This window comes from Methylorubrum populi, from assembly GCA_036946625.1.
GTDB classification, from domain to species: Bacteria; Pseudomonadota; Alphaproteobacteria; order Rhizobiales; family Beijerinckiaceae; genus Methylobacterium; species Methylobacterium populi_C.
Map to the genome: position 1 here is coordinate 1,697,501 of JAQIIU010000002.1, position 56,466 is coordinate 1,753,966.

The following is a 56,466-nucleotide window of genomic DNA, read 5'->3' on the forward strand; positions in this document are numbered from 1 at the left end:
GTTCAACGCCAAGATGACCGGCCGCGACAACGTCATCTTCGTCTCCCGGATCTACGGGGAGGACCCGCGGCGGGTGCTCGAATTCGTCGAGGATTTCTCCGAACTCGGCAGCTACCTGAACATGCCGGTGAGCACCTATTCTTCCGGCATGGGGTCGCGACTCGCCTTCGGCATGAGCATGGCGATCCCCTTCGACTGCTACCTCATCGACGAGACGCTGTCCGTGGGTGATGCGCGCTTCCAGAAGCGCTGCGCCGACATCTTCAACAAGCGGCGCGAGACTGCGGACGTGATCCTGATCTCCCACAGCATGGAGCAGATCCGCGAGTATTGCAGTCAGGCGATCATCCTCATCAACGGGCAGGCCGTGGTCTACGGCGACGTCAACGACGCCGTCGAAGCCTACCGTCGCCTGAATAGCTGAAGGCTGCCGCGGGCGATCTTCAGAGACGCCCCGGGAGCATCCTTCGGCAGGAGCGATGCCGGCTCTTCCGGACGGCGCGGGAACGAGCGTCACGCGGCGGACACGGTTTTGCCGTGAGACCGGGCGAGAGACGAAGGCGGTGCGATCCGCCGCCGACAAGCGAGCGGGCGCAGCCGACCGTGCGGCGCGGGCGAGCATTGAGGACATGAGCACCGAGATCAGCAGCCCGAGCGGTGCGCCGCTGACGACCGCCGACCGCTCCACCGCGGTCGCGGAGTCGCTCAAGCGGTTCGCCCGCATCGCGCGCCAGTCCGACCACAAGAAGGGCATCCGTGCCTACCAGACGCATATCCGGCGCGATCCGTGGATCCCCGCCCTCTTCCTGCTCGTCTTCGCGCTGCCGACCCTCGTCACCGCCGGGTACTTCTATCTCATCGCCTCGGACCGATACGTCACCGAAGCCCGCTTCGCCCTGCGGCCGGCGCTCGGCAGCGTCGACAAGGTCCAGAACGACGAGACGGGCAGCAACAGCTCCCTGTCCAAGCAGATGATCGCGCAGGACACGCTGATCACGACGAGCTACATCGCCAGCCGGCAGATGATCGAGACCATGGAGCGGCAGATGCCGCTGCGGGAGATGTTCTCGCGCGAAGGCATCGACTTCCTCTCGCGGTCGGATGCGGAGGAGCCGATCGAGCGCTTCATGCGCTACTGGCACAAGCGCGTTACGACCTCGGTCGATGCCAACGGCGGCATCATCCTGCTCAAGGTGCAGGCCTTCGATCCGCAGGAATCCTACAACCTCGCTCGGGCGATCCTGCAGGAGAGCGAGCGCATGGTGAACCAGCTCAGCCTGAAGGCGCGCAACGCCGCGCTCGCCGAGAGCGGCCACGAACTCGAAGTGGCGAAGGAGCGGATGCTGGAGGCGCAGCGCGCGATGCGCGACCTGCGCAACCGGGCCGGCGTGCTGGACGCGCAGTCGGCCAACAAGAACAACCTCATGGTCATCGCCGAGTTGCGCAAGAAGCGCATCGAACTCTCGGTCCAGCTCACGCTGAGCCTGCGCGACCTCGCACCCGAGCGGCGCCAGATCCAGGATCTGAAGGCGCAGATCCAGGAGCTCGACGAGAACATCGAGAAGATCGAGCGGCAGATGACCAGCACCGATCCGGAGCAGCGCCGCCTGCTTTCGGAGGCGATGACGGAGTTCGAGGGGCTGGAGAACCAGCGCAAGAACGCGCTGCTGTATTACAACAAGGTGCTGGCGGCCAACGAACAGGCGCGCATCGTCGCCAACCGCCAGATCGAGTTCTTCACGCCCGTGGTCGAGCCGGTCGTCCCCGTCTCGGCGATCGAGCCGCGTCGCCACCTGTTCACGAGCATCGTCGCGCTGGTGGCGATGGCCGTGTTCGGCCTCGGCGTCGTGATCCGCAAGTATCTGTATGGCTGACGGACCGGGCCGAACGGCCTCGCCCTACGAAAGCCGGTCGTACCCGCGACGACGGCGAGGCGATGGTTTTGCCGGAAAGGTTCAGCCGATCGCACCGGGCGGCCGGCGGGTCGGGGACGAGGCCGTCGGGTCGGCCGGCGTGGCCGGGTCCGGCAGAAGGGCGGGCTCCGGGTCCGGAGCGGGCGTGGCCGTGGCGGGCGGCGCCCCCGCGGTGCCGCCGGTCCAGCCCTGCGCGCGCCAACCCCGGGCCCGCTCGTCGAGATCGATCGCCCCGCCCCGCCGCATCAGCGCGATGACGCGTTCGGCGATGTCCCCTTCGGCCTGCACCGTCACCAGCGTGCCGCCGCGCCGCACGCCCTCGGCATAGGTCTCCGCATCGGCCCCGCTCAGGCCGGCCCCGGCCAGGGCGCCGATCAGGCCGCCCGCGGCCGCTCCCAAGCCCGCTCCGGACAGGGCGGCGACGAGCCAGCCCGCCGCGATCACCGGACCGGCGCCGGGAATCGCGAGGAGGCCGAAGCTCGCGAGCAGGCCCGCCCCGCCGCCGAGCACGGTGCCCACCGTCGCCCCGGCCCCGGCTCCCTCGGCAGCCGGACTCTCGGGCGCGCGCACCGCGGGGTCAGGCGCCGATCCGGGATCGTCCGCAGGCTGCCCCCCGGTCCGCTCGGCGGCATTCAGGGCGACGATGCCGATATCCGCCTGCGGCACGCCCTCGGCCTCGATGCGGTCCACGACACGGGCGGCATCCTCGTGGCTGTCGAACAGGGCGGTGACGGCGCGTGCTGCCATGATGATCCCTCTCGCGATCCTTGGCCTTCCTTGCTCCCGCCGCCCTCACTCGGCGGCCACCTCGCCCCGGTCATCCACGCCGACGTTCAGGCTGCGGCCGGCATGCCCGGCGCGTCCGCGCCAGATACCCTGCCCGTCGAGATGCAGGTCGGCGACGTGGGAAAAGCCCATCCCGGCAAACCGTGCCCGCACCTGCGCGGCGGTGAAGCTGTTGGCACCGGGCTTCAACGGCGCGCCGACCGCGCCGTGCGCCTTCTCCGCCGGAGAGGGCGCCGGCGCCTCCGGTTCCGGGGCGGCCTGGACCGATGCCGGATAGCAGCACGGCGAGGAGGAGGGAACAGGCGCGCATCTCGGTCACGTCCGCTGGAGCCCGGCGAGGCGCCGGACGGATGTGCCTGACCAAGCCGTTGCCGCCCGCCCGGGTTCCGCCCGAGTGCGGGCGGTGCGGGCGTTAACGCCTCGCTAACCGTGCACCCGGCAAATCCTGCCGGGTGGGGCCTCTCGGGCGTGGTCCGCACGATTCGCGTCGGGGATGGAGCGGGATGAGCGAGACGGCGGGCGCCGTACCGGCGGGGGCAGGCGGGCTCGGCGGCCTCGCGGCCCTGCGCATGCCGAATCGGGCCAGCCTCCAGGCGTTCTCGAAGCGCTCGGACCTGTTCTTCGCCGCGGCGGTGATGGGCATCCTCGTGGTGCTGATCTTCCCGCTGCCGGCCTTCCTGCTCGACCTGCTGCTGGCCGTCTCGATCATCATGTCGGTGCTGATCATGATGACGGGGCTGTTCATCGACAACCCGCTCGAATTCACCGTCTTCCCGACGCTGCTGCTGATCGCGACCATGCTGCGGCTGGCGCTCAACCTCGCCTCGACCCGGCTGATCCTCGGCCACGGGCACGAGGGCACCGCCGCGGCCGGGCACGTCATCGAGGCCTTCGGGCACTTCGTGATGGGCGGCAACTTCGTGATCGGGATCATCGTCTTCGCGATCCTGATCATCGTGAACTTCGTCGTCATCACCAAGGGCTCGGGCCGCATCGCCGAGGTGGCGGCCCGCTTCACCCTCGACGCCATGCCCGGCAAGCAGATGGCGATCGATGCCGACCTCTCCGCCGGCCTGATCGACGAGAAGGCGGCCAAGACCCGGCGCGCGGCGCTCGAAGAGGAATCCTCGTTCTTCGGCGCCATGGACGGCGCCTCGAAATTCGTGCGCGGCGACGCGGTGGCCGCGCTCCTCATCACCGGCATCAACGTGGTCGGCGGCATCATCATCGGCGTCGCCCAGCAGGGCCTCGGCTTCGCGGAGGCCGCCAAGACCTACACCCTGCTCACCATCGGCGACGGGCTGGCGAGCCAGGTGCCGGCGCTGATCGTCTCGACCGCGGCCGGCATCCTGGTCTCGAAGGCCGGCGTGAAGGGCGCCGCCGACAAGGCGCTCGGCAAGCAGATGGCGAACTATCCGAAAGCGCTCGGCATGTCGGCCGGCGTGATGGTGCTGATCGCGCTCCTGCCCGGCATGCCGATACTGCCCTTCCTCGCCCTCGGCGGCGCCTCCGGCTACGCGGCGTGGCGCATCGCCAAGACCCAACGCGAGGCGCCCCCCGCCGCGGCGGAGGGCACGCCCGGTGCCGCCGCCCCCGGCGCGGCGCCCGCGGAAGAGACCGTCACCGACCTCCTGAAGCTCGACGACCTCAAGCTGGAGATGGGCTACGCCCTGCTCGCCCTCGTCAACGGCGAGGGCCAGGACCGGCTCACCGACCAGATCAAGGCCCTGCGCCGCCAGCTCGCGTCCGAACTCGGCATCGTCATGCCCTCGGTGCGCATCCTCGACAATGTGGGCCTGGAGGCCAACACCTACGTCGTGCGGGTGAAGGAGATCGAGGCCGGCACGGGTCAGGTCTTCCCCGGCCAGTTCATGGCGATGGACCCGATGGGCGGACAGGTGCAGCTCCCCGGCCAGCACCTGCTGGAGCCGACCTTCGGCCTGCCCGCGACCTGGGTCGACGCCTCGCTGCGGGATCAGGCGCAGCTCAAGGGCTACACCGTGGTCGATGCGGCCACCGTGATCTCGACGCATCTGACCGAGGTCATCAAGGCCCACGTCTCGGAGCTTCTCAACCACGTCGAGGTGCAGAAGCTGCTGCGCGAACTGCCCAAGGAGCACACCGAGCTCCTGAAGGAGGTGGTGCCCTCGCAGATCGCCACCACCGGCATCCAGCGGGTGCTGCAATTGCTGCTCGCCGAACGGGTCTCGGTGCGCGATCTCGGCTCCATCGTCGAGGGCATCGCCGAAGTCGCCGGCCACGTGAAGAACCCGCGCGACATCGTCGAGCACGTCCGCGCCCGGCTCGGCCGCCAGATCTGCGCCCAGTACCAGGGACCGGACGGGACGCTGCCGATCATCACCCTGTCGCCGGCCTGGGAGCAGGCCTTCCTCGAATCGATCGCCGGCGAGCGCGAGGAGCGCTACCTCGCCATGCAGCCCTCGCGGCTCACGGAGTTCGTCAACACGGTGCGCGACCGCTTCGAGCAGGCCGCCCGCATGGGCGAGATGCCGGTGCTCGTCACCTCGGTCCAGGCCCGGCCGTTCGTGCGCTCGATCATCGAGCGCTTCCGCCGCGAGACGCCGGTGATGAGCCAGGCGGAGATTCATCCGCGGGCAAGGCTGAGGACGGTCGGCTCCGTCTGAATCATTCTCTCGAACTTCCTCTGCGCCGCGGCAGCCGGCGGCGCACGGGGAGGTTTGCGAAAGACGATGGCGGACAACTCGGCAAGCCCAGCAACTCAACCTCAGGAAGCATTTTTTCACCTTCGTTAAGAACCCGGAGTCTAAAAGCCCTCGCTGCCCTGCAACAAGAACCGATTTCCGGGGCGCAGAAGGGTTTGCCGATGCTGCGTTTCGATATCCCGCGAAAGCTCTACGCCCTGGTTGCGCTGGCGGCCCTGAGTCTGCTGGCGATCTGCACCGTCGCGCTCAACTATCAGTACGACGCGATGTACGCGCAGCGCGTGAACCGCCTCTCGCTGATGACGGAATCCGCGCTCAACCTGATCGACCGCTACCACCGGCTCGCCCAGGCCGGCGAGATGACCGAGGCCGCGGCACGTGCGGCGGCCTATGCCGATGTCACGGCGATGCAACACGGCAGGGACGGCTACTTCTTCGTCTACGACCGGGCCGTCACCGTGGTCGCCCATGCCGACAAGGCGCTGCTCGGGCGCGACTTCAGCGCTCTCAAGGATACGACGGGCTTCGGCTTCATCGCCGACGTGCTGCCGCGCGCCGTCCGCGACGGCGTGGCCTCGGTGGTGTACACGTGGAAGCGCACGCCGGACGCCGAGGCGACGGCCAAGCTCGCCGTCTTCCGGTTCCATGCGCCCTGGGGCCTCTACGTCGCCACCGGCGTCCACATCGACGATTTGAAGGCGACGCTCTGGGAGCAGATCCGGCGGCTCGGCATGATCGCGCTGGGCATCCTCCTCGTCCTCGGCGCGATTTCCTGGGCGATCATCCGCTCGATCGTGCGTCCGATGAACGCCCTGCGGGCGACGATGGGCCGGCTGGCACAGGGGCGCACCGAGATCGACCTGCCCGAGACGCAGCGGCACGACGAGGTCGGCGCGATGGCCCGCGCCGTGGCGGTCTTCCGCGACAACGCGATCGAGCGCGAGCGGCTGCAGGGGGCGCAGGACGCGGATCAGGCGCTGAAGATGCAGCGGGCCGAGCGCCTCAACAGTCTGATCCAGGGCTTCGAGGGCACGATCACCGGTATCGTCACCACCATTGGCGGAGCGGCCGCGCAGCTTCAATCGACCGCACAAGGCCTCGCCGGCACCGCCAATCAGACGTCCAGCCAATCGACCGCCGTGGCGACCGCGGCCGAGGAAGCGACTGCGAACGTCAACACCGTGGCGGCTGCGGCCGAGGAACTGGGCACCTCCGTTCAGGAGATCGGGCGGCAGGTCGACGGCTCGGCCGCCTTGGCCCGGACCGCCGTGGAGGAGGCGGACCAGACCGGCCTGCTCGTCCACGAGCTGAGCGAGGCCGCCGCCCGGATCGGCGACGTCGTCGCGCTGATCTCGCAGATCGCCGGCCAGACCAACCTCCTGGCGCTCAACGCGACCATCGAGGCGGCCCGCGCCGGTGAGGCGGGACGCGGCTTCGCGGTGGTCGCGGCGGAAGTGAAGGAACTGGCGAGCCAGACCGCGCGGGCAACCGACGAGATCTCGGGCCAGATCGCCCGCATCCAGCGCTCGACCGGGGCGGCGGTCGGCGCGATCGGCGGGATCGCCGGACGCATCCGCGAGATCAGCGGCGTCTCGACCTCGATCGCTGCGGCCGTCGAGGAGCAGAGCGCGGCGACCCAGGAAATCGTGCGCAACGTGGCTCAGGCCGCCACCGGCACGGGCGAGGTGACCAGCAACATCACCGGCGTCGCCCGCGCTTCCGAGGAGACCGGCACCGCGGCGAGTCAGGTTCTGGGCGCGGCCTCCGAGCTGTCGCGCCAGTCGGAGCACCTGCGGGCCGAGGTCGGCCGCTTCCTCACGACCGTGCAGGCCGCCTGAGCGGCACCGGGCGGGCGGCTCGCGCCGGGGGCGCCGCCGATCTCAGGCCTGCCCCTCGATGGCGCGCAGGACGGCGACCAGTTGGTCGGCCTGCGGGCGCGTCAGCCCGGTGCTGATGATCGTGCCGTTCCGGCAGATCGAGCAGGTGCCGTCCTCGGCGACCCGTATCTTGATCGAAGCCATGATATCCATCCGGGAGCCGGCGCGGCTCCCATCCCGTCGAAGCTTAACCGTTCATGAAGGACCCGCAACCCCGCGCGTCCCGCCATCCACGGAAGCGGCGTGACGTAGGGATCGGCGGACGCGCCGTCACTGCGACAAAATGGACGGGGAACCGTGCGCTTGCGCCGGAAGCGCGGACGACGGCCGCCCCTCTCGGAACGGCCGCCGGCCCGCCTTCGGAGAGGTGCGGTCAGACCGCCTTCTTCTCCAGCCGCTCCTCGATCACGTGGCTGTCGAGGCCCGGCGCGACCAGCGGCGGCTCGGGCGGCACCGGCCCGGGCCCCTTGGTCAGCGCGCTCGACAGGCGCGAGCGCTCGAACAGCAGCACCACGACGATCGCCACCGCAAACGGAATCAGCAGGTAGAACAGGCGGAAGATCAGTACGGCGGCCAGGACCGGTGCCTTCTCGGCGTCGGTCTGGAGCTGCATCGCGGTGAAGAACACGAGTTCGAACACGCCGAGGCCGCCGGGGGCGTGCGAGGCCAGAGCCACCGAGAACGAGGCGAGGAAGATGCCGAGCACCGCGATGAAGCCGGGGTTGAGGGCGTCGGGCAGGGCGAAGTAGATGATGCCGGCCGCGCCGAGCAGTTCCAGCGGCGCGGCGATGAGCTGGCGCACCATGATGCCGGGGCGCGGATACTCGATCTTGAAGTTGCGGATGGTCAGCGGACGGAAGCGCAGCACCGAGCCGATCACGTAGAGCGCGACGAAGGCGAGCAGGCCGAAGCCGACCAGCCGGGAGGTGGCGGGGTTGGTCAGCGCCGCGGGCAGCAGGTTGTCGAGCCGCGCCAGCAGGCCCGGATCGTAGACCAGCACGAAGCCGCCGAGCAGGATCGTGCCGAGCCCGAAGGTGAAGGAGCACAGGGCCACCAGCACCGCGACCTGCGCCGCCGACAGCCCCTTCGAGGTGTAGGCGCGGTAGCGCACCAGGGCGCCGGAGAAGACCGAGGCGCCGATGTTGTGCGACAGCGCGTAGGTCGTGAACGAGCACAGCGACACGAACGGCCACGAGATGTGGCGCACGCCCAGATGCAGCAGCGCGATCCGGTCGTACCAGGCGAGCGCGGCGTAGGCGATCAGGGTCGAGACGGCGGCGAGCAGGAAGTGGTGAAGCGGGATGGCGGCGAAGGCCGCCTCGATGCTCGCCCAGGACAGGGTCTTCAGCTCGCCCCAGAGCAGGTAGCAGGATACCGCCACCGCCGCGAGGCCGATCAGGCCCCAGATGATTTCGCTGACTTTCTTCATGAGCACCGGCCGCCTCTGTCGGGACCGGCCTCTCCTGCGTCACGGCCGCGCGCATCGCAAGCGGAACCGGAGTGACCGTCTCGATGCGGCGGGCTCTTGCCGCCCGATCGTGACGGTTTCATGCCGGATGTGGCAGCGCGTTCCTCATCGTCGAGACAAAACTCCCGATGACGGGGCTGCGCACAGGGCGAGCGTCATAGGAGCGCGACCGCAAGCCCTGCCCCATCGATCCTCGGGGACTATCGCGGCCTCGCATTTTGCAGGCGCGCCGACGCCGCTTTCAACAGCTCCGCTCAATCATCGGGTGGATTGCCGTCGTCGAGCATGCCCCTGAAGACGCGATAGGCGTCGGTCTTCGAGCCGTAGGTCCGCAACGTCGTCTCGTCATTCACCCAGGCGAAGACGAGCACCTTGGCCCTGCCGTCGTAGCGGAAGAACAGGCGGAAGCGGCCGTTGCCGAACTTGGCGCGGAACCAGTGCTTCCGCGCTTCCCCCAAGGTGCTGCCTTGGCGGTACTCGGGTCGGGCGGGATGTCCCGGCACCGTCTCGAAGATCAATTTGCGCAAAGCCGCGAGCAGCTTCGCGTTGGCTGCGCTGCCGTAACCGACCGGATCCTTGACCCTGGCCTTCTCGACCACCGCCGTGAGCTTTTCGAGCTGATCGAGCAACAGGGGGTGAGCGAAGATCGTCCAGCCGTCGACGACGAGCATCGGTCAGAGCGCGACCGGGCCGTCGATCGCCTCGTTCGGATCGACCTCGATCCCCGAGGCGAGCGCCGTCATGCGTTCGACGAGGCTTGCGGGAAAGGCGACGATGCTCTCGCGCGGGTTGCGCTGCATGTCGCTGGCGAGGAAGTCGAGGAAATGCGCGATGACCGGATCCGCTTCCTCCTCGACACGGACGAGGCTCACGCCCCGCTCGTCCACGAGATAGGCGATCTCCCCTCCGTAGCTCACGCCGAGCGCTTGGCGGACGGATTTCGGGATCGTGGTCTGACCCTTCGCCGTGATCTTGCTGCGCTCGCCGAGTCGAGCCGTCATCGCAGCCTCCCGTGCCGAATGTAAGGAATACTCCTTACCGAAACGTGCTCCAAGGCACAACGGCGAAAGCCGGGTGCCGAAACAGCCCGGCTTTGATCAGCGCCGAATGCAGACCTCTACCGTGAAATCCGCCTCGGACCCGTGTCCGCCGGGTCGCCGCCCTCACGCCCGGGCGCGCAGACCGATCGCGTCCATCTCGGCCTGCTCGCGGGCGGCCTCGGCCGCGCGCTCGGCGGAACGCTCGCGATCCTCCAGGATCTCGACCTTCTTCAATTCCTCGAACGCCTCGCCCAGCTCGGCCTTCGCCTCGGCGAGCTGACCCTCCAGGGCGGCGGCCGACTGGCGCATGTTGTCCCGGCGGCCGGTCGCGGCGCGGGCATAGGTCGGGTAGGCGAAGTGGCCGGGATCGGAGATGCCGGCGCGGGCCTCCTCCTGGGCGACCTCGCGGTCGAGCTCGGCCGCCATGCGGTTGAAGTCGGCCATCATCATCTCGATCTGGGCCACCCGGCGACGCTTCTCGTCCACCTGGAACCGACGCAGCCGGATCAGCGTGTCACGCGATTTCATGTCGGGCCATCCACTCCACGCTACGCTGGCACGCGGCTCGAGTTGCGCGGGCGTCCTTCCGGACCGTCGCCCCGACGCGTTTCGAAGTCGCTTCACCCGCCGCCGACGATGGCGGCCAACCGGGCGTAACCCTCGCCGATGGAGGTTGCTTCTTCCTTACCCTGCCCCAGAAAAGCCGTCAGATCGGGCATCAAGGCCACCGCCTCGTCGACTTCCGGCGACGAACCGGCGCGGTAGGCGCCGAGCCGGATCAACTCCTCCATGTCGGCATAGGTCGCGAGCACCTTTCGCGCACGCCGGACGGTGGGAAGGTGGCCCGGGTCGCAGGCCCGCGGCATGGTGCGCGAGACCGAGCGCAGCACGTTGATCGCCGGATAGCGCCCGGCTTCCGCGATGCGCCGCTCCATGACGATGTGGCCGTCGAGGATGCCGCGCACCGCGTCCGCCACCGGCTCGTTGTGGTCGTCGCCCTCCACCAGCACCGTGAACAGGCCGGAGATCGCCCCCTTCCCCGTGCCGGGCCCCGCCCTCTCCAGAAGGCGCGGCAACTCGGAGAAGACGGTCGGCGTGTAGCCCTTGGCGGTGGGCGGCTCGCCCCCGGCCAAGCCGATGTCGCGCTGGGCCATGGCGAAGCGGGTGATCGAGTCGATCATGCACAGCACCTGTGCGCCCTGATCGCGAAAATACTCGGCGACCGCCAGCGTCACGTAGGCCGCGTTGCGGCGCATCAGCACCGGCTCGTCGGAGGTCGCCACGACCACGACCGAGCGGGCGAGCCCCGCTGCGCCGAGATCGTCCTGGAGGAATTCCTGCACCTCGCGGCCGCGCTCGCCCACGAGGCCGATCACCGCCACGTCCGCGGCGGTGTAGCGGGCGAGCATGGAGAGCAGCACCGACTTGCCGACCCCGGAGCCGGCGAAGATGCCCATGCGCTGCCCGCGGCACATGGTGAGAAAGGTGTTGATGCAGCGCACCCCGAGATCGAGCGGCGGCCCGACCCGCTTGCGCCCGTGCGCGGGCGGCGGATCGGCCCGCAAGGGATAGATCGCCGGCCCCTGCACCAGGGGGCCGAGCCCGTCGATGGGGCGCCCGAGGGCATCGACGGTCCGCCCGAGCCAAGCGGCGGAGGGGCGGATCGCGCCGGCCGCCTCGTCGCGCACCAGGGCCGGGCAGCCGCGGCGCACGCCCTCCAGCGAGCCGAACGGCATGGCGAGCGCGCGGTCGCCGGCAAAGCCGATCACCTCGCAGGGGACCGTCGCGGAGGCCGGCCCGCCGCGCGCCTCGACCACCACGTCGATGCGCCCGCCGAGCCGCATGGCGGCGATGGGGCCGGCGACCTCGACCAGCAGGCCGCGGATCGCCGTCACCCGGCCGAAGGTCTCCAGCGTCTCGACGGTCGAGAGCGTGGCGAGCGCCGCCGCCAGCCCTCCGGAGCCGGGTTCCTGCGTCATGCGTCCGATTCCGTTAACCGCGGCCCCGCCACCGAACCGGCCGATGTCTTAACATCGCGGGGCCCGCCGCCAAGTCTCCCCCCGCCAAGTCTCCCCTGCCGCTCCGGCGCGGTCACCGACCGGGGCATGGAAAAAAAAGATCGGCGACGAATGACCGCCGTCTCCTTTCCGCAACAGACTCGTCAACCTCAGGCGACAGAAGGGGTTAGCTCCGACGGCCGTCCCGCAGACCCGGAAATGCCGCGGCAGAGGGAGAACAGATCGCCAACAGGGACGAGAATCGGGGCCGGACTCGAAAGGGACGACGCTTGCAAGCGGGATTCGGCTTTTGTTAACGGTTAAGGAATAGCGTTTCGAAAGTGGGAATGAGGGAGCGTCCGCCGAGCCCATCGGCGGGCGACCGGCGGCGGCTTGTCTCAAGCGCCCCGAAACGGCCAGTCCGGGTGGGGATCACGATGCGCGTACTTCTGATCGAGGACGACAGCGCTACGGCGCAGAGCATCGAGTTGATGCTCAAATCCGAGAACTTCAACACCTATACGACCGACCTCGGCGAAGAAGGTGTCGATCTCGGCAAGCTCTACGACTACGACATCATCCTTCTCGACCTGAACCTGCCCGACATGTCGGGCTACGAGGTGCTGCGCTCCTTGCGCGTCGCCAAGGTGAAGACGCCGATCCTGATCCTGTCCGGCATGGCCGGCATCGAGGACAAGGTGAAGGGTCTCGGCTTCGGCGCCGACGATTACCTCACCAAGCCGTTCCACAAGGACGAGCTGGTGGCGCGCATCCACGCCATCGTGCGCCGCTCGAAGGGCCACGCCCAGTCGGTCATCACCACCGGCGACCTGATCGTGAACCTCGACCAGAAGACCGTCGAGGTCGCCGGTTCGCGGGTCCACCTCACCGGCAAGGAGTACCAGATGCTGGAACTCCTCTCGCTGCGGAAGGGCACGACGCTGACCAAGGAGATGTTCCTCAACCATCTCTACGGCGGCATGGACGAGCCGGAATTGAAGATCATCGACGTGTTCATCTGCAAGCTGCGCAAGAAGCTGGCGAACGCTTCCGAGGGCAAGAACTACATCGAGACCGTGTGGGGCCGCGGCTACGTGCTGCGCGAGCCGGTCGAGGGCGAGGACCGCATGGCGGTCTGACGCCGCGCGATTCAGAAAGGTTCGGCCCGGGCGTCCTCTCAGCCAGGCCGGGAGGGAAGACTGGGCGAGGAGATCGCCGGGGCTGCGCGAGGAGCAGAGGGGTCTCTCCCGCCCTCCCAACACCAACAAACAGGCGGATCGTCCGGAGTCGATGGCTGGCGCGATGCGCCGATCACCGCCCGCACCGACCGACGAACCCCGCTCCGGCGGGGTTCTTCCGTTCAGGGGCTCCGCTCGGCGGCCGACGATCCGGGGGGGACGAGCGCCTGGACGACGGCGCGGGCGGCCGTGGCGTCGTCAGCGGCGAGCGAGCGGATCGTCAGGAGATCGCCGTCGAACCGATCCTGCTGATCCATCTCACCGCCGACAGGCCGGTCAGGCGGCATTCCGGATTGCGTGCCCGTCAGAATCAACGTTCCTCAGCCTTCCGGCCGAGGCGGGCTACGCCGTCTCCTCGCGGAAATACGGCTCGACGGCCCCCTTCAGCTTGACCGTCATCGGGTTGCCGGTGCGGTCGAGCGTCTTGCCGGCGGAGAGACGCACCCAGCCCTCGCTGACGCAGTACTCCTCGACATTGGTCTTCTCGACGCCCTTGAAGCGCACGCCGACGCCGCGGGCGAGGACGGCCTCGTCGTAGAAGGGGCTGTTCGGGTTGACCGAGAGGCGATCGGGGAGCGTATCGGACATGAGTCGGGCGTTCCTGGCAAACGTGCCGGCCGGTTACGGCAATCGGGCCGGACGGGCAATGGCGCGGCCCCGGAGCCTTCGCGGCGTTGAGCGCGTGACAGCATCGGCCTATCGTGCTGACTCTGCCGTCAGGTTCGTGTCGTGCTGTCCAATGCCGTCCATCACCATCCGCAACGTTCCCGATGCGGTGCATCGCGCCCTACGCATCCGGGCGGCACAGCACGGGCGCAGCACCGAGGCCGAGATCCGCGCCATCCTCGAGCAGGCGGCCAAGCCCGAGGGCCGCATGAAGCTCGGATCTCTGCTGACGGCGATTGCCCGCGAAGCCGGAGGATTGACGGAAGCGGAATCGGATCAGTTCGACCGACTGCGCGACCGAACACCGCCCGAGCCGATGCGCTTCGAGTGACCGTCGCGATGATCGACTGAAATGATCGTCTTGGACACCAACGTCATTTCCGAACTGTGGAAGGTGGCGCCCCATCCCAACGTGCTGGCCTGGATTGATGCGCAGATCGTCGAGACGCTCTACCTCTCGGCCGTGACCGTCGCCGAACTTCGGCTCGGCATCGCGATGATGCCCGCCGGCAAACGGCAGATGACCTTTCGGGAGCGACTGGAGCGGGAAGTGCTGCCGGCTTTCGCAGGCCGTGTGCTTCGTTCGACTTTGATGCCACCGATCGCTACGCCGCGTTCATGGCGCAGGCCAAGGCAGCAGGGCGAGCCATCGGCCATGCGGACGGCTACATTGCCGCCGCGACCATACTCCGCGGGTTCACCGTGGCCACCCGCGACACCGCTCCGTTCGAGGCTGCGGGATTGGTCGTCATCAATCCCTGGACAATCGAGATTTCCTGAGGGCCGACATCGGCGCTTGGCCGGGATCAATCGTCCGACACGTCCTTGGCCGCCCGCACCGCCGCGATCAGCTCCTCCGCCCGCCCGCTCTGGAGCAACGGCACCCATCGCGTGACCGTCTCGTGAGAAAAGTCCCACCATGCCGTCTCGACGAGCGCCGCGGTCGTCGCCTCGTCGAAGCGGCGGTGCACGATCCGGGCCGGATTGCCGGCCACCACCGCGTAGGGCGGCACGTCCCGGGTCACGACGGCGCGGGCGGCGACGACCGCGCCGTGGCCGACGGTGACGCCCGACAGGATCATGCAGCCCGACCCCAGCCACACATCGTGCCCGATGCTCACGTCGCCGCGTGAGGCATGGTAATCCTGCGGTGCATCCGCCCCCGGCCACAATCCGGCCATGGCCGCGAAAGGATAGGTCGAGACCCAGTCGAGCCGGTGATCTCCGCCGAGCAGGATCTCGACCTTGTCGGCGATGGAACAATAGCGGCCGATCGTCAGGCGGCTGCCCGATTCGGGGAAGCGCACCTTCGGCCTTCCGTAAGAGTATGCCCCGATTGAGAATTTCCAGCGGCGGACGAGCTTTTCGAGATGCCGCCGCGTCTCGTTGTGCGGGTTGCGCCCCCGCCGCAGCCGTTGCAACAGATGCCTCAACAGCGCCCCCCGGAAGAAGAGGGTGCGGACGCGCATAAACGAGCGGAAGAGGACGGCATCGCCATGGCCGACAATATGTCCGAGGATCTGAAGTCCGGGGCGCTCGTCTATCACCGGCTGCCGAAACCCGGAAAGCTCGAAATCCAGGCCACCAAGCCGCTGGGCAACCAGCGCGACCTCGCGCTCGCCTACTCCCCCGGCGTCGCCGCCGCCTGCATGGCGATCCACGACGACCCGCAGGAGGCCGCGACCCTCACCATCCGCCAGAACCTCGTCGCCGTGCTCTCCAACGGCACCGCCGTGCTGGGCCTCGGCGACATCGGCCCGCTCGCCTCGAAGCCCGTGATGGAGGGCAAGGCGGTCCTGTTCAAGAAGTTCGCCGGCATCGACGTGTTCGACGTCGAGGTCGACGAGAAGGACGTCGACAGGCTCGTCGACGTCGTCTGCTCGCTGGAGCCGACCTTCGGCGGCATCAACCTCGAGGACATCAAGGCGCCCGAGTGCTTCGAGGTCGAGGAGCGCTGCCGCGAGCGGATGAACATCCCGGTCTTCCACGACGACCAGCACGGCACGGCGATCATCGTCGCAGCGGCCGTCCTCAACGGGCTGGAACTCGCCGGCAAGCAGCTCTCCGACGCCAAAATCGTCACCTCGGGCGCGGGCGCGGCGGCCCTCGCCTGCCTCAACCTGCTCGTCTCGCTGGGCGCCACCCGCGAAAACATCACGGTCACCGACATCAAGGGCGTGGTCCACAAGGGCCGGGCCGAGCTGATGGACCGCTGGAAGGACGTCTACGCGCAGGAGACCGAGGCGCGCACGCTGGCCGAGGTGATCCCCGGCGCCGACGTGTTCATCGGCCTCTCCGCGGGCGGGGTGCTCAAGCCCGAGTACCTGGAGAAGATGGCCGAGAAGCCGCTCATCATGGCGCTGGCCAACCCGTACCCCGAGATCATGCCGGACCTCGCCCAGGAGCGCCGGCCCGACGCGATGATCTGCACCGGGCGCTCGGACTTTCCGAACCAGGTCAACAACGTCCTGTGCTTCCCCTACATCTTCCGCGGCGCGCTCGATGTCGGCGCCCACGCGATCAACGAGGCGATGAAGAAGGCCGCGGTGAAGGCGATCGCGGCGCTCGCCCGCGAGGCGCCCTCCGACGTGGTGGCCCGCGCCTATGGCGGCGAGGCCCGGCCGTTCGGGCCCCATTCGCTGATCCCGAGCCCGTTCGACCCGCGCCTGATCCTGCGCATCGCCCCCGCCGTGGCCAAGGCGGCGATGGATTCGGGCGTCGCCGGCCGGCCGGTCGAGAACATCCAGGCCTACGCGGAATCGCTCGACCGCTTCGTGCACCGCTCCGGCTTCATCATGAAGCCGCTCTTCTCCAAGGCGAAGGACGACCCCAAGCGCGTCATCTACGCCGAGGGCGAGGACGAGCGGGTGCTGCGCGCCGCACAGGTGGTGGCCGAGGATCGCGTCGCCCGGCCGATCCTGGTCGGCCGTCCGCGGGTGATCGAGACCCGCATCAAGCGCTTCGGCCTCGACCTCAGGCCGGGCGAGCATTTCGACCTGATCGATCCCGAGGACGATCCGCGCTACCGCGCCTACGTCTCGACCTATCTCGAGGTCGCCGGGCGGCGCGGCATCACGCCCGATCTCGCCCGGACGCTGGTGCGCACCAACAACACGGTGATCGGCGCGCTCGCGGTGCGCCGCGGCGAGGCGGACGCCCTGATCTGCGGGCTGGAGGGCCGGTTCGAGACGCGGCTGCGCGTCATCCGCGACATCATCGGGCTCTCGCCGGATTCGCTCGATTTCGCCGGCATGAGCCTGATCGTGACGCAGAAGGGCGCCTTCTTCCTCGCCGACACCCATGTCCGCCAGGACCCGAGCGCGGAGGAGATCGCCGACGTCGCCATCGCCTGCGCGAGCCATGTCGGCCGCTTCGGCCTGACGCCGAAGATCGCGCTCTTGAGCCACTCCGATTTCGGCCAGTCGGATTCGGCCTCGGCGAAGAAGATGCGCAAGGCCCTGGAACTGATCCAGGCCCGCGCCCCGCAGCTCCAGGCCGACGGCGAGATGCAGGCGGATTCGGCGCTGTCCGAACTCGTGCGCGACCGGGTGCTGCCGGGCTCGAACTGGAAGGGCGCGGCCAACATCCTCGTCTTCCCGAACCTCGACGCGGCCAACATCGCTTTCCAGTTCGCCAAGGTGCTGGCCGACGCGCTGCCGGTCGGCCCGCTGCTGATCGGCCCGGCCAAGCCCGCCCACATCCTGACGCCGTCGGTCACCGCCCGCGGCATCGTCAACGTCACCGCTGCGGCGGTCGTCGAGGCGCAGGCCGGGACGACACAGGAGACCGTGCCGGAGGCCGAGCCCGGCGCGGGATCGCTCTCGGAATAGCCTTTCACGACGTGGAGCCCGCCCCTGCTCCGAGAAGGGAGTTGGGCTCCAAGCTTGGCGGTCATTTTGCATTCAGAGCCACGCGTTGAACGCCCGTGGAGTCTGCAATGTGCCGTGGTGACGATCCGACCTGTACCGCCTTTGCCGAGCATCGCCTGCGCTATCGGCGCGACATGGAGCCGGAGCGGCGGGCCTTCCTGAAGAGCGGCTTCGTCGCCGGCGGCGGCGCGGCGGCGCTCGCCGCGGGCGGCCTGTCCCTGGTGAGCCCGGCGCTGGCCCGGACCGGTGCGAGCCGGCTGAAGCAGACGGCGCACTACCACCTGCCGGCCCATGCCGAGACCGTGCACTGGGGCTACTTCTCGAAGACCCTCAAGCCCCAGGTCGAGATCGCCTCGGGCGACTTCGTGACCATCGAGACCCTGACGCACCACGCCAACGACGACGCCGAGCGCATGGTGACCGGCGATCCGGGCGCCGAGAGCGTTTTTTTGTGGACCAAGGAGCGGAAGGGCGTTCCCCGGCGCGGCGCGGGTCCGGAGGATTCCAAGCTCGGGCCCGGCGGCGGGCTCGGCGTCCATATCTGCACCGGGCCGGTGGCGGTCCGCGGGGCGGAGCCCGGCGACGTGCTGGAGGTGCGCATCCTCGACGTGGCGCCGCGCCCCTCGGCCAACCCGAAGTTCAAGGGCCTGACCTTCGGCAGCAACGCGGCGGCGTGGTGGGGCTACCACTACAACGACATGCTGGAGGGACGTAAGCGCGAGGTCGTCACGATCTACGAGGTCGATGCGAGCGGCGAGCGCGACTGGGCCAAGGCCGTCTACAGCTTCCCCTGGCCGGGCGTGACCGATCCGACCGGCCTGGAGCACCCGACGATCGACTATCCCGGCTTAGCCGTCGATCACACGAAGACCAAGCGCGATTTCGACGTCCTGAAGGGCATCCGCGTGCCGATCCGCCCGCATTTCGGCACGATGGGCGTGGCGCCCGCCGAGGCCGAGATGGTGAACTCGATTCCGCCGAGCTACACCGGCGGCAACATCGACAACTGGCGCATCGGCAAGGGCGCGACGCTGTACTATCCCGTCGCGGTGCCGGGCGCGCTGTTCTCGGTGGGCGATCCCCATGCGAGCCAGGGCGATTCGGAACTCTGCGGCACGGCGATCGAGTGCTCGCTCACCGGCACCTTCCAGTTCATCCTGCACAAGAAATCGGATCTCGCCGGCACCTCGTTGGAGGTCCTCGACTTCCCGATGATCGAAACGAGCGAGGACTGGGTGCTCTCGGGCTTCAGCTACCCGAACTACCTGAAGGATCTCGGGGCGGACGCGCAGAACGCGATCTTCCGGAACTCCTCGATCGACCTCGCCATGCGCGACGCCTTCCGCAAGATGCGCCGGTTCCTGATGCACGCGAAGGGGCTGACCGAGGACGAGGCGATCTCGCTGATGTCGGTCGCGGTCGATTTCGGCATCACCCAGGTGGTCGACGGCAACTGGGGCGTCCACGCCATCGTCAAGAAGGCGATCTTTTCCGAACGATCGGCCTGATCGCAGCCGCTCCGCCTCGTGCGGCGCGCCGGAGCCGGGATCAGGCCCGTCCGGCCGGCCTCATGTCGGCGAGGTCCGTGTGGGCCGGACCGGACAGGGCGGCGGCCAGCATCGCTTCGAGGACGATGAGATCGGCCTCCGGATCGGGCTCCCAGCCGCAGGTGCAGGGCCCGTCCGGGCCGTGGGCGGCGGCGACCTGCCGGTACAGCGCGCCGACGGTGCGGGCCGCAGCTTCCAGCGCCGCCATCACGTGCATCGGCTCCCGCTGCAGCGCCTGCCAGAAGGCCACGGTGAGCGCCCGTTCGAGAGATCCTTGCGCGTGGCGCTCGGCGGCGTCGGGCGCGGCCATGACGAGACCCATGCTCATGCCCGCCCTCCTGCGCCCCCCCTCGCCCGCGCCTCGACCGCCGCCGACCGGGGCAAGGTCGCATCGCCCGGCTCCAGCCCGACCAGGGATTCGAGCCCGCCCCGGCTGAGAGCGAGGGAGGAGCCGTCCCACCACGCGAGACGTAAGGAGTCGAGCAGGACGTCGAGGGCGGCCAACGTCGCGGCGAGGCCGCCCAGCCCGCCGCGGACGGAAGACAGCGTATCGGCCGGGGATGGCCAGGAGCTGCCGTGGGAAGAGTTTGGAAACATGAAAATGTGCGCCATGTGTTCATCATGGCGCCATCCGCCGTTATTGTGCAAGACTTTCCAAAAATATTGGAAATACTTTAATCGACATATGTTGTGTCACGATTGCAGTGTCGATTTAGAAGAATTCGACGCGTCCGAAAAAGCCGCTGCCGCATCTCGGCTTGGCGAGGCGACACACTGCCGGCTCAGCGCACGGGCCGGTCGAAGGCGGTCTCGGGATGGGGCTCTCCCTTCAGGGTGAAGTGCCACCATTCCTGCGCATAGGGGGCGAATCCGGCGCGAATCATCGCGTCCCGCAGGCGACGGCGATTGCGCGCCGGCTCCGGGCCGACACGGGACGAGTCCGTCGCCGAGGCCTCGTCGAACCGGTCGAAGGGCGTGCCCATGTCGAGCTCGGCACCGTCGGCGCGGCGCACCAGCGTCAGGTCCACGGTCGAGCCGCGGGAGTGCGACGAGCGCTCGGCGATGTAGCCGAGGCGGAACAGGTCCGCCTTGTCGATGCGCGGGTAGTAGGCGGACTTCATGCGCGTATCGGCCGGATCGCGGGCCCAGGCCGCGAAATCGGCCACCGCCCGGAGCGGGCGGTAGCAGTCGAACACCTTGAGGCCGAGGCCTTCGGGCGCGAGCGCCACCTGCACGCGGGCCAGCGCCCGTGCCGCGGGCGGCGTGAGCAGGCAGCGGGGCGCCTCGTAGCCGGCGATGGGGCGCCCGACGAAGTTGTCGGAGCCGGCGTAGCGCATGTCGAGGCGGAGGCCCGGCACGAGCCGGGCGGCGTCGACGAAGGGGTTTTCCGGGAGAGCCGATACCGCACGCGGGCATGAGGCGGCGAGTACGCCCAGGAGCAGGATTCCGCTGCGTGGGAACATGAGGCGGTGGCCTTGGATTCGCGCGGCACTCGGCGACGCGGATGTCGTGGACGAGGGGCAGGCGCTGACCGTCCGTTCCGCGTCAGAGCACCTGGCGCATCACCATCAGCGCCAGCGCCAACCCGCCGATGCCCGCCAGCAGCGAGACCAGCACGTAGGCGAGCGCCGCCGCCCAGTCGCCCCGCTGCATCAAGGTGAAGGCTTCGAGGGAGAAGGTCGAGAAGGTGGTGAAGCCGCCCAGGATTCCGGTGGCGATGAACAGGCGCACCTGGGGCGACCCGCCGCGCAGGGCGAACCAGCCGGCGACGAAGCCCATCAGCACGGAGCCGACGACGTTGATGCCGAGCGTCCCCCACGGGAGGTTCGAGCCGAGGCGGACGGCCGCGAGATTGACCCCGTGGCGCATCACGCCGCCGAGGCCGGCGCCGAGGAAGACGAGGAGGGTGTTCAAGGCGTGGGACCCGGAGAGGATGGGGGAGAGAACCTGCGTGCAGGATTTTAGCGCGTCGGCCCACAGGATGGACACCGGCGTCCCGCGCGGTGCCGGTCTCCATGTATTGCCTGCGCCGACGGATGGCTTCGGCGTCGCGACGCTGCCGGCGGATGATGCCGTTTCCGATCGATCGCTTCGGGTTTGGCCCCACGCCGTCATCGCGAGCGGCCGCGAAGCGATCCAGGGCACGACAGGTCCGGAAAGGGCGCGCCCTGGTTTGCCACGGCTTCGCCTCGCAAGGACGGTGTGGGTGACCCTCTCCGTCATTGCGATGCTCGGCGCAAGCGATCCAGCAACGCCACGTCCGCCCCGACGATCGACACCGAAAAACCCCCGCCGGCCGACAAGCCGCCGGGGGTTCGCCTCCCCGCGGGGCGTCGGCCTCAGCCCTCGGTGACGATCTTGTCCGGCGTGATCGGCAGGTGGCGGATGCGCTTGCCGGTGGCGTGGAAGACCGCGTTGGCGATCGCCGCGGCCACGCCGACGATGCCGATCTCGCCCAGGCCCTTCACCCCGAGCGGGTTCGCCTTGTCCTCCTCGTCGACGAAGATCACGTCGATGTCGTGGATGTCGGCGTTCACCGGCACGTGGTACTCGCCGAGATTGTGGTTCATGAACCGGCCGATGCGGTGGTCGAGCATCGATTCCTCGTGCAGCGCCGAGCCGATGCCCATGACGATGCCGCCGAGAATCTGGCTGCGGGCGGTCTTCGGGTTGAGGATCTTGCCCGCCGCGATGGCCGAGACCACGCGGGTGCAGCGCACCTGCCCGAGTTCCTCGTCGATCTTCACCTCCGCGAAGATCGACGAGTGGGTGTAGGCCTCGTACCGCTTGGCGAAATCCTTGTCGGGCGCGGCCTCGCCGGTCGCCTCCAGCTTTTCGGTGTCGGCGGCCTTCATCACATCGGCCAGGGCAACGCTCTTCGACGGGTCGCCCGCCAACTCGATACGGCCATCCGAAAAGACCACGCGCTCGAAATCGGCGTTGGCGAGCGGCGAGTTCTCAAGCCCCCGCGCCAGCTTGAACGCCTGCTCGGCGATGTCGCGGCAGGCCTTCATCACGGCGGTGCCGGAGGAGGCCGCGGTCCACGAGCCGCCCGCCACCGGCGCCTTCGCGAGCCGGGTGTCGCCGAGCTTCGCCGTGACGTGCTCCAGCGGCAGGCCGAGGGCGTCGGCGGCGATCTGGGTCAGGATGGTGTAGGTGCCGGTACCGAGATCGCCCGTCTGGTTGCCGATCTCGAGCCGGCCGTCGGCGGTGAGCACCGCGTGGGCGCTCGACGGCATCATCATCGATTCCCAGATGCCGGTCGCCATGCCCCAGCCGACCAGCTCCCGGCCCTCGCGCATGGACCGCGGCTGCGGGGTGCGCCGGCTCCAGCCGAAGCGCTCGGCGCCCTGGCGGAAGCAATCCTTCAGCGCCTTGGAGCCGAACGGCTTGTCCTCGGTCTGGTCGTGATCGGTGTAGTTCTTCAGCCGCAGTTCGATCGGGTCCCGGCCGGTGGCGTAGGCGAGTTCGTCCATCGCCGTCTCGATGGCGTAGACGCCGGTCACCGCACCCGGGGCGCGCATGTCGCCCGGCGTCGGCGTATCGAGCTTGGCCAGGCTGTAGGTGAGCGCGACGTTGTCGCATGCGTAGAGCACGCCCGACCAGTTGACGACGACCTCCTGGTAATCCTCGTAAGCCGAGGTGCCCTGCACCGCGTCGTGCTTGAGCGCGGTGAGCTTGCCGTCCCGGTCGGCGCCGAGCGAGACGGTCTGGAGCGCCTCCGGGCGGTAGGTGAAGGACCACATCTGGTCGCGGGTCAGCGTCACGCGCACCGAGCGGCCGAGATCTTTTGCGGCGAGCATCGCCAGGAAGAGCTGGTATTGCGGGCGAAGGCCCGAGCCGAAACCGCCGCCGAGATAGGGGTTCAGGACCCGCACCTGCTCCGGCTTCAGGCCGAAGGCGCCGGCGATGTAGTCGTGGGTGTTCGCGACGCCCTGGATCTTGTCGTAGACCGTGTAGGTGCCGTCCTTCTCCACGACGACGGTGGAGGCGTGCGGCTCCATCGGGTTGTGGTGCTCGTCGGCCATCCGGTACTGGCCGCCGACGCGGATCTCGGCGCCGTCGAACGCCTTGGCCGCATCGCCCCAAGGCTCCGGCGGCGGCTTGATGCCGGAGCGCTTCGTCGGCGGGTCGTAGGAAACGCCCGCCTGCGCCGCGAGGTCGGTCTGCGGCGCGGCGACCGCGTAATCGACGCGGACCAGCGAGGCGGCATGGCGCGCCGTCTCGAAATCCTCGGCGACGACGAGCGCCACGGGCTGGCCCGAGAACACGATCTTGTCGCTCGCCAGCGCCTGGAACGGCGCGCCGGGGGGCGCCACCGCGTCCTGGTAATCCTCCGGGTCGTCGGAGGTGGCCGGGCGGTTCGCGTGGGTGATCACCTTGACGACGCCGGGCACCGCCTCCGCGGCGGAGGCGTCGATGCTCTTGATCCGGCCCTTGGCGACGGCGCTCGACACGACCACGCCGTAGGCGAGGTCGGGGGCGGCGAACTCGCCGGCATACTTGGCGAGGCCGGTGACCTTGGCCGGGCCGTCGACGCGGCTGACGGCGCTGCCGACGAACCGGTCGCGGCCCGCCGCCGTGCTGATCTGAACGGTCATGGCTGCTCCTTACTGGATGCGCTTGTCGGACTGGGACTGGGGCGTGCCGGCGGCGGCCTGCTCCAGGCCGCGGACGACGGCGCGGCGCGCCAGCTCGATCTTGAAGCCGTTGGTCGATTGCGCCCTGGCCTCCCGGAGGATCAGGTCGGCTGCCGCCTTGAAGGTTTCCCGCGTCGCCGGCTTGCCCTGGAGAAGGGTCTCGGCTTCCGCGTTGCGCCACGGCTTGTGGGCGACGCCGCCGAGCGCGAGCCGCGCGGTGCGGATCGTCGGCCCGTCGAGTTCGAGCGCAGCGGCGACCGAGACCAGGGCGAAGGCGTAGGAGAGCCGGTCGCGCAGCTTCAGGTAGGTGTGGTGACGGCCGGCAAAGCCCTTCTCCGGCAGGTCGATGGCGACGATGATCTCGCCGGGCCCGAGATTGGTGTCCTTGGAGGGCTCGTCGCCCGGCAGGCGGTGGAACTCGCTGAACGGAATGGCGCGGTCGCCCTGCGGCCCGCTTACCTGCACGGTCGCCTCCAGCGCGGCGAGGGCCACGCACATATCGGACGGGTGCGTGGCGATGCACTTGTCGCTCGTCCCGAGGATCGCGTGGATGCGGTCGACGCCGCCGATGGCGGAGCAGCCCGTGCCGGGCTCGCGCTTGTTGCAGGGCGTGGCCGTATCGTAGAAGTAGTAGCAGCGGGTCCGCTGCAACAGGTTGCCGCCGGTGGACGCCGCGTTGCGCAATTGCGCCGAGGCGCCGGCCAGGATCGCGTCGGCGAGCAGCGGGTAGCGCTCGCGGATGCGGGCGTCGTAGGCGAGCGTGGCGTTGGTCACCAGCGCGCCGATGCGCAAAGATCCGTCACGCTCCTCGATCTTGTCCAGCGGCAGGCGGGTGATGTCGATCAGCTTGCCCGGCCGCTCGACATCGTACTTCATCAGGTCGATGAGATTGGTGCCGCCGGCGATGAATCGGGCCGCCGGGTCGCCGCCCAGCGCCTGCACCGCCTCCGCCACCGTGCCGGGGCGGACGTAATCGAAGCGGTTCATCGGGCGTCTCCCTGGTGCATCACCTCTTCGATGGCATCGACGATGTTGGTGTAGGCGCCGCAGCGGCAGATGTTGCCGCTCATCGCCTCGCGAATCTCGTCGCGCGTCTTGGCGTGCCCCTCGTTCATCAGGCCGACCGAGGAGCAGAGCTGGCCCGGCGTGCAGTAGCCGCACTGGAAGGCGTCGTGCTCGACGAAGGCCTCCTGGATCGGGTGGAGGCTGTTCTTGCCCTCGCGCCGGGCGAGCGTGGCGAGCCCCTCGACCGTGGTGATCTCGGCGCCGTCCTTCATCACGGCAAGCGTCAGGCAGGAATTGATGCGGGTGCCGTTCACGAGCACGGTGCAGGCGCCGCACTGGCCGTGGTCGCAGCCCTTCTTGGTGCCGGTGAGGTCGAGGCGCTCGCGCAGGAGGTCGAGCAGCGTGGTCCAGGGCGCGACCTGAAGCGCGCGCCGCTCGCCGTTGATCGTGAGCGTGATGCCGATTGTCCCGACGGCACCGGGCGAACCGCTGTCGATGAGCATGGTTTCATCCGTGATGAGGCGCGGGCCCCGCACGGACGAAACGCGGCACGGTCGGTGTCGCGAGGGGCCGGGCGAGGAGCGCGTCTGGGAAGGACGCGGGCTCGGGGGCCCGCGCCGGGTCGTGTCGATAACCATTCCAAGGTGGCCCTGTTCCACTTGCCCTGCGGAGGGGGCACCGCAGCTCGATCACGGACCGGAGAGGCGCGCGGGCGCGCTTCCCGGCCGGGCGGGGTTACGTGAGACGAGAAGCTCGGCTAACGCTTCCCGCGCACGCCGACCTCGAGGAGCCGCCATGGCCGACGCACTCGATCCCGTCCTCAACGACATCGACCGCGATCTGGACAATTCCCTGGAGCGGCTGTTCGCGTGGCTGCGCATTCCCTCGATCTCGACCGACCCGGCCTATGCCGGCCATTGCCGCGAGGCGGCGCAGTGGCTCGAAGGGAATCTCACCGCGCTCGGCTTCGAGACCAGCGTCGAGGAGACCTCGCTGCATCCGGTGGTGCTGGCGCACCGCCCGAAGCCGGGCGCGCCGCACGTGCTGTTCTACGGCCATTACGACGTGCAGCCGGTCGATCCGCTGAATCTCTGGCGGACGCCGCCCTTCGAGCCGCGCATCGACGGGACGGGAGATTCCAAAAAAATCGTCGCCCGCGGTGCCTCGGACGACAAGGGCCAGGTGATGACCTTCGTCGAGGCCTGCCGGGCGCATCTCGCCATGAACGGCGACCTGCCGGTGGGCGTCACCATCCTGATCGAAGGGGCCGAGGAGAACGGCTCGCAGGGGCTGCCCGAATGGGTGCAGGCCAACCGCGACCGGCTCAAGGCCGACGTGGCGCTCGTCTGCGACACCGGCATGTGGGACCGGCAGACCCCGCAGATCACCACCTCGCTCAGGGGCTTGGCCTATTTCGAGGTCAAGGTGACCTGCGCCGACCGCGACCTCCATTCCGGTTTCTTCGGTGGTGCTGCCGCGAACCCGATCCATGTGCTGTCGAAGATCCTGGCCGACCTGCACGATGCGGACGGGCGCGTGACCCTGCCGGGCTTCTACGACGGCGTGCGCGAGCCGCCGCCCGAGTTGCTGGAACGATGGCGTGGGCTCGGCCTCACCGCGGAAAAGTTTCTGGGGCCCATCGGCCTCAAGGAACCGGCGGGCGAGCGCGGGCGCCTGCCGATCGAGCTGATCCAGTCGCGCCCGGCCTGCGACGTGAACGGCATCGTCGGCGGCTACACCGGCGAGGGCACGAAGACCGTCATCGCCGCCCAGGCCTCGGCCAAGGTCTCGTTCCGCCTCGTGGACGACCAGGACCCGGAGACGCTGGCCAGGACCTTCGAGGCCTTCGTGCGCGAGCGCGTGCCCGCCGACGGCTCGGTGGAGGTGATCTGCTACAAGGGCTCGCGGGCGGTGGCCCTGCCCTACGACATGCCGCAGCTCGCCGCGGCGCAAGGAGCACTCTCGGCCGAGTGGGGCCGCGAGGCGGTGGCGGTGGGCGCCGGCGGCTCGATCCCGATCGTCGGCGACTTCAAGCGCATCCTCGGCCTCGACACCCTGCTGATCGGCTTCGGCCTCGACGACGACCGCATCCACTCGCCCAACGAGAAGTACGAGCTGACGAGCTTCCACAAGGGCACGCGCTCCTGGGCGCGGATTCTGTCGGCCCTCGCGGCAGCGTGAGCGGTGCGACATCGATGAAAGCGGGGATTCCAACCCTCTCTCCTCATCCTGAGGTGCCCCTTGCGTCGGCAAGGAGCCTCGAAAGATCTTCCGGTTCCCGCGCGACTCCTGGACGATCCTTCGAGGCCGCTTCGCGGCACCTCAGGATGAGGGCGCGGGTGGGAAATCGCCGGTTCGTCCAAGCCGGACGCCCCGCGGCATGAGCAGCGCCACGCTCTCGCCGCCGACAGGCGCGACAGGCGCCCCCATCCCCGGCCGCCTCGTCGAGGCCGCGCCCGGCGCCTTCGTCCTCCGGTTCCCCCTGCCGCCCTCGCTGCCGATCCCCCTGGACGTCGCGGCCCCCGAGGGGGTACGGCTCGTGACCTGGGCCTTCGCCGGGCTCGAAGCCGGGGCGCGGGGAGGGCCGACCGGCCTGCTGGCGCTCGAAGCGGACGGCCTCGCCCTCGGCGGCGGCCTGACCGTCGCCACCCACTTCCGCGACCTCACCGTGCATCCGGAACCCGCATCGGCGGAGGCCCTGGGCGCGGCCGAGCGGGCCCTGCTCGCCCGGGCGCTGCTCTCCGCCGGCCCGTCGGGCCTCGCGCCGCTCGGGCGCCTGTTCGGCCTCTTCGAGGCGGCGGTCGCCGCGCTTCCGGTCGCCGAGGATGCGCCGGCCCTCGCCGACGAGGCCGGCGGCTGGACCCTCGGCGGCACCGCGATCCCGCACGGCCTGCTGTTTCGCGTGCGCGCGGGCTGGGGCTGCGCCCGGGTCGTGCGCGCATCCCTCGGGCTCAAGCCGCATCCGCGCCAGCGGCTGACCCTCGCCCCCCTCTGGGGCGCGGCGCCGGAGGGCCTGCCCGAGCGCTCCTTCGCGCTCCACGCCCACGGCTTCACCGCGCTGACAGGGGTCTCCTGATGTCGGGAGCGATCACGGACGAGCCCGCGATCCTCGTCCTCGCGCCGATGCCGGCGGCGCCCGCCGGCGCCGGCAACCGGCGCCGGCTCGCGGCCACCTGCGAGGCGCTGACCCGCGGTGGGTTCGCGATCGACCTCGCCTACTACGCCCACGAGGATCAGGTCTACCGCCGCTTCGGCCAGCACCCGCCGACCGATCTTTTGGCGATGGAGCGGACTTTTCGGAACGTCTTCCTGATCGAAGCCGACACGCTCATCCCGCTCAAGACGCGCTCCCATGCCTTCGGGATCGACGAATGGTGTCCCGACGAGGTGGGAGACTTCGTCGCGTGGTATTTTTCGCGGTATCCGGCGACCGGCGCCGTGCTGGTGAACTACGCCTTCCTCGCGCGCGCCCTGGAGCGGGTGCCGCCCGGCGTGACGACGCTCATCGACACCCACGACCGCTTTGCCGGCCGCCAGGCCCAGTACCGGCCGTTCCGCGCCGAGCCGAACTTCTTCTACACCGACGCGGCCGGCGAGGCGGAGGGGCTGTCGCGGGCCGATGTCGTGCTGGCGATCCAGGCGGCCGAAGCGCGATCCTTCGCGCAGGCCACCGACAGCCGCGTCCTGCTGCTGCCGCCGCACTTTCCCGCGCAGACACCCTTCGCGGTGCCGGAGCGGGTGGCGCGCATCGGCTTCCTCGGCCACGGCAACGACCCGAACCTGTTCTCCATCGGCCGCTTCATCCGGGTCTGGCGCGAGGGTTGGACGCCGGAGCGGCCGGAGCTCGTCGTCGCCGGCGAGATCTGCCGCAGCCTGCACGGGGTCGAGGAACCCGGCGTGCGGCTGCTCGGCTATCTCGACCGGCTCGAAGACTTTTACGCGCAGGCCGATCTCGTCGTGGCGCCGATGCTGATGGGCTCCGGGCTCAAGATGAAGGTCGGCGAGGCGCTGTCCTTCGGCCGGCCCGTCATCGGTACGGAGATCGGCCTGGAGGGCTTCGAACCGAGCGAGCCGACCCATCGCTGCCGCGACGCGGAAGCCGTGAAGCGGGCGGTGCTGGAGGTCGCGCGCGATCGGGATGCGCTGGCGCGGCTCACACGGGCGAGCGAGGCGCTCTACGCGCACTACGCGGAGGTCGCGCTGGCGGCGGAGGCCGAGCTGATCGGGCTTCTCGGTTCGCACGAACATGGACGTGTTCCCCCCTCGCCCCACGCGGGGAGAGGGATGTCCAACCCGGATGCGGCGGCGTCGATCGTCATGCAGGGCGGCGGCCTCGTCCTGACCCGCGAAACCTCCGCCCGCTCCCTGCCCGCGAGCGACCCCGATCGCGGCGTGCTGGTCGCGACGGAGCGGCGCCCCGGTCGCGGTACGGCGGAGGTCTACGCGCCGCAGCGGCAGCGCTGGTTCGCCCGCGCGGAGGCGTCCGCCGTCGGCGATCCGCCCGACCTCGGCGCGCTCGATGTCGCCCTCGCGCCCGAGTGGGTGCGCGAAAAGAAACTGCCCTCCGAAACCCGCACCGCGCTCGCCCGCGCCTTCGCCGACATCCAGGCCGATTGGGAGACGGACGGGCGGGTCGTCGGCCGCACGCGCGATCGCGTCGAGATCGCGACGCTCCTGCCCGGCGTGCTCGTCAACGGCCCCCACCCGGCGGCCGCCTTCCTGATCGCGGGCGAGCGCGCGAGCGAACTGCGCCTGGAGCGCGTCACGCCGCTCCACCATCGCGCGATCCGCACCTATTCGGATCGGACCGGGCGCCTGCCCGCCCCGGTGCCGGCGAGCCTGTCCTTGCGCGCCGCGGGACCGCTCCCGGAGGGCGGCGGGCGCCTGCTGTTCCTCACCGACGACGGGATCGGCCGGATCGCCCTCGCGGAGGAAGCCTCCGCCCCATGAGCGAGCCCCCCGCCGTTCCCCTGCTCGACACCGTCGATCCCGGCACCGGCCGCCGGGCCGCGCTCGCCGAGGCCGCCCTGATCTGGGACGCGATCTTCCGCAACGGCGTGCGCCTCGCCTTCGCGCCGCAGCCTGCGCCGGAGGTCTCCATCGTCGTCGTCGCCCGCGATGCCCGTCACCTCCTGGCGCTCACGCTGTACCGACTCTGCGCGAGCCAGACACTGGCCGACGTCAGCTTCGAGGTCGTGCTCGTCGACAACGCCTCCGCGCCCGAGACCCGCGCCCTCTACGACCGCCTCGACGGCGTGACGCTGATCGCCAACGCGACCAACACCGGCTTCGGCCCCGCCTGCAATGCCGGCGCGGCGCGGGCGCGCGGGCGCTTCATCCTGTTCCTGAACCCCGACGTCGACCTCCTGCCCGGCGCGCTCGCGGCCATGGTCGCCACCTTCCGCGACCATGCCGACACCGGCATCGTCGGCGCTCGCCTCGTCTTTCCCGGCGGCGTCCTCCAGGAATCCGGCGCGGGTTTTCGCGATGACGTGGGGCTCACCCATCCGCACGGCCGCGGCCACACGGACCCGTTCGCCCCCGAGCACGCCGCGACCCGCGATGTCGGCTACGTCTCCGGCGCCGTGCTGATGATCGCGCGCGCGCTGTTCGAAGACCTGGGCGGCTTCGATCCACTGTTCGCGCCGGCCTATTTCGAGGACACCGATCTCTGCCTGCGCTGCCATCAGGCCGGGCGGCGGGTGCTGGTGCAGCCGCGGGCCACCGCGATCCACTACGAGAACGCCACCAGCGCCCGCCGCGAGGACGTGGAGGCGCTGCTCGACCGCAACCGCGCCCGCTTCCTCGACCGGCACCGGGCCAGCCTGTTCGAGCAGGGCCCGCAGCCGCGGGGGAGCGGCCTCCTCGACCACGATCCCTGGCGCCTGCGCGTGCTCTACGTCGACGACCGGGTGCCGCATCTCGACCTCGGCGCCGGCCTGCCGCGGGCCAACGCGATCCTCAACGCCATGGCGGACCTGGGCTACGCCGTCACCTTCTTCCCGAACTACGAGGCGGATGCGGAGGAGCACCGGCGCTACCGCGACCTCGACGAGCGCATCGAGATCTTTTACGCGAGCGGCGACGACGGGTTTGGCCGCCTGATCGCCGAGCGGCGCGACCGCTACGACGTGCTCTGGGTGAGCCGGCCGCACAACATCCTGTTCGTGACCCAGGCGCTCCACGCCGCCGGGCTCGATCCGCGCGGCTTCGCGCGCTCGCGGGTGATCTTCGATTCGGAAGCGCTGTTCGCCCTGCGCGACTTCGTGACGGAGGCCGCCACGCAGGGCGGCGCCGTCGCCGCGGATCTGGCGTGGCAGGCGGCGCGCGAGACGCGGCTGTTCGGGCTCGCCGACGCGGTGGTCTGCGTGTCGCCGGCCGAGGCGCGGGTGCTCGCCCGCTACGCCGCCTGCAACCCGACCGTGCTCGGCCACGCCCTGGCGCGGCCCGAGGCGCCGACGCCGGGCTTCGCCGAGCGCGCCGGCTTCGTCTTCGTCGGCGCGCTCGCCCGCGAAGGCCAGCCCAACGTCGATTCCCTCGACTGGTTTTTCGGGAGCGTCTGGCCGCTCGTGCAGACGCGGCTGCCCGGCGCGACCCTCGCAATCGTCGGCGGGATCGCGCCGGAGATCCGCGAGCGCTACGCCCGCGAGGCGGGCGTGCGGGTCACCGGCCGGGTGCCGCGGACCGAGCCCCATCTCGATGCGGCTCGGGTGTTCCTGGCGCCCACCCGCTTCGCCGCCGGTATCCCGCACAAGGTCCACGAGGCGGCGGCGCAGGGGCTGCCCTGCGTCGTCACGCCGATCCTCGCCGATCAGGTCGGCTGGGAGGAGGGCGAGGGCTTCCTCGCACGCGACTGGCGCGATCCGAACGGCTTCGCCGAGGCGCTGGTGCGTCTGCACGAGGACGCCGCCCTGTGGCAGGCGGTCCGGGCCGAGGGTTTCAAAAGAATCGCCGCGGATTGCGACGCCGCCGCCTTCGCCGGGGCGATCCGCGGGCTGTGCGAGGCGCAGGTGGTGGCATGAGTGGTGGCATGAGCGCGCCCTCCCCTCTCGCGCGCCTCGTCGGCCTCGGCAGCGGCCTCCTGCGCCGCGCCGTGATCGGCCGCGTCCCGAAGCTGTTCGACGCCGCCTATTACCGCGCGCGCAACCCGGGCGTGGCGCGGAGCGGCCTCGACCCGTTCCTGCACTACGCGTGGTTCGGCGCGCGCCGGGACCGCAATCCGAACGCGGATTTCGACACCGCCTTCTACAGGCGCCAGAGCGGCCGCACCCGGCTCGATCCCCTGCGCCACTATCTGCGGACCGGAGCCGCCGCGGGCCTCGATCCGAGCCCCGCCTTCAGCACCGGCCTCTATCTCGCCCGCTACCCCGACGTGGTGGCGGCCGGGATCAACCCGCTCCTGCATTTCCGCAACGACGGCCGGGCGGAGGGCCGCGAGGCTGCGCCCTCGCCGATCGAACCCGACCGCCTGCGGGCGCTGGACGGCGTGGCGGAAGATCACGTCCGCACCCTGCCGGAGGCGGAGGGCGGGCGCTTCGCCCTGACGCTGCTGCGGGAGAGCCCCCTCGATGCAGGAGCGGACTTCGCCCCGCGCTTCTGCCTCCAGCTCTGCGTCGACGGTATCGAGTACGACGCCCTGCTCGACGCCTTTCGCGCCTTCGAGACGGGCGGGCAGGCGGCGGTGGCGCTGGAGATCGACACCGGCGACGGCCCGCATCCGCCGATGCCGACCCAGCTCCTCGCCTTCGAGCGCTGCTTCGTCTCCTGCTCCGGCGACGGCCGCACCGTGACTCTGCGCTACGCCGAGGTGCGAGCCTGGGACCTGCGCCTCAAGCGGCCGGGCGTGGCGGCGGTGTTTCCCGGCGGCGCCTTCGCCACGCGGGTGTTGGCGAAGGGCGAGGCGTGGCCGGCGGGCTGACACATGGCCTCGGCTTCGCGATCCTGCCGGCGAAGGGTGTCGGGCCGCTCGCAAACCTCATCCGGCTGGCGTCGCGCTCTGGACCGCGACGCAGGCCGAACGAGAGGCACGCGCGTCATCCATGACCTAAGCGGCTGCGACGACGCGAATGCCCTACGAGCGCACCACGGCGTCGGAGGCGCCCGGGCCGAGCAGGGCCTCCTCCTCGTCGTCGGCTTCGCCGTCGATCTCGGAGTCGGTTTCGTCGTGACCGTCCACCCCGGCGGCCTCGGCAAGGTTGCGGGCGACCCGGCGCAGCAGCTTGCGCAGGCGGCGGCGCTCCTTGTTGTCGAAGTCTTCGAGCAGTTCGGCCTCGACCTCGTCCCAGATCCGCTCGATCGCCGCGGCCTTGGCCAGCCCCGTCTCGGTCAGGCGGACGCGCACGATGCGCCCGTCGCCGGCCTCGGCCCGGCGCTCGACGAAGCCGAGGGCGGCCAGCCGCGAGATCGTCTTCGAGGCGGTCGGCGGGCGCACCCGCAGCGTCGCGGCGAGATCCCCCATGGTCATGCTGCCGGCCGCCGCCAGCGCCTGCACCACCTGCTCCTGGCCGGCGAACAGGTCCAGCGCGGCGAGCCGGTCGCCGACCCGGGCGCGATGCAGCCGCGCGGCCTGGACCAGAGCCCAGCCGACGCTCTTGGCCGCCGGGGGGCGCAGCCGCTTGACGGCCTTGCTCTCCTTCCCGCTTCGGCCGCCCGGCTGTCCGAGGGCCTCGCCGTGCGCCGACACGGCGACCGCTTCGTTTGCCGCCGACATGATCCGGTTTCCCTTCGCGGACGCGCGAGCCTGAACACGGTCCGAAAAACGCTCAACCACGGGCAGACTCTCAGGCTCACCCGCGCGACAGCATCTGACGGGTCGCGATGAAACTTAGATGACAAAGATCGATGGTGGTATCGCGAGCGGGCCGGCAAGATACGGATCATGCGAGAGACGGCTTCACGGCGCGGCGGAATTGGTGGATTCCGGTGCCGCATGAGCTTCGACCGACCCCGAGACAGCGAGCGATCATGGTGAGGCGCCGCGAGGCGCTGGGCCTCTATCCCCTGCGCGACCTGCGCCGAGTCGCGGAAGACGGCGCCTGGAGCGTGACCGGGCCCGATCCCGTCCTCGCCCTCGGCCCCGGGGCGGCGGTGGCGGCCCTGTCCGGCACCCGCATCCGCGTCCGCTGCCGCCCCGACGGCGTACGGCCGGTGCTCGCGGTCGAGGCGGAGGGCGAGACCGAGCCGCGCCGCTACCGCTTGAGCCCGGGCGAGGCCGGCACCGACGACCTGATCCGCATGCCGCCCGGCACCCGCGCGCTCCGCCTGGAGGTCGCCGGGGCGGAAGCCCGGTTCCGGCTCGACGCCGTGCGGGTCGAGCCGGCGGGGCGGATCGAGGCCGGCCTCCTCTCGGCCCGCAGGATCCTGGAGCGGCTGCCGCCGCAGGAGCGCCGCCCCTTGCGCCTGCTGCGCCGGGCGTTCGGCCTGCTGCGCAGCGTGCCGCCGGGCGAGATCCGGCGGCGCCTGTCCCGCGCCGCGCAGACCCGCCGCCCGCCGCCCGGCTACGCCGCCTGGATCGCAGCGGTGGAGGCGCCGGCGCAAGCCGCGGCCGAGGCCTGCGCCGCGAGGCTCGCGGCCCTGCCGGAGCGCCCGCTGATCTCCGTGCTGATGGCCGCGGGCACGATCGATCCGGCGCCCCTCGCGCAAGCCCTCGCGAGCCTGACGGCGCAGAGCTACCCGGATTGGGAGCTGCTGCTGGTGGCCGACCCATCGGCTGCCCTGCCCGGGCTCGCGGCCGAAGAGCCGCGGCTGCACCTGCTGCCGCCTCCGCCCGGCGGCACGGCCGCCGCCCTTGACGCGGGCCTGGCGCGGGCGGGCGGCGCCTACGTCGCGCTGCTGGAGCCGGATGCGCGGCTGGCGCCCCACGCGCTGCTCGCCTTCGTCCGGCGGTTGGCGACCGAGCCCGGCCTCGACATGCTCTATGCCGACGAGGATCGGATCGGCCCCGGCGGCGAGCGCCGCGATCCGCACTTCAAGCCGGACTGGTCGCCCGAGACCCTGGAATCCGGCTTCTACACCGGCCCGTTCAGCCTCGCCCGCACGTCCCTGGTGCGGGCCGTCGGCGGTTTTCCCGCCGAGAGCGAGGGCGCGCCGGCCTACGATCTGGCCCTGCGCCTGACCGAGCGGACGAGGCGCGTCGGGCACGTCGCCCAGGTGCTCTGCCATCGCCGCGGCGATGCGATCGATCCGGAAGCCGCCGCCCGGGCTCTCTCCGGGCGAGCGCACCGCACCGGCGGGCTCGATTCCGTCCGCGCGCTCGCTCCCGGCCATTTCGCCCTCAGGCGGACGCTCGCGGCGCGCCCGCGCGTCTCGATCGTGATCCCGACCGCCGGGCACGACAGCACCGTCGGCGGGAAGAGCGTCGACCTGCTCGCCGCCTGCCTCGCCGGCATCCGCGCGACGAGCATCTACGAGGCCGTCGAGATCGTGACGGTCGACAACGGCGACCTGCGCCCGCAGACCCGCGCCGCGGTCGAGCGGTTCGGCGCACGCCCGGTGACCTGGGAAAACCCCGTCTTCAACGTCGCCGCCAAGATGAACCTCGGGGCGAAGGCGGCCACGGGCGCGGTGCTGATCTTCCTCAACGACGGCATCGCCTGCATCACGCCGGACTGGATCGAGGCGATGCTGGCGCTGCTGGCCATTCCCGGCGTCGGCGCGGTCGGCCCCAAGCTGCTGTTCGAGGACGGCAGCCTGCAGCATGCCGGCGTGGTGTTCGGCGAGGGCCTGCCGGACCATGTCCGCCGCGGCTTTCCCGGCGACGATCCCGGTTATCACGGCTCCAGCCTCGCCAACCGCAACGTGCTGGCCGTGACCGGGGCCTGCATGATGGTGGGCCAAGCCGATTTCGAGTCGGTCGGCGGCTTCGACGAGGGATACGCGATCAACTACAACGACATCGACCTGTGCCTGCGGCTCGGCGAGCGGGACCTGCGCACGGTCTACTGCGCCGATGCGGCCCTGCATCACTACGAGAGCCGCAACCGCATCCCGACCGTCGATCCCGCCGAGCAGGCCCGCTTCCGCAAGCGCTGGGGCGCGCGGCTCGCCTGCGACCCGTACTATCCCGACGCCTTCGGCATCCGCCCGCCGGCCTTCGAACTCGACGCCGAACGGTTTCCGGCAGCCGCGCGGCGCATGGTAGAGGCGTGGCGATGATGGCGACGTTCGATCACGGGATGCCCCCAGGCGCGGGCCGGTCCTCCATGGCGCGAAACCGAAAGGCGCCGCGTGCCCGGATCGCTTCGCGGACGCTCGAACGCCCCTTCCGGCGCCGTCGCGCTTCTGGATTGCCTCGCCATTCGGCTCGCAATGACGGGGTGGGTCCGCTTCTCCGTCATTGCGAGGCGGGGCCGAAGCCATCCGGCGGCACGACGGCGCCGCCCTTCTCTCGCATCGGAGACCGCCCGTGAAGGCCGTGATCCTGGCGGGCGGACTCGGCACGCGGCTCTCGGAGGAGACCGTGGTGCGCCCCAAGCCCATGCTGGAGATCGGCGGACGGCCGATCCTCTGGCACATCATGCAGATCTTCGCCGCCCACGGCGTGAGCGAGTTCGTGATCTGCCTCGGCTACAAGGGCTACGTCATCAAGGAGTTCTTCCTCAACTACCGCCTGCACCTGAGCGACGTCACGCTCGACCTCGGCCGGGGCGACGTGCAGTTCCACCGCTCGGCCGCCGAGGACTGGAAGGTCTCGCTGATCGAGACCGGCGACGCCACCATGACCGGCGGGCGGCTCAAGCGCGTGCGCGACTACCTCGGCGAGGACGATTTCTTCATGACCTACGGCGACGGCGTCGCCGACATCGACCTCACCGCGCTCAGCCGCTTCCACCGGGCGCACGGGCGCCTCGCCACCCTGACGGCGGTGGTGCCGCCGGGCCGCTTCGGCGCGCTCGACCTCGACGGCGATTCGGTCCGCAGCTTCCGCGAGAAGCCGGCGGGCGACGGGGCGACCGTCAACGGCGGCTTCTTCGTGCTCTCGCCGCGTGTGCTCGATCGGATCGAGGGCGACGCCACCGTGTGGGAGAACGAGCCGCTGGAGCGCCTCGCCCGCGAGGGGCAGCTCCACGCCTACCATCACACCGGCTTCTGGCAGGCGATGGACACCTTGCGCGACAAGAAGCACCTCGAAGAACTCTGGGCCCGAGGTGACGCCCCGTGGAAGGTGTGGTGATGGGTGCGCTCAACCCCGATCCCGCCTTCTGGGCCGGGCGGCCTGTCCTGCTGACCGGCCATACCGGCTTCAAAGGCGCGTGGCTGAGCCTGTGGCTGGCGCGGCTCGGCGCCCGCGTCACGGGCTTCGCCCTGAGCCCCGAGACCCGGCCGAACCTGTTCGAGGCGATCGGCTTCCCATTGCGGGCCTCGCGCATCGGCGACATCCGCGACGCCCGCGCCATCGCGGACGCGGTCGCGGCGTCCGAGCCCGAGATCGTCATCCACATGGCGGCCCAGGCCCTGGTGCGGCCCTCCTATGCCGACCCGGTCGGCACGTTCGCGGTCAACACCATGGGCACCGTCCACCTGCTGGAAGCGGTGCGGGCGGCGCCCGGCGTGCGCGCCATCGTCGTGGTGACGAGCGACAAGGCCTACGAGAATCGCGAATGGCCCTACGCCTACCGCGAGACCGAGGCGATGGGCGGGCGCGATCCCTACAGCGCCTCGAAGGGCTGCGCCGAACTCGTCACGAGCGCCTACCGCGCCTCGTTCTTCGGCGCGGGCGGCCATCCGGCGCGGATCGCCAGCGCCCGGGCGGGCAACGTCATCGGCGGCGGCGACCGGTCCCTCGACCGGCTGATCCCCGACATCGTGCGCGCGTTCGAGGCGGGTGAATCGGTCGAGATCCGCGCGCCCCACGCGATCCGCCCCTGGCAGCACGTGCTGGAGCCGCTCGCCGGCTACCTGCGGCTTGCCGAGTGCCTCGCGGGCGCGGACGGCGCGGCCTTCGCGGAGGGCTGGAACTTCGGGCCGGCGGACGAGGATTGCCGCCCGGTCTCGGACCTCGTCGCGCGGCTGGCGGCGGGCTGGGGCGACGGGGCCGCCTGGCATCTCTCGCAAAAGCCCCACCCGCACGAGGCGACCTATCTCAAGGTCGATGCCTCCAAGGCCCGCGCCCGGCTCGGCTGGGACCGGCGGCTCACCCTCGACGCGGCGCTCGACTGGACCGCCGCATGGTATCGCGCGGTCGCCGCCGGCGCCGATCCGAGGGCCCTGGTCGAGACCGAGATCGCGCGCTACGAGGCGTTGGGACGGCAGGGAGCGCTCCAGTGATACCATTTGCCGGTCGCTTCGCGTGCTCGCACATCCCCTCGCCCCGCGTGCGGGGAGAGGGAGGCGCCGGCCGAGTTCGCTTCGACTTGTCGGAATCCGTATGACCCGTCCGACCTGCCGCGCCTGCGGCGCCGCCCTCACCCGGACCTTCTGCGATCTCGGCCTCTCGCCGCTCGCCAATTCCTACGTCACGCCCGAGCGGCGCCACCGGGGCGAGGTCTTCCACCCGCTCCACGCCTATGTCTGCGACGCCTGCTGGCTGGTGCAGCTCGAAGCCTTCGAGAGCCCCGAGGCGATCTTTTCGGATTACGCCTACTTCTCCGGCTTCTCGGCGGGCTGGCTGCGGCACGCGGAAGGCTACGTTTCCGCGATGATCGAGCGCTTCGGCCTCGGGCCGGACAGCAAGGTCGTCGAGGTCGCGAGCAACGACGGCTCCCTGCTGCAATACTTCGTCGCCCGCGGCGTACCGGCGCTCGGCGTCGAGCCGGCGGCCAACGTCGCGCGCGCGGCGGTCGAGCGCGGCGTGCCGACGGAGGTCGCCTTCTTCGGCCGCGACACCGCCCGGCGGCTCGCCGCAGCGGGCCACATGGCCGACCTGACTGCGGCCAACAACGTGCTCGCCCACGTGCCCGACATCCTCGACTTCGCCGCGGGCTTCGCCGAGATCCTGAAGCCGGAGGGCGTGGCGACCTTCGAGTTCCCGCACCTCCTGCGGATGATCGAGAGGCGGCAGTTCGACACGATCTACCACGAGCACTTCTCCTACCTCTCCCTCGGCGTGGTGATCGGCATCCTGCGCCGGCAGGGCCTGCGGGTGTTCGACGTCGAGGAATGGCCGACCCACGGCGGCTCGCTGCGCGTCTTCGCCTGCCACGAGGCGGCCCCGCACCGGCCGACCCCGGCGCTGGAGCGCGTGGTGCTCGGCGAGTGGGGCGCCAACCTGTTCGACCCGTCCGGCTACGACGGCTTCGGGACGGCGGTGGCCGACATCAAATGCGCGGCCTTGCGCTTCCTGATCGAGGAGCGGGCGGCGGGCCGCACGGTCTGCGCCTACGGCGCGGCGGCCAAGGGCAACACCTTCCTCAACTCTTGCGGCATCGGCCCGGAACTGATCCGCGCCGTCGCCGACCGCTCGCCGCACAAGCAGGGCACGTGGCTGCCCGGCAGCCGCATCCCCGTGGTCCCGCCCGACGACCTGCTGGCGATGCGCCCCGACACGGTGCTGATCCTGCCCTGGAACCTCAAGGACGAGATCGCCGGCGAGATGGCGGCGATCCGCGCATGGGGCGGCCGCTTCGCCGTGGCGATCCCCGAACTGACGGTGTTCTGATGGTCCTGTCCGACCATCCCGTCATCGCGAGCGTGAGCGAAGCGATCCAGGGGCTCGCCCTCTCCGGAGAAGGCGGCGGTGCCGGATCGCTTCGGCTCCGCCTCGCAATGACGGCGGCAGCCTGGACGAAAGGCTCTCTTATGGGCCGCCACGGTCCGAGAGCCTCATGATCTTCGAGGAACGCGCGCTGCCCGGCCTGTTCCGCGTCCGGCCCGAACCGCACGCGGACGAGCGCGGCTTCTTCGCCCGCACCCACTGCGAGGAGGAATTTTCCGAGCGCGGGCTGATCGGGCGCCTCGCGCAGTCGAGCGTGTCGTTCAACCATCGCCGCGGGACCGTGCGCGGGATGCACTTTTCCCGTGAGCCCCATGCCGAGACGAAGCTCGTGCGCTGCACGGCCGGCGCGATCCACGACGCGGTGGTGGACCTGCGGCCCGACTCGCCGACCTACCTGCGCACCGCCCACGTGACGCTTTCGGCGCGGAACCGCGACGCCCTCTACGTCCCGGCGGGCCTCGCCCACGGCTTCCAGACGCTCTCCGACGATACGGAAGTGCTCTACATGATCGACCGGCCGTTCGTGGCCGCCGCCGCCGACGGCGTGCGCTGGGACGATCCCGCCTTCGCCCTCGCGTGGCCCGAGCCGGTGACCGTGATCTCGGCCCGCGACCTCGCCCTCCCCGATTGGGCGGGGCGGTGAAGCGCGTCCTCGTCACCGGCGGGGCCGGCTTCGTCGGCCGCCACGCGGTGGCTGCGCTCGCCGCCCGCGGCTTCGAGATCCACGCGGTCGGGCGAACCCGGCCGGAGGGGGTGCACGCCTTCCGCGCCGCCGACCTGCTCGATGAAGGCCAGCGCCGCGCCGCCGTGTGGGGGCTCGGCGCGAGCCACCTCCTCCACCTCGCCTGGGTGACCGAGCCCGGCCGCTACCGGCAATCGCCGGACAACCTCGCCTGGACGGCCGCGAGCCTCGACCTCGTGCGGGCGTTTCGCGAGGCGGGCGGTGCCCGCGCGGTCGTGGCGGGCACCTGCGCGGAGTATGATTGGACGGGAATGCCGGGCATCGCCGACGGCCGCTTGTCGGAATCCGCCCTCTGCAACCCCACGACGCTCTACGGAGCCGCCAAGGACGGCCTGCGCCGCATCCTGCAAGCCTACGCCGCGACCGCCGGCCTCTCGCTGGCCTGGGGGCGGCTGTTCTACCTCTACGGCCCGGGCGAGACAACGGGCCGGCTCGTCGGCGACGCGGCGCGGGCGCTGCTCGCGGACCGGCGCCTCGCCACCAGCGAGGGCCGGCAGCGGCGCGACTTTCTCCATGTCGCCGATGCGGGCGCCGCCTTCGCGGCCCTGCTCGACGCGGCCGTCGAAGGGCCGGTCAACATCGGCTCGGGCGAAGCCGTGCCCGTGCGAAAGGTCCTGGAAACGATCGGCGCGCTGACCGGCCGCCCCGACCTGATCGACTTCGGCGCCCGTCCGCTCGCCCCCACCGAACCGGCCTGCATCGAGGCCGACATCCGCCGCCTGACGGAGGACGTCGGCTTCTGCGCACGCTACGGCTTGGAGGGCGGCCTGAGCGAGACGGTCGAGGGCTGGCGCGGGGCGCTCAGCAATGCGGCATCAGCCCCTTGAGCCGGGCCAGGATGTCCTCGCCCGCGCAGGGGCGCGCGATGAACGCGGCGCCCTGCGGCATGCGCTCGGGATCGGGCGAGGCGCGGCCGGACACGATCAGGATCGGCAGGGTCGGCCGGGCCTGGGCGACGGAGGTGGCGAGTTCGAACCCGTCGACGCGGCCCGAGAGCTGCACGTCGGTCACGAGGCCGCAGATGTCGGGCCGGGCCTGAAGGATCGACAGCGCCCGCTCGGCGGACGCGCATTGCAGGGTGTCGTAGCCGCCCTCTTCCAGCACGTCGCCGAGATCCATGATGGTCAGGGCCTCGTCCTCGACGAGGAGGATGACGGGACGGTCGGCTTCCGGATTCGTCGTCTCGGTCTCGCTCGCCACCTTCGGCTCTCCCCGATTGTCCCACCGACCCAAGTTCTTCACCGGCTTGACGGTTTCCCGGTCCGGAAACCGTCGCGCCGCCGCGATGATCCAACGAGAAACCCCGCTGCGGGTTGCAGGGTCCCTGCAAAGGCTTCCCCGGCGGATTCCTGCAGGCTCCCTTGAGGGATCGGCCGGGTCAACCCCTCGCGGTCTCGGCGACAGAGCCATCGCTCGAAGCCGCCTGAGCGGCTTCGCGGCGCCAAGGGACACGACCAAGAGCGCCGCGCGGAGCGGGCTTCTCAGGACCCTGGTCCTGAGAAGCATCGAGCGGAGCGAAAGCCCAAGGGGCCGAGATGTCCGCGGAGGCGGGCGCCGGCGACTGATACGATATCCGGTCGATGACTTCGGCCTGTCCTGCGTCATCGCGAGGCGAAGCCGTGGCGATCCAGGGCGCGCCCTTTCCGGACCTGTCGCGCCCTGGATCGCTTCGCGGCCGCTCGCGATGACGGAGGGGGGCCAAACCCGAAGCGATCAATCGGAAACGGTATGAGGCGGGCCAAGAAAACCAGGGCCATCGCTTCAAGCGATGGCCCTGGTCTCGGCGACGACCGCCGTCACCGCCTCGATCAGGCGGTCGAGGTCGCCGGCGTCGATGGTGAGGGCGGGCGTGAGGTAGACGACGTCGCCGAACGGCCGCACCCAGACGCCGCGCTCGACGAACCGGCGCTTCAGGTCGGCGAGATCGGGGGCCTTCGCGAACTGCACCGCGCCGATGGCGCCGAGCACCCGCACCGCCCGGACGCCGGGACGCCGGTCGAGCGTCCGGAGGCCCGCCTCCAGGCGCGCGGCGAGGGCGCGGGCTTGGGTCAGGCGCGGCTCGGTCTCGAACAGGTCGAGGCTGGCATTGGCCGCCGCGCAGGCGAGCGGGTTGGCCATGAAGGTCGGGCCGTGCATCAGCGCCGCCGCGGGATCGTCCGACCAGAAGGCGGAAAAGATCTCGGTGGTCGCGACGGTGGCGGCGAGCGCCATCGTGCCGCCGGTGAGCGCCTTCGACAGGCAGAGGATGTCGGGCACGATGCCGGCCTGCTCGCAGGCGAACAGCGTTCCGGTGCGGGCGAACCCCGTGAAGATCTCGTCGGCGATGAGCGGCAGGCCGTGGCGGCGAGCGAGGCGCGCAATCGCAGCCAACACCTCCGGCGGATGGGTCAGCATCCCGCCCGCCCCCTGCACCAGCGGCTCGACGATCACCGCCGCGAGTTCGTGGCGGTGGCGGGCGAGCGCCGCGTCGAGGGCGGCTTCCTGCTGGGCCGTGCGTGGAAGCTCACAAAAAACCTGCGTCGGCAAGTAGGCGCCGAAACGGCGGTGCATCCCCTCCTCGGGGTCGCAGGCCGACATCGCGCCCAGGGTGTCGCCGTGATAGCCGCCGCGGAAGGCGAGCACGCGGGTGCGGCCGGTCTCGCCGCGGTTGAGCCAGAGCTGCACCGCCATCTTCAGGGCGACCTCGACCGCGACCGAGCCGGAATCGGTGAAGAAGACGTGGTTGAGTTCCCCCGGCAGCAGGGCGGCGAGGCGCGCGCCCAAGCGCTCGGCCGGGGCGTGGGTGAGCCCGCCGAACATCACGTGCGGCATGCAGGCGAGCTGGTCGGCCATCGCCGCCGCGATATGCGGGTGGTTGTAGCCGTGCACCGCCGTCCACCACGAGGCGATGCCATCGATCAACTCGCGCCCGTCACCGAGCGTGATGCGCGAGCCCCGCGTCGCGACCGCTTCCAGCGGCGGTGCGGCGGATTTCATCTGGGTGTAGGGGCGCCAGAGAGGGTGGCTGTCGAGCCCGGTCATGCGCTGTGGATTGCGGGGCGGCGGCGGCGGAGTCAAACGGCGCCCGCGATCCCTCCCCCGCGGAGGGGGGAGGGGTATCGCATGCGGAAGCCCCTACTCCGCCGCCTCGCCGTAGGCCTCCGGCGGCGGGCAGGAGCAGACGAGGTTGCGGTCGCCGTAGGCGTTGTCGACGCGGTTCACCGGCGGCCAGTACTTGTCCATGCGAAGCGACCCCGAGGGAAAGCAGGCGGCTTCGCGCGAATACGGCCGCTCCCAGGCGCCGATCAGGTCCTGCACCGTGTGCGGGGCGTTCTTGAGCGGGTTGTCGGCCCGATCCATCCGCCCCTCCTCGATCGCCCGGATCTCGTCCCGGATCGCCAGCATGGCGTCGCAGAAGCGGTCGATCTCGGCCTTGGTCTCGGATTCGGTCGGCTCGATCATCAGCGTGCCCGCCACCGGCCAGCTCATGGTCGGCGGGTGGAAGCCGCAATCGATCAGGCGCTTGGCGATGTCCTCGACGCTCACCCCCGCGCTCTTCTGGAACGGGCGCACGTCGACGATGCACTCGTGCGCGACCCGCCCGTTCCGCCCGGCATAGAGGATCGGATAGGCGCCCTCCAGGCGCTTGGCGATGTAGTTGGCGTTGAGGATCGCCACCCGCGTGGCTTGCGTCAGGCCGCGCCCGCCCATCATCAGGCAGTAGCTCCACGAGATCGGCAGGATCGAGGCCGAACCGAAGGCGGCGGCCGAGACCGCGCCCTCCTCGCCCGAGCGCGGATCGGAGGGCAGGAACGGGATCAGGTGCGCCTTGACGCCGATCGGCCCCATGCCGGGCCCGCCGCCGCCATGCGGGATGCAGAAGGTCTTGTGCAGGTTGAGGTGGCTGACATCGGCACCGATGTCGCCCGGCCGCGCCAGCCCGACCATGGCGTTGAGGTTGGCGCCGTCGAGATAGACCTGTCCGCCATGGGTGTGGACGATGTCGCAGAGTTCACGCACCCGCGCCTCGAACACGCCGTGGGTCGAGGGATAGGTGATCATGCACGCGGCCAGCTTGTCCGCGTGCCGCTCGGCCTTCCTCGAAAAGTCCTCGACGTCGATGTTGCCGTGGGCATCCGCCCCGACCACGACGACGCTCATGCCGCACATCTGGGCGGAGGCCGGGTTGGTGCCGTGGGCCGAGGACGGGATCAGGCAGACCGTCCGGTGCCCCTCCCCCTGCGCGAGGTGGTAGCGGCGGATGGCGAGCAGACCCGCATACTCGCCCTGAGCCCCCGAGTTCGGCTGCATCGAGATCGCGTCGTAGCCGGTGATCGCGCAGAGTTTTTGGGAGAGATCGTCGATGAGTTCCCGATACCCTTGCGCCTGCTCCTCCGGCACGAAGGGGTGCAATTCCGAAAACTCCGGCCAGGAGATCGGCAGCATCTCGGCGGTGGCGTTGAGCTTCATCGTGCAGGAGCCGAGCGGGATCATCGCCCGGTCGAGCGCGAGGTCGCGGTCGCTGAGCCGGCGCATGTAGCGCGTCATCTCGCTCTCGGCCCGGTTCATGTGGAAGATCGGGTGGGTCAGGTACTCGGAGGCCCGCTCCAGCGCCGCCGGCAGGCGCGGCTCGGGATAGGCCTCGTCGTAGGGGAGATCGCCGCCGAAGGCGCGCCACACCGCCTGCACGATATCGGGCCGGGTGCGCTGATCGACGCTGATGCCGATGCGGTCCGTGCCGACCTTGCGCAGGTTCACCCCGTTCTCGACGGCGCTCCGCAGGATCACGCCCTGGAACGGGCCGACCTCGACGGTGATCGTATCGAAGAATTCCTTTGGATCGACCTTGAAGCCGAGCGTTTCCAGGCCTGCGGCCAAGCGCACCGCGTCGCGGTGGACACGCAGGGCGATGGCCTTCAGGCCGGCCGGTCCGTGATAGACCGCGAACATCGAGGCGATGACCGCGAGCAGCACCTGGCTGGTGCAGATGTTCGAGGTCGCCTTCTCGCGGCGGATATGCTGCTCGCGGGTCTGGAGCGCGAGCCGGTAGGCGCGGTTGCCGCGGGCATCGACCGAAACGCCGACGATGCGGCCGGGCAGCGCCCGCTTGTGGGCGTCGCGGGTCGCCATGTAGGCGGCGTGCGGGCCGCCATAGCCCATCGGCACGCCGTAGCGCTGCATCGAGCCGACGGCGATGTCGGCGCCCATCTCGCCCGGCGCCTTCAGCAGCGTCAGCGCCAGCGGGTCGGCGGCGACCACGGCGAGCGCGCCCGCCGCGTGGAGCGCGGCGATGACCTCGGAAAAGTCGTGAATCGCGCCGTTCACGCCGGGGTACTGGAACAGCGCGCCGAAGACGGCGGCCGGGTCCAGCTCCGAAAAGGGATCGCCGACCACGATCTCCCAGCCGAGCGGCGCCGCGCGGGTCTTCAGAACGGCGATGGTCTGGGGCAGGCAGTCGCGATCGACGAAGAAGGCGTTCCCGTCCGATTTCGCCACGCGGCGCGCCATGCCCATGGCCTCCGCCGCGGCGGTCGCCTCGTCGAGCAGCGAGGCGTTGGCGACGTCGAGCGCGGTGAGGTCGCAGACCAGGGTCTGGAAGTTGAGGAGCGCTTCGAGCCGGCCCTGGCTGATCTCCGGCTGGTAGGGCGAGTAGGCGGTGTACCAGGCCGGGTTCTCGAAGATGTTGCGCTGGATCGCCGGCGGCATCGTCGTGCCGTGGTAGCCCTGGCCGATCAGCGAGACGAGCAGCCGGTTCCTGTCGGCCGTGGCCCGCAGCTTTTCCAGCGAGCGCCGCTCGGTGAGCGAGGCGCCGAAATCGATGTACTCGGCCTGCCGGATGTCGGGCGGCAGCGTCTCGTCGATCAGCGCATGCAGCGATGTCGCGCCGACCGTCTCCAGCATCTGGTCGATCTCGCTGAGCTTCGGCCCGATATGGCGCCGCGCGGCGAAGTCGAAGGGATCGTGGCGATCGTATTTCATGGGGAGGCCTTTCGAAGGCGGATGCCGCGCGCCTCGTCCCTCCCATCCCCCTCATCCCGAGGTGCCGCAAAGCAGCCTCGAAGGAGGGCTCCAGGGATCATGGCGGGTTCCGGAGGTCTCCTTCGAGGCCTCCGCTGCGCTCCGGCATCTCAGGATGAGGGGACGGGTGGGAAGGGCTCCGGCCGACGCCTATTTCGCGAACGCCGCGTAGGCCGCCGCGTCCATCAGCGCGTCCATGGCGGAGGCGTCGTCGAGCTTGAGCCGGTAGAGCCAGCCCGCGCCCTGCGGATCGGCGCCGACCGAGGCCGGGTCGGCCACCGCCGCCTCGTTGACCTCCGTCACCGCGCCCGAGAGCGGCGCGTAGACGTCGGAGGCCGCCTTGACGGATTCCACCACGGCCGCCGCCTCGCCCTTGGCCAGCTTGGCGCCGACCTTCGGCAACTCGACGAAGACGAGGTCGCCGAGCTGCTCGGCGGCGTGGGCGGTGATGCCGACCGTGGCGACGTCGCCGTCGAGGCGCAGCCATTCGTGCTCGTCGGTGAAACGCAGCATGGTTCGAGCTCCTGACACGAGAGGGAAATCAGCCGCGCTTGAAGCCGGCCGGGACGAAGGGGAGCGGGGCGGCGGCGAGCGGGAGACGCCGGCCGCGCACCTCGGCGAAGACGCGGGTGCCGGGCGCGGCGAGCGCGGTCGGCAGGAAGCCCATGGCGACCGGCGCCCCGACGCTCGGCCCGAAGCCGCCGGAGGTGACGCGGCCGACCGGCTCGCCGCCCTCTTCCGCGGCGAAGAGCGGGGCATCCGCCCGCACGGGGGCCCGGCCCTCCGGACGCAGGCCGACGCGCCGCCGGGACGGCCCGGCTTCCATCTCCGCCAGGATCCTTTCCGATCCCGCAAACCCGCCCGCGCGGGCGCCGCCGCGGCGGCGGGCAGGCGAGATCGCCCAGGCGAGGCTCGCCTCGACCGGGCTCGTGCCGGAGCCGATGTCGGCGCCGTGCAGCGGCAGCCCGGCCTCGAGGCGCAGGGAATCGCGGGCGCCGAGGCCGACGGGCAGCACATCCGCATCGGCGAGCAGCGCCTCGGCCACCGCCTCGACCCGATCGGCCGGCACGGCGATCTCGAAGCCGTCCTCGCCGGTGTAGCCGGAGCGGCTGACGAGGCAGGGCGTGCCGAGAATCGCGACCGCGCGCACATCCATGAACCGCATCGCCTCGATTTCGGGCGCGAGGCGCGCGAGTACGTCCGCCGCCTTCGGCCCCTGGAGCGCGATCAGCGCATCCGGCACGAGCGCCACGTCGAGGGTGTCCGGACAATGCGCCCGGATGAACGCGAGATCGGCGGCCTTGTTGGCGGCGTTGACGACGACGTGGAGCCGGTCGGGCAGGCGCGCGACCATCAGGTCGTCGAGGATGCCGCCGGCCGCGTCGGTGAGGAAGCCGTAGCGCTGGCGCCCGACGGGAAGGCCGAGGATGTCGATCGGAACCAGCGCTTCGAGGGCCCGGGCCGCCTCCGCCCCGTCGCCGGAGCGCGGCGTCAGTGCGATCTGGCCCATATGCGACACGTCGAAGAAGCCGGCCGCGGCCCGCGTGTGCAGGTGCTCCTTCAAGAGCCCCGCCGGATACTGAAGCGGCATCGCGTAGCCGGCGAACGGCACCATCCTGGCGCCGTGGCGCAGGTGGAGCGCGTGCAGCGGCGTCTGCGCCGGCGGATCAGCGGAAACGGGGGCGGCAGGGCTCACGGCCCCGGCAGCTTGCAGGCTCATCGGGCACTCCACGACAGACGGTTCCTGCCCGCCGGCCGGCTGGCAAGGTGCCCCCATCTGTCGCGCTTACCTGAGAGCTTCCCTCACTCGCGGAGATGAGCGAGGTTTCTCCTTCGGTGGACGCCGGACGGCGCCTCTCTCCAGATTGTCCAACGATACGGTGATTGTGCCTGAGAGTTTCCGGGGGTGGTTGCTCCGACGGCGCCATGACCCCTCTTCCGAGCGGCCTGGGCTCTCCCGTGTCGTCTGTATCGGACGCCGACGAGGTTCGCACTTTCGGCTTTCCCGCGCAAGGAGAGGCCGGTGACGATCAGCGCATCATGTTGCGCCGGCGGCAGGCTTTGCGGAAGCGCCGTTCGCCGAACAGGTAGGATTGGGCCGGCCCGGCCAGGGCTGGCGAGCGGCCACGCGGCGACCGGCGGCAGGAGAGCGAAAGCGAAGCGGCGCGGCATGGATACGATCCGGTCGGTCCCGAGCACAGGGGCCTGGGAACGCGCCGATCCGCGCCGGGTTCGCCCGGCCTGTCCGCCGTCGGCCCTCCGCCGGCTTGACATCCCTCCGGCACCGTCGCCTTCAGGCGCCATGGCCCATCACCCGTCTCATGCCCCGTCCCGGAGCCTCGACGCCTTCGCCCGGGAAAAACTCGCCGGCCTGGAAGCCGCCGCCCTGCGCCGCCGCCTCGCGACGACCGCCCGCGGTCCGGATGCGGCGGCGGAGCGGGCGGGCCGCCGGCTCGTCTCGTTCTCCTGCAACGACTATCTCGGCCTCGCCCACGATCCGCGGGTGATCGCCGCCGCCGCGGAGGCGCTCGCCCGCTACGGAGCCGGCGCGGGTGCCTCGCGGCTCGTGACCGGCAATTCGCCCCCGCTCGCGGCCCTGGAGGAGCGCCTCGCCCGCCACAAGGGCAAGGATGGGGCGCTCGTCTTTGGCTCGGGCTATCTCGCCAATCTCGGCATCGCCCCCGCCCTGGCCGGTCGCGACGACCTGATCCTGATCGACGAACTCGGCCATTCCTGCCTGTTCGCGGGGGCGAGGATGTCGGGCGCCAGGACCCTGCGCTTCGCCCACAACGATCTCGCGCATTTGCGGACCCTGCTCGCCGAGCATCGCGGCACGGCGCGGCGGGCGCTGATCCTGACCGAGCGGGTCTTCAGCATGGACGGCGACCGGGCGCCGCTTCCCGAGATCCTGGCGCTGGCGGACGACTACGACGCCTGGACCCTGGTGGACGACGCCCACGGCCTCGGCGTGGTCGAGCCCGGCCAGCGGGCGCCGCTCGAAATGGGCACGCTGTCGAAGACGCTCGGCTCCTACGGCGGCTATCTGTGCGCCTCGCGGCCCGTGATCGACCTGCTGACCAGCCGGGCGCGCAGCCTCGTCTACACCACCGGCCTGCCGCCGGCGTCCGCAGCGGCCGCGCTCGCCGCCCTCGACATCGTCGAGTCCGAGCCGGAGCGCGCCGCCCGGCCGCTGGCGCTCGCCCGCCGCTTCACCGCGCGGCTCGGCTTGGCCGAGGCCGAGAGCCCGATCGTGCCGGTCCTCGTCGGCGCGGCGGACGCCGCGCTGGCGCTCTCGGCGGCGCTCGAAGCGCGCGGCTTCCTCGTCGTCGCGATCCGCCCGCCGACGGTCGCCCCCGGCACCGCCCGCCTGCGCGTCGCCTTCTCGGCGGTCCACGACGAGGGGCAGGTCGATGCCCTGGCCGAGGCGCTGGCCGAACTCGCGCCGGAGCGCGTCCAGGCCGGCCGAGGCCGCCTCAGGCCGACGGAGCCAGCCGGCGGATCGAGGTGACGGCGCCGAAACTCCTGGCGGCGATGCGCTCCACCGCCTCGCGCAGGGGCTCGACCGCGACGGCCATGTGGTGGCCGTTGGCGTGGATCAGGCGGTCGGCGTCGAGCATCAGCCCGACATGGCCCTTCCAGAACACGAGGTCGCCGCGGCGCAGGCCGTCGAGCCCCGGGGGCAGGGTTTCTCCGAGGGCCCGCTCCTGCTGGTCGGCGTCGCGCGGGCAAGCGCGCCCGGCCGTCTCCAGGCAGAGCTGAACGAGCCCCGAGCAATCGAGGCCGAGGCTGGTGCGCCCGCCCCAGAGATAGGGCGTGCCGACGAGCCGCTCGGCGGTGGCCGCGAAGTCGGGCTCGGCGGCGCCGAGCGGCGCCGCGTGGCCGGCGAAGACGTAGCCGCCCCGGGCGAGGCGCCAGTACGCGCCCTCGCGCACTTCCGCCGCGAAGGCCGCGCCGAGGCCGAGATGGGCGAGGTGCGGGCGCTTCAGGTCGGGCGCCGGGTAGACGAAGGTGCGAAGCGCCGCGACCCGATGGGTCGGAGCGGGGTCGGCGGGGCCGAGCGCCGCCGCCGGCAGGTAGCCGACATAGCGATCACGATCGATCTGGACCCAGGCGAAGCCGTCGCGGGTCTCGAACACCGTCACCGCATCGCCCATCACCGCCTCCGTATCGAGGCCGGCCTCGGCGGACGGGGCGCGCCGCAGGGGCGCGGAGGGCACGACGACCCGGGCGGGCTCGCCCGCGACGTAGCGCTCCGCCGCGACGATCCTCCGGAGGCGGAGGTCGGCGAGATCGGGCCGGGCGGGCGGGAGGCGGGGATCGGAGGTGTCGGACATCGCAAGGCGTTGCCTGCCGCAGGATCGGGGCGGGAATCGGGTCGATCCGTTCGGCCCGCGCAGGGAACCGTTGCCGATCGTGGCTGCGATGCAGGAACCCCTTCGCTGCACTGCCGCGACATTTTGACCGCCACCGCGAAGGCCGGCATCGCCTCCGTGCCAACGAATGTGCTGGCATCGCGAGAAATTCGGCGCGCATCCTGCATGCTCGACGAGCGGGAGCGTCCGCCCGGCAAGCCATGCGGCCGGCGGTCCGTCACGTCCGATTTGAGTGCACTGCACAAACCGGGCGGACCATCCTAAGATCGGTGCATGAAGACCGCGAGTCGTACCGTGAAGAAGAGCCCCAAGAGCTTCCAGGACCTGCCGCCGATCCGGGTGCGGCGTGAGCCGCCGACGGTGGCCGAGGCGGTCGCCGCCGCCCAGGACCTCGCCGACGATGTCGAGCAGCAGGTCGAGATCGCCTGCGGGCTGATCGGTCTGAGCGCGGACGAGGTGCGCCCGCACGTGGCCGCCGCCGCCAAGGCCGCGGCGGCGCGGCCCGCGCACCGTCCGCAGGAGCAGCGCATCCTCGCCGCCGGCAGCCCCAACCGCGCCCCGCCGCGGGCGGTGATCGTCGAGCGCCGCAGCCGCCCGACCGTGGTGGTCGAGCGCCGCATCCGACCCCTCGACCCGCGGCGCTGAGGTCTTTTCCCGCATCGTCTCCTCGGACGAGCCGGCAATGCCGATCGCGTGTGTCCCGGCCGGCGACGGGATTCGGGTCGATCGAGTCGATGCCGCCACGCTTCGGAAGCCTTGGCGGCGGTTCCGTCAGCCGATCCCGTCACCGACCGAATCGCCGTCGAGCGCGCCCCGGACACCACGATACGGTTCCGGAAGCCGCTCGGCCCCGACGGGAAGCTCCGAGAGCCTGTAACGGCGGCGGACGGGGAGACAGGCGTCTTCCACCGGCTTGGCAACGATCGCTCCGCCCTTCACGTCGAGCGAGGGCGAGGTCCCGGCATCCGCTCCGATCCGCGCCGGCAGAGCGGAAGGAAGCGTGTGCCGCCATCGTCGAGCCGCCTCAATCCCCCGTCTGCACCGACCACGTCGCGTGGCGCACCTCCGGCCGCTTCTCCAGATCGGCGACCACGGCGTCGAGATCCTTGGCCAGCACCGTGGTCGCCGTGAGGGTGGCGATGACGTCGACCGCCTCCTCGCCGCGCTCCTCCACCTCGGTGCCGCCGACGGGATAGTCCGCCGCCTCCAGCCGCTCGACCAGGAGGTCGCGGGCGGGGCCGGCGGCATCGGCGGCCACCGTCACCTGCACCTCGTAGGTCGCTTCCGTCGCGCTTTCGTCGATCGGGATGCGGTCGATCAGGTTGACGAGCGGGCGCAGCAGCGTGTTGCCGGCGAGCACCGCGGCCGTGACGAAGCCGGCCTCCAGCGGCAGGTCGGCCCCGGCGAAGGCGCCGACCGCGGCCGAGCACCAGAGGGTCGCGGCGGTGTTGAGGCCGCGCACGTTCATCCCCTCCTTCATGATCACGCCCGCGCCGAGGAAGCCGATGCCGGAGATCACGTAGGCCACGGTGCGGGTCGCGCCCTCGCCGCCGGTCAGCCGCATGCCGAGGTCGACGAACGCCGCGGCCCCGACCGCCACCAGCACGGCGGTGCGCAGGCCGGCCGTGCGCTGGCGATACTGCCGCTCGGCTCCGATCAGGGTGCCGAGGCCGAAGGCGACGACGAGGCTGACGCCGGAATTCAAGGCTTCGGGTGTGGGAACGGGAAAGGGGCCGGGCATGGCATTCTTCGTCTCGGCGGGTCTCTTCCGCTGTCGCACGAGCATGACGGTTGCATGACGGCGCCTCGCCGAAAGCGACCGGCCACGGTCAATTTGCCCGAGAGAACGGAGCGCGGCGCGGGATTGACGGGCCGCCCGGGCAGCGGGCACACCGGCAACATTGTGGGATTTATAAGAACAACTCAACCAAGAACAACTCACGTGGAGGAGACGCGTACGAGGCAGGATCTTTCCCCTGCGACGCTTGCGCAGCTCTGCCCGGCTCGGCGCGCCTGCGGGGCGCTCGCATGAGCGGCGAGATTCTGGCCCGGCGGCCCGCGGCGACGGGGGCGCTCGCGCCGGAGCCCCGGCTCGCGCCCCTGGACGGGCCGCTCGCGCAAGCGTGACCGCACACCGATGAACGGCCGCGTCCGACCTTGGTTTGGTTCCAGGCTGGACCCGCTCCGGGGGCCGGCGGTTCCATCGGAGTCCGGACGTGAGCGCTGCGAAGCCGATCCCCTATCACCCCTCGGTCGAGCAGCCGCGCACCGACGAGGCCGACGTCCACGCCCAGATGCTGGCGACCTTCGCGAAGATCCAGGGCGTCACCTTCGAGGATTACGGCCGGGCGGTGCGGGGCGTGCACGCCAAGTCGCACGGCCTGCTCACCGGCCGCCTGGAGGTTCTCGATGGGATCCCGCCCGACCTGGCCCAGGGCCTCTTCGAAAAGCCCGGCTCCTACGAGGCGATGCTGCGCTTCTCCACCAATCCCGGCGACATTCTGGACGACAGCGTCTCGACCCCGCGGGGCCTCGCCCTCAAGATCGTCGGCGTCGAGGGCGAGCGTCTCGAAGGCGCCGAGGGCACGACGCAGGATTTCGTGATGGCCAACGCCCCGGCCTTCACGGCACCGGACGATGCGGCCTTCCTGAAGAGCCTGAAGCTGCTCGCGGCCACCACCGACACGCCGCAGGTGTTCAAGAAGGCGTTCTCGGCCGTGCTGCGCGGGGTCGAGACGGTGCTGGAGGGCCTCGGCACCAAGAGTCCGACCCTGATCGCGATGGGCGGCCACCCGGAGACGCATATCCTCGGCGAGACCTTCTACAGCCAGGTTCCCCTGCGCTGGGGCAACTACGTCGCCAAGGTCGCCGTGGCGCCGGTCTCGCCCGAACTGACCGCCCTCACCGGCGCGCGCCTCGACGTCAACGGCCGGCCCAACGGCCTGCGCGAGGCGGTGTCGGCCTACTTCGCCGAGCACGGGGGCGTGTGGGAGTTGCGGGCACAGTTGCGCACCGACGAGGAGACGATGCCGGTCGAGGACGCTTCCAAACCCTGGCCGGAGGACCGGAGCCCCTACGTCGCCGTCGCCCGCCTCACCGTGCCGCGCCAGGAATCCTGGAGCGAGGAGAAGGTGCGCCGGATCGACGACGGCTTCGCCTTCAATCCCTGGCACGCGCTCGCCGCGCACCGGCCGCTCGGCTCGATCATGCGCGCGCGCCGGGCCGCCTACCCGGCCTCCGCCGGCTTCCGCGCGGAGCGCAACGGCTGCCCGATCCACGAGCCGGGCGGGATTTCGGGAATCCGATAGAGCGCTGTCGGCACGGCAAGACCCGGCTCACCGCATCCCGGCCCGGACGGCTCTTCCGGCGCCGCCGCGGCGCTGGATGGCTTCGCCTGACGGCTCGCAATGACGGTGTGATACAGTTTCCGATCGATCGCTTCGGGTTTCGCCACACTCCGTCATCGCGAGCGGCCGCGAAGCGATCCAGGGCGCGCCATATCCGGAAAGGTCGCGCCCTGATTTGCCACGGCTGCGCCTCGCAAGGACGGAGGAGAGGCCGAGGTCATCAACCGGAGTCGTATGAGTCCTGCCTCTTCCGTCATCGTGAGGCGAAGCCATCCAGAACGCGACAAGAGCCGGATAGAGCCGGATGAGACTTTCGCGGCCCTCGAAAACCTTCTCTCGGGCATCCGGCGGCGCTCCCGAAGCGGGCGCGGCCGTGCTCCAGCGCCGGTGCATCGCTCCTGCGCATCGCGGCGGGATGCGCGCGCCTCCGGCTTGGTTTACGGCCTCGATCCGGACGAGGGACGATCGGGAGCGACAACGTGTCCGCGAAACAGGGCGCCAAGGCGGGGCAGTCCGTGGCCCGCGACCCGCGGCGCCTCGGCGGCATCGCCCTGATGTGCGTCGCGCCGGTCTTCTTCGCGAGCCTCGACGCCACCGGCAAGATCCTGGCCGCCCACGGCGTCGACCCGCTGCTCACCACCTTCATGCGCTACGCGGTCAACGTCGCGCTCGTGACCGCCTTCCTCAATCCGGCGACGCGGCCGGGCGTGGCGCGCTCGCGCCGACTGCCGCTGCAGATCCTGCGCTCGCTGCTGCTGTTCGGCTCCACCGCCTGCAACTTCCTGGCACTGCGCTCGCTGCAACTGGCCGAGACGATCTCGATCCAGTTCGTCGCACCGCTCACCGTGGCGCTGCTGGCCGGGCCGCTGCTCGGCGAGTGGTCCTCGCGGATGCGGCTCGCGGCGGTGGCGACCGGCTTCGTCGGTGTGCTCATCATCGTGCGGCCCGATGCGGTCGCGGCCAAGCCCGCGATCCTGTTCAGCCTCGGCGCCATGCTCTGCTACGCGGTCTACGTGATCGTGACGCGCAAGCTCGCGGCCTACGACACCACGGCGACGACGGTATTCTACACCGGGCTCGGCGGTTTGGCGGTGATGAGCCCGCTCCTGCCCTGGATCTGGGCGCCGCCGCCGACGGCGAACGTCTGGGGCCTCCTGATCGCGGTCGGGCTGTTCGGCACGATCGGGCACTGGCTGCTGGTGCTGGCCCATGCGCGGGCGCCGGCGAGCCTGCTCGCACCCTTCATCTACACGCAGATCCTGTGGTCGGTCCTGCTCGGCTATCTCGTGTTCGGCGACCTGCCGAGCGCCTGGACGCTCGTCGGTGCCGGCGTCATCGTAGCCTCGGGACTCGCGCTGCTCGCCGAGGATTCCTTCGTTCGCCGACGTGCGCGGAAGGGATAGCCCGACCGCGCGCGCTCATCCTCAGCGGTGGTGACGGCGGCGGTGATGGTGGTGGCGGTGCGAGCGCATGTTGGTGCGGTAGGCGCGCCGGCCCGGATCGATGCCGAGCACGCCGTTGACGCCGCCGACCGCGCCGCCGACGGCGCCGCCCACCACCGCGCCGACCGGACCGGCGACGCGATCACCCTCGGCCGCGCCGCGGCGCATGCCGCCGGGAACGCCCTGGGCCTGGGCCTCGCCGGCCAGCGGCAGGAGGCAGAGCATCAGTCCGGCAGCGGTGATGGCGAGACGTTTCATGGCGGCGATTCCTCATTGGGAACGGAGACTTGCCGGCCCGATCCGCTCGGGATCGTCGCCGGATGCCTCACAACGGAGCTTGGCCCTTTCCGGTTCCGGTAAGCCGCCTTGCCGTCATCGACTTGGGTAAAAAACGCCGAAGCGACGGCCTCCCCGCGGAGGCCGGCGCTTCGGATGACGTCGATGCCTGCGCGGGCGGCCCGCGCCGCTCAGGTCTGCTGCGTGCGCCGGGGCCGGACCTGCCAGCGCTCGAAGGCCTCGGCGACCTCCTCGTCGCGGCTCGGCTCCTGCGGGTTGCGGATGGCGGCGCCGAGCGCCTTGGACAGGCTCTCGATCACGTCGTCGATGCGCGCATCCGGCGGCAGCTTCTCCGACTCGGCGGACGGCGGCTTCGGAGCCTCGGGCTCCTCCGGCCTAGCGGCCTCGACCGGCGGGGCCTCCGGCTCGAGCGCGGGCGCCTCGGGGGCGGCAGCCCCCTCGGCCTTGGGCTCTTCGACCCTGGGTTCCTCGTCCTTCGGCGCTTCGGAAGCGGGCTCCGGTGCGGTCTCGGCCGGGAGAGGCTCTTCGGACTGAGCCTGTTCCTCCGGCTTGGCCTCGGGCGCCGCCGCGGGTTCCGCCACGGCCGCGGCCAGCAACGCCTCCGGGACCGGGGCGGGCTTCGGCGCCTCGGCCGGGCGCGGCGGGATCCCGGCCTCGCGCGGCGGCGCCGAGGGCTTCGGCGGCGAGAAGGGCGGGCGGGCGGAGCCGAAGCGCGGCTCGATCAGATCGAGCACCGCGTCGAGGGCAGCGTTGCCGAGGGGGATGTCGCCCGGGCTCGGGATGCCGGTGAGCGCGATGGCTTGACCGTCATAGGCGTTGTCCGCCGTCACCTCGGCACCGAACCACACCGGCGGCGTGAAGCCCTGGGCGGCCCCGGTATCGGGG

General features: G+C 70.8%; 51 protein-coding genes, 1 pseudogene and 1 riboswitch (2 of these 53 only partly in view). Of the genes and pseudogenes, 24 read left to right on the plus strand and 28 right to left on the minus strand.

Annotated elements, in window-relative coordinates; genetic code table 11:
• A protein-coding gene (locus tag PGN25_09965; GenBank protein MEH3117893.1) for an ABC transporter ATP-binding protein crosses the window boundary here: on the plus strand, positions 1–424 show its 3' portion. It extends 230 nt beyond the left edge of the window; 424 of the gene's 654 nt are visible here — the last part of the coding sequence; its start codon lies off the left edge, out of view; its stop codon occupies positions 422–424.
• Positions 425–629: 205 nt separating this feature from the next.
• Positions 630–1,874: a capsule biosynthesis protein gene (locus PGN25_09970; protein ID MEH3117894.1), complete on the plus strand. Its 1,245-nt coding sequence runs from the start codon at positions 630–632 to the stop codon at positions 1,872–1,874.
• Positions 1,875–1,955: 81 nt separating this feature from the next.
• Here the strand turns inward: PGN25_09970 and PGN25_09975 are convergent, their stop codons facing one another.
• Together PGN25_09975 and PGN25_09980 are read right to left on the minus strand one after the other, a co-directional pair.
• Complete coding sequence (locus PGN25_09975; protein MEH3117895.1) at positions 1,956–2,660, minus strand: hypothetical protein; 705 nt, start codon at positions 2,658–2,660, stop codon at positions 1,956–1,958.
• Positions 2,661–2,705: 45 nt separating this feature from the next.
• A complete protein-coding gene (locus PGN25_09980; GenBank protein MEH3117896.1) occupies positions 2,706–2,888 on the minus strand; it encodes a hypothetical protein in 183 nt (60 codons plus the stop codon).
• Positions 2,889–3,202: 314 nt separating this feature from the next.
• On the opposite strand from PGN25_09980, the gene flhA reads away from it, so the two are divergent.
• Both flhA and PGN25_09990 read left to right on the plus strand, forming a co-directional pair.
• Entirely contained in the window at positions 3,203–5,344 is a 2,142-nt protein-coding gene (gene flhA / locus PGN25_09985) for a flagellar biosynthesis protein FlhA (protein ID MEH3117897.1), read from the plus strand.
• Between the two features lie 200 nt (positions 5,345–5,544).
• The gene (locus tag PGN25_09990) at positions 5,545–7,221 is read left to right on the plus strand and encodes a methyl-accepting chemotaxis protein (protein ID MEH3117898.1); all 1,677 of its coding nucleotides are present in this window, start codon (positions 5,545–5,547) and stop codon (positions 7,219–7,221) included.
• A 42-nt stretch (positions 7,222–7,263) separates the two neighbouring features.
• Here the strand turns inward: PGN25_09990 and PGN25_09995 are convergent, their stop codons facing one another.
• The 6 genes from PGN25_09995 to fliI all read right to left on the minus strand — a co-directional run bounded on the left by PGN25_09995 (position 7,264) and on the right by fliI (position 11,747).
• Positions 7,264–7,404 (minus strand): hypothetical protein, encoded by a 141-nt coding sequence (locus PGN25_09995; GenBank protein MEH3117899.1) that lies wholly within the window; start codon positions 7,402–7,404, stop codon positions 7,264–7,266.
• A 229-nt stretch (positions 7,405–7,633) separates the two neighbouring features.
• Positions 7,634–8,689, minus strand: coding sequence for a lysylphosphatidylglycerol synthase domain-containing protein (locus PGN25_10000; GenBank protein MEH3117900.1), 1,056 nt, complete (start codon positions 8,687–8,689; stop codon positions 7,634–7,636).
• 293 nt (positions 8,690–8,982) lie between these two features.
• The gene (locus PGN25_10005) at positions 8,983–9,399 is read right to left on the minus strand and encodes a type II toxin-antitoxin system YhaV family toxin (GenBank protein MEH3117901.1); all 417 of its coding nucleotides are present in this window, start codon (positions 9,397–9,399) and stop codon (positions 8,983–8,985) included.
• 3 nt (positions 9,400–9,402) lie between these two features.
• Positions 9,403–9,729, minus strand: coding sequence for a type II toxin-antitoxin system PrlF family antitoxin (locus PGN25_10010; protein MEH3117902.1), 327 nt, complete (start codon positions 9,727–9,729; stop codon positions 9,403–9,405).
• A 162-nt stretch (positions 9,730–9,891) separates the two neighbouring features.
• Positions 9,892–10,296 (minus strand): flagellar export protein FliJ, encoded by a 405-nt coding sequence (gene fliJ, locus PGN25_10015; protein MEH3117903.1) that lies wholly within the window; start codon positions 10,294–10,296, stop codon positions 9,892–9,894.
• Between the two features lie 92 nt (positions 10,297–10,388).
• The gene (gene fliI, locus PGN25_10020; GenBank protein MEH3117904.1) at positions 10,389–11,747 is read right to left on the minus strand and encodes a flagellar protein export ATPase FliI; all 1,359 of its coding nucleotides are present in this window, start codon (positions 11,745–11,747) and stop codon (positions 10,389–10,391) included.
• 455 nt (positions 11,748–12,202) lie between these two features.
• On the opposite strand from fliI, the gene PGN25_10025 reads away from it, so the two are divergent.
• The gene (locus tag PGN25_10025; GenBank protein MEH3117905.1) at positions 12,203–12,904 is read left to right on the plus strand and encodes a response regulator transcription factor; all 702 of its coding nucleotides are present in this window, start codon (positions 12,203–12,205) and stop codon (positions 12,902–12,904) included.
• A 221-nt stretch (positions 12,905–13,125) separates the two neighbouring features.
• Here the strand turns inward: PGN25_10025 and PGN25_10030 are convergent, their stop codons facing one another.
• Complete coding sequence (locus PGN25_10030) at positions 13,126–13,260, minus strand: hypothetical protein (protein MEH3117906.1); 135 nt, start codon at positions 13,258–13,260, stop codon at positions 13,126–13,128.
• 85 nt (positions 13,261–13,345) lie between these two features.
• Positions 13,346–13,591: a DUF3297 family protein gene (locus tag PGN25_10035; protein MEH3117907.1), complete on the minus strand. Its 246-nt coding sequence runs from the start codon at positions 13,589–13,591 to the stop codon at positions 13,346–13,348.
• 151 nt (positions 13,592–13,742) lie between these two features.
• On the opposite strand from PGN25_10035, the gene PGN25_10040 reads away from it, so the two are divergent.
• Both PGN25_10040 and PGN25_10045 read left to right on the plus strand, forming a co-directional pair.
• Positions 13,743–14,000 (plus strand): Arc family DNA-binding protein, encoded by a 258-nt coding sequence (locus tag PGN25_10040; GenBank protein MEH3117908.1) that lies wholly within the window; start codon positions 13,743–13,745, stop codon positions 13,998–14,000.
• Between the two features lie 21 nt (positions 14,001–14,021).
• Positions 14,022–14,449 (plus strand): annotated as a pseudogene (locus PGN25_10045) (type II toxin-antitoxin system VapC family toxin).
• Positions 14,450–14,475: 26 nt separating this feature from the next.
• Here PGN25_10045 and PGN25_10050 read toward each other — a convergent pair.
• Positions 14,476–15,090: a CatB-related O-acetyltransferase gene (locus tag PGN25_10050; protein ID MEH3117909.1), complete on the minus strand. Its 615-nt coding sequence runs from the start codon at positions 15,088–15,090 to the stop codon at positions 14,476–14,478.
• 75 nt (positions 15,091–15,165) lie between these two features.
• On the opposite strand from PGN25_10050, the gene PGN25_10055 reads away from it, so the two are divergent.
• Both PGN25_10055 and PGN25_10060 read left to right on the plus strand, forming a co-directional pair.
• Positions 15,166–17,499, plus strand: a complete 2,334-nt coding sequence (locus PGN25_10055; protein ID MEH3117910.1) for an NADP-dependent malic enzyme — start codon at positions 15,166–15,168, stop codon at positions 17,497–17,499.
• A 107-nt stretch (positions 17,500–17,606) separates the two neighbouring features.
• Positions 17,607–19,046: an acetamidase/formamidase family protein gene (locus PGN25_10060; GenBank protein MEH3117911.1), complete on the plus strand. Its 1,440-nt coding sequence runs from the start codon at positions 17,607–17,609 to the stop codon at positions 19,044–19,046.
• A 40-nt stretch (positions 19,047–19,086) separates the two neighbouring features.
• On the opposite strand, the gene PGN25_10065 is transcribed toward PGN25_10060, so the two are convergent.
• From PGN25_10065 to PGN25_10095, 7 genes are all read right to left on the minus strand, one after another.
• Positions 19,087–19,413 carry a hypothetical protein gene (locus tag PGN25_10065; GenBank protein MEH3117912.1) on the minus strand — a complete coding sequence of 109 codons (327 nt, stop codon included), beginning with the start codon at positions 19,411–19,413 and terminating at the stop codon, positions 19,087–19,089.
• On the minus strand, positions 19,410–19,697 hold the full coding sequence (locus PGN25_10070; GenBank protein MEH3117913.1) for a hypothetical protein: 288 nt from the start codon (positions 19,695–19,697) through the stop codon (positions 19,410–19,412). The genes PGN25_10065 and PGN25_10070 overlap by 4 nt, the downstream gene beginning before the upstream one ends.
• 170 nt (positions 19,698–19,867) lie before the next feature.
• Positions 19,868–20,548, minus strand: coding sequence for a M15 family metallopeptidase (locus PGN25_10075; protein ID MEH3117914.1), 681 nt, complete (start codon positions 20,546–20,548; stop codon positions 19,868–19,870).
• Between the two features lie 82 nt (positions 20,549–20,630).
• Complete coding sequence (crcB, locus tag PGN25_10080) at positions 20,631–20,999, minus strand: fluoride efflux transporter CrcB (GenBank protein ID MEH3117915.1); 369 nt, start codon at positions 20,997–20,999, stop codon at positions 20,631–20,633.
• Positions 21,000–21,424: 425 nt separating this feature from the next.
• Complete coding sequence (locus PGN25_10085) at positions 21,425–23,686, minus strand: xanthine dehydrogenase family protein molybdopterin-binding subunit (GenBank protein MEH3117916.1); 2,262 nt, start codon at positions 23,684–23,686, stop codon at positions 21,425–21,427.
• Positions 23,687–23,695: 9 nt separating this feature from the next.
• A complete protein-coding gene (locus PGN25_10090; protein MEH3117917.1) occupies positions 23,696–24,712 on the minus strand; it encodes a xanthine dehydrogenase family protein subunit M in 1,017 nt (338 codons plus the stop codon).
• On the minus strand, positions 24,709–25,233 hold the full coding sequence (locus tag PGN25_10095; protein ID MEH3117918.1) for a (2Fe-2S)-binding protein: 525 nt from the start codon (positions 25,231–25,233) through the stop codon (positions 24,709–24,711). Before PGN25_10095 ends, PGN25_10090 begins: the two co-directional genes overlap by 4 nt.
• 292 nt (positions 25,234–25,525) lie before the next feature.
• Here PGN25_10095 and PGN25_10100 point away from each other — a divergent pair, with 292 nt between their 5' ends.
• The 5 genes from PGN25_10100 to PGN25_10120 all read left to right on the plus strand — a co-directional run bounded on the left by PGN25_10100 (position 25,526) and on the right by PGN25_10120 (position 32,648).
• Positions 25,526–26,911 (plus strand): M20/M25/M40 family metallo-hydrolase, encoded by a 1,386-nt coding sequence (locus tag PGN25_10100; protein ID MEH3117919.1) that lies wholly within the window; start codon positions 25,526–25,528, stop codon positions 26,909–26,911.
• Positions 26,912–27,110: 199 nt separating this feature from the next.
• Complete coding sequence (locus PGN25_10105) at positions 27,111–27,806, plus strand: hypothetical protein (protein MEH3117920.1); 696 nt, start codon at positions 27,111–27,113, stop codon at positions 27,804–27,806.
• Complete coding sequence (locus PGN25_10110) at positions 27,806–29,680, plus strand: glycosyltransferase (protein ID MEH3117921.1); 1,875 nt, start codon at positions 27,806–27,808, stop codon at positions 29,678–29,680. Before PGN25_10105 ends, PGN25_10110 begins: the two co-directional genes overlap by 1 nt.
• Entirely contained in the window at positions 29,677–31,752 is a 2,076-nt protein-coding gene (locus tag PGN25_10115) for a glycosyltransferase (protein ID MEH3117922.1), read from the plus strand. Before PGN25_10110 ends, PGN25_10115 begins: the two co-directional genes overlap by 4 nt.
• An 8-nt stretch (positions 31,753–31,760) precedes the next feature.
• On the plus strand, positions 31,761–32,648 hold the full coding sequence (locus tag PGN25_10120; GenBank protein ID MEH3117923.1) for a hypothetical protein: 888 nt from the start codon (positions 31,761–31,763) through the stop codon (positions 32,646–32,648).
• Positions 32,649–32,801: 153 nt separating this feature from the next.
• On the opposite strand, the gene PGN25_10125 is transcribed toward PGN25_10120, so the two are convergent.
• Positions 32,802–33,440, minus strand: coding sequence for a MarR family winged helix-turn-helix transcriptional regulator (locus PGN25_10125; protein MEH3117924.1), 639 nt, complete (start codon positions 33,438–33,440; stop codon positions 32,802–32,804).
• A gap of 254 nt (positions 33,441–33,694) precedes the next feature.
• On the opposite strand from PGN25_10125, the gene PGN25_10130 reads away from it, so the two are divergent.
• From PGN25_10130 to PGN25_10155, 6 genes are all read left to right on the plus strand, one after another.
• Complete coding sequence (locus PGN25_10130) at positions 33,695–35,884, plus strand: glycosyltransferase (protein MEH3117925.1); 2,190 nt, start codon at positions 33,695–33,697, stop codon at positions 35,882–35,884.
• Between the two features lie 250 nt (positions 35,885–36,134).
• On the plus strand, positions 36,135–36,902 hold the full coding sequence (gene rfbF / locus PGN25_10135) for a glucose-1-phosphate cytidylyltransferase (GenBank protein ID MEH3117926.1): 768 nt from the start codon (positions 36,135–36,137) through the stop codon (positions 36,900–36,902).
• Positions 36,902–37,996 carry a CDP-glucose 4,6-dehydratase gene (gene rfbG / locus PGN25_10140; protein ID MEH3117927.1) on the plus strand — a complete coding sequence of 365 codons (1,095 nt, stop codon included), beginning with the start codon at positions 36,902–36,904 and terminating at the stop codon, positions 37,994–37,996. The genes rfbF and rfbG overlap by 1 nt, the downstream gene beginning before the upstream one ends.
• Before the next feature lie 100 nt (positions 37,997–38,096).
• Positions 38,097–39,326, plus strand: a complete 1,230-nt coding sequence (locus PGN25_10145) for a class I SAM-dependent methyltransferase (GenBank protein MEH3117928.1) — start codon at positions 38,097–38,099, stop codon at positions 39,324–39,326.
• A 166-nt stretch (positions 39,327–39,492) separates the two neighbouring features.
• Positions 39,493–40,026, plus strand: coding sequence for a dTDP-4-dehydrorhamnose 3,5-epimerase family protein (locus PGN25_10150; GenBank protein MEH3117929.1), 534 nt, complete (start codon positions 39,493–39,495; stop codon positions 40,024–40,026).
• Entirely contained in the window at positions 40,023–40,952 is a 930-nt protein-coding gene (locus PGN25_10155) for an NAD(P)-dependent oxidoreductase (protein ID MEH3117930.1), read from the plus strand. The genes PGN25_10150 and PGN25_10155 overlap by 4 nt, the downstream gene beginning before the upstream one ends.
• Here PGN25_10155 and PGN25_10160 read toward each other — a convergent pair.
• The 5 genes from PGN25_10160 to gcvT all read right to left on the minus strand — a co-directional run bounded on the left by PGN25_10160 (position 40,927) and on the right by gcvT (position 47,842).
• Complete coding sequence (locus PGN25_10160) at positions 40,927–41,325, minus strand: response regulator (protein ID MEH3117931.1); 399 nt, start codon at positions 41,323–41,325, stop codon at positions 40,927–40,929. The genes PGN25_10155 and PGN25_10160 overlap by 26 nt on opposite strands.
• Positions 41,326–41,886: 561 nt before the next feature.
• Positions 41,887–43,146: an adenosylmethionine--8-amino-7-oxononanoate transaminase gene (locus PGN25_10165; GenBank protein MEH3117932.1), complete on the minus strand. Its 1,260-nt coding sequence runs from the start codon at positions 43,144–43,146 to the stop codon at positions 41,887–41,889.
• Between the two features lie 93 nt (positions 43,147–43,239).
• Positions 43,240–46,083, minus strand: coding sequence for an aminomethyl-transferring glycine dehydrogenase (gene gcvP / locus PGN25_10170; protein MEH3117933.1), 2,844 nt, complete (start codon positions 46,081–46,083; stop codon positions 43,240–43,242).
• Positions 46,084–46,272: 189 nt separating this feature from the next.
• Positions 46,273–46,635, minus strand: coding sequence for a glycine cleavage system protein GcvH (gene gcvH / locus PGN25_10175; GenBank protein MEH3117934.1), 363 nt, complete (start codon positions 46,633–46,635; stop codon positions 46,273–46,275).
• Positions 46,636–46,663: 28 nt separating this feature from the next.
• Positions 46,664–47,842: a glycine cleavage system aminomethyltransferase GcvT gene (gene gcvT, locus PGN25_10180; GenBank protein MEH3117935.1), complete on the minus strand. Its 1,179-nt coding sequence runs from the start codon at positions 47,840–47,842 to the stop codon at positions 46,664–46,666.
• A gap of 47 nt (positions 47,843–47,889) precedes the next feature.
• Positions 47,890–47,996, minus strand: a riboswitch (glycine riboswitch).
• A gap of 428 nt (positions 47,997–48,424) precedes the next feature.
• On the opposite strand from gcvT, the gene PGN25_10185 reads away from it, so the two are divergent.
• Positions 48,425–49,630 carry an aminotransferase class I/II-fold pyridoxal phosphate-dependent enzyme gene (locus tag PGN25_10185; protein MEH3117936.1) on the plus strand — a complete coding sequence of 402 codons (1,206 nt, stop codon included), beginning with the start codon at positions 48,425–48,427 and terminating at the stop codon, positions 49,628–49,630.
• On the opposite strand, the gene PGN25_10190 is transcribed toward PGN25_10185, so the two are convergent.
• Complete coding sequence (locus PGN25_10190) at positions 49,596–50,456, minus strand: C40 family peptidase (protein MEH3117937.1); 861 nt, start codon at positions 50,454–50,456, stop codon at positions 49,596–49,598. The genes PGN25_10185 and PGN25_10190 overlap by 35 nt on opposite strands.
• Positions 50,457–50,768: 312 nt before the next feature.
• Between PGN25_10190 and PGN25_10195 the strand changes: the two genes are divergently transcribed.
• Positions 50,769–51,140, plus strand: coding sequence for a hypothetical protein (locus tag PGN25_10195; protein ID MEH3117938.1), 372 nt, complete (start codon positions 50,769–50,771; stop codon positions 51,138–51,140).
• Between the two features lie 379 nt (positions 51,141–51,519).
• Here the strand turns inward: PGN25_10195 and PGN25_10200 are convergent, their stop codons facing one another.
• Positions 51,520–52,236, minus strand: a complete 717-nt coding sequence (locus tag PGN25_10200) for an MgtC/SapB family protein (GenBank protein ID MEH3117939.1) — start codon at positions 52,234–52,236, stop codon at positions 51,520–51,522.
• A gap of 475 nt (positions 52,237–52,711) precedes the next feature.
• Here PGN25_10200 and PGN25_10205 point away from each other — a divergent pair, with 475 nt between their 5' ends.
• On the plus strand, positions 52,712–53,803 hold the full coding sequence (locus PGN25_10205) for a catalase family protein (GenBank protein ID MEH3117940.1): 1,092 nt from the start codon (positions 52,712–52,714) through the stop codon (positions 53,801–53,803).
• Between the two features lie 518 nt (positions 53,804–54,321).
• A complete protein-coding gene (locus tag PGN25_10210) occupies positions 54,322–55,245 on the plus strand; it encodes a DMT family transporter (protein ID MEH3117941.1) in 924 nt (307 codons plus the stop codon).
• 21 nt (positions 55,246–55,266) lie between these two features.
• Here PGN25_10210 and PGN25_10215 read toward each other — a convergent pair whose 3' ends face one another.
• Entirely contained in the window at positions 55,267–55,542 is a 276-nt protein-coding gene (locus PGN25_10215) for a hypothetical protein (GenBank protein MEH3117942.1), read from the minus strand.
• A 209-nt stretch (positions 55,543–55,751) separates the two neighbouring features.
• Positions 55,752–56,466 carry the 3' portion of a hypothetical protein gene (locus tag PGN25_10220; protein ID MEH3117943.1) on the minus strand. Its footprint extends 347 nt past the window's final position, so only the last 715 of its 1,062 coding nucleotides appear in the window; the start codon falls outside the window, past its right edge — the gene reads right to left on this strand; its stop codon occupies positions 55,752–55,754.

Excerpts from the sequence above, each read along its gene's own strand:
- PGN25_10185 (MEH3117936.1), top strand. The coding sequence starts at position 48,425 with ATGGCCCATCACCCGTCTCATGCCCCGTCCCGGAGCCTCGACGCCTTC.
- PGN25_10150 (MEH3117929.1), top strand. The coding sequence starts at position 39,493 with ATGATCTTCGAGGAACGCGCGCTGCCCGGCCTGTTCCGCGTCCGGCCC.
- PGN25_10110 (MEH3117921.1), top strand. The coding sequence starts at position 27,806 with ATGTCGGGAGCGATCACGGACGAGCCCGCGATCCTCGTCCTCGCGCCG.
- PGN25_09975 (MEH3117895.1), bottom strand. The coding sequence starts at position 2,660 with ATGGCAGCACGCGCCGTCACCGCCCTGTTCGACAGCCACGAGGATGCC.
- gcvH (MEH3117934.1), bottom strand. The coding sequence starts at position 46,635 with ATGCTGCGTTTCACCGACGAGCACGAATGGCTGCGCCTCGACGGCGAC.
- PGN25_10085 (MEH3117916.1), bottom strand. The coding sequence starts at position 23,686 with ATGACCGTTCAGATCAGCACGGCGGCGGGCCGCGACCGGTTCGTCGGC.
- PGN25_09990 (MEH3117898.1), top strand. The coding sequence starts at position 5,545 with ATGCTGCGTTTCGATATCCCGCGAAAGCTCTACGCCCTGGTTGCGCTG.
- PGN25_10030 (MEH3117906.1), bottom strand. The coding sequence starts at position 13,260 with ATGGATCAGCAGGATCGGTTCGACGGCGATCTCCTGACGATCCGCTCG.
- PGN25_10060 (MEH3117911.1), top strand. The coding sequence starts at position 17,607 with ATGTGCCGTGGTGACGATCCGACCTGTACCGCCTTTGCCGAGCATCGC.
- PGN25_09995 (MEH3117899.1), bottom strand. The coding sequence starts at position 7,404 with ATGGCTTCGATCAAGATACGGGTCGCCGAGGACGGCACCTGCTCGATC.
- PGN25_10095 (MEH3117918.1), bottom strand. The coding sequence starts at position 25,233 with ATGCTCATCGACAGCGGTTCGCCCGGTGCCGTCGGGACAATCGGCATC.
- fliI (MEH3117904.1), bottom strand. The coding sequence starts at position 11,747 with ATGACGCAGGAACCCGGCTCCGGAGGGCTGGCGGCGGCGCTCGCCACG.
- PGN25_10065 (MEH3117912.1), bottom strand. The coding sequence starts at position 19,413 with ATGAGCATGGGTCTCGTCATGGCCGCGCCCGACGCCGCCGAGCGCCAC.
- PGN25_10055 (MEH3117910.1), top strand. The coding sequence starts at position 15,166 with ATGGCCGACAATATGTCCGAGGATCTGAAGTCCGGGGCGCTCGTCTAT.
- rfbG (MEH3117927.1), top strand. The coding sequence starts at position 36,902 with ATGGGTGCGCTCAACCCCGATCCCGCCTTCTGGGCCGGGCGGCCTGTC.
- PGN25_10100 (MEH3117919.1), top strand. The coding sequence starts at position 25,526 with ATGGCCGACGCACTCGATCCCGTCCTCAACGACATCGACCGCGATCTG.
- PGN25_10115 (MEH3117922.1), top strand. The coding sequence starts at position 29,677 with ATGAGCGAGCCCCCCGCCGTTCCCCTGCTCGACACCGTCGATCCCGGC.
- PGN25_10120 (MEH3117923.1), top strand. The coding sequence starts at position 31,761 with ATGAGCGCGCCCTCCCCTCTCGCGCGCCTCGTCGGCCTCGGCAGCGGC.
- PGN25_09970 (MEH3117894.1), top strand. The coding sequence starts at position 630 with ATGAGCACCGAGATCAGCAGCCCGAGCGGTGCGCCGCTGACGACCGCC.
- PGN25_10200 (MEH3117939.1), bottom strand. The coding sequence starts at position 52,236 with ATGCCCGGCCCCTTTCCCGTTCCCACACCCGAAGCCTTGAATTCCGGC.
- PGN25_10215 (MEH3117942.1), bottom strand. The coding sequence starts at position 55,542 with ATGAAACGTCTCGCCATCACCGCTGCCGGACTGATGCTCTGCCTCCTG.
- PGN25_10125 (MEH3117924.1), bottom strand. The coding sequence starts at position 33,440 with ATGTCGGCGGCAAACGAAGCGGTCGCCGTGTCGGCGCACGGCGAGGCC.
- flhA (MEH3117897.1), top strand. The coding sequence starts at position 3,203 with ATGAGCGAGACGGCGGGCGCCGTACCGGCGGGGGCAGGCGGGCTCGGC.
- PGN25_10010 (MEH3117902.1), bottom strand. The coding sequence starts at position 9,729 with ATGACGGCTCGACTCGGCGAGCGCAGCAAGATCACGGCGAAGGGTCAG.
- PGN25_10195 (MEH3117938.1), top strand. The coding sequence starts at position 50,769 with ATGAAGACCGCGAGTCGTACCGTGAAGAAGAGCCCCAAGAGCTTCCAG.
- PGN25_10090 (MEH3117917.1), bottom strand. The coding sequence starts at position 24,712 with ATGAACCGCTTCGATTACGTCCGCCCCGGCACGGTGGCGGAGGCGGTG.
- gcvT (MEH3117935.1), bottom strand. The coding sequence starts at position 47,842 with ATGAGCCTGCAAGCTGCCGGGGCCGTGAGCCCTGCCGCCCCCGTTTCC.
- PGN25_10105 (MEH3117920.1), top strand. The coding sequence starts at position 27,111 with ATGAGCAGCGCCACGCTCTCGCCGCCGACAGGCGCGACAGGCGCCCCC.
- PGN25_10145 (MEH3117928.1), top strand. The coding sequence starts at position 38,097 with ATGACCCGTCCGACCTGCCGCGCCTGCGGCGCCGCCCTCACCCGGACC.
- PGN25_10075 (MEH3117914.1), bottom strand. The coding sequence starts at position 20,548 with ATGTTCCCACGCAGCGGAATCCTGCTCCTGGGCGTACTCGCCGCCTCA.
- PGN25_10165 (MEH3117932.1), bottom strand. The coding sequence starts at position 43,146 with ATGACCGGGCTCGACAGCCACCCTCTCTGGCGCCCCTACACCCAGATG.
- PGN25_10190 (MEH3117937.1), bottom strand. The coding sequence starts at position 50,456 with ATGTCCGACACCTCCGATCCCCGCCTCCCGCCCGCCCGGCCCGATCTC.
- PGN25_10025 (MEH3117905.1), top strand. The coding sequence starts at position 12,203 with ATGCGCGTACTTCTGATCGAGGACGACAGCGCTACGGCGCAGAGCATC.
- PGN25_10035 (MEH3117907.1), bottom strand. The coding sequence starts at position 13,591 with ATGTCCGATACGCTCCCCGATCGCCTCTCGGTCAACCCGAACAGCCCC.
- fliJ (MEH3117903.1), bottom strand. The coding sequence starts at position 10,296 with ATGAAATCGCGTGACACGCTGATCCGGCTGCGTCGGTTCCAGGTGGAC.
- PGN25_10040 (MEH3117908.1), top strand. The coding sequence starts at position 13,743 with ATGCCGTCCATCACCATCCGCAACGTTCCCGATGCGGTGCATCGCGCC.
- PGN25_10130 (MEH3117925.1), top strand. The coding sequence starts at position 33,695 with ATGGTGAGGCGCCGCGAGGCGCTGGGCCTCTATCCCCTGCGCGACCTG.
- PGN25_10070 (MEH3117913.1), bottom strand. The coding sequence starts at position 19,697 with ATGGCGCACATTTTCATGTTTCCAAACTCTTCCCACGGCAGCTCCTGG.
- gcvP (MEH3117933.1), bottom strand. The coding sequence starts at position 46,083 with ATGAAATACGATCGCCACGATCCCTTCGACTTCGCCGCGCGGCGCCAT.
- PGN25_10000 (MEH3117900.1), bottom strand. The coding sequence starts at position 8,689 with ATGAAGAAAGTCAGCGAAATCATCTGGGGCCTGATCGGCCTCGCGGCG.
- PGN25_10005 (MEH3117901.1), bottom strand. The coding sequence starts at position 9,399 with ATGCTCGTCGTCGACGGCTGGACGATCTTCGCTCACCCCCTGTTGCTC.